This is a genomic window from Pseudoalteromonas sp. P1-9 (assembly GCF_001399975.1).
Lineage (GTDB): Bacteria > Pseudomonadota > Gammaproteobacteria > Enterobacterales > Alteromonadaceae > Pseudoalteromonas.
In genome coordinates this window covers 1-42,631 of record NZ_LKBD01000037.1, presented here as the reverse complement: position 1 = coordinate 42,631, position 42,631 = coordinate 1, and the positions used below count along the sequence as shown (strand labels likewise).

The 42,631-nt window shown below is 40.9% G+C and carries 30 protein-coding genes and 2 tRNA genes; 13 read left to right on the top strand and 19 right to left on the bottom strand.

The features are described 5' to 3' along the window. Nucleotide 1: 1 nt before the first annotated feature. From AN214_RS17895 to AN214_RS17875, 5 genes are all read right to left on the bottom strand, one after another. Nucleotides 2-86: transfer RNA gene (locus AN214_RS17895), tRNA-Leu, on the bottom strand. A gap of 81 nt (nucleotides 87-167) precedes the next feature. Next, nucleotides 168-244: transfer RNA gene (locus AN214_RS17890), tRNA-Met, on the bottom strand. Between the two features lie 727 nt (nucleotides 245-971). Beyond that, entirely contained in the window at nucleotides 972-2,063 is a 1,092-nt protein-coding gene (ychF, locus tag AN214_RS17885) for a redox-regulated ATPase YchF (RefSeq protein ID WP_054980973.1), read from the bottom strand. 32 nt (nucleotides 2,064-2,095) lie between these two features. Next, complete coding sequence (pth, locus tag AN214_RS17880) at nucleotides 2,096-2,686, bottom strand: aminoacyl-tRNA hydrolase (protein ID WP_010560394.1); 591 nt, start codon at nucleotides 2,684-2,686, stop codon at nucleotides 2,096-2,098. Between the two features lie 19 nt (nucleotides 2,687-2,705). Then, nucleotides 2,706-3,320, bottom strand: a complete 615-nt coding sequence (locus tag AN214_RS17875) for a 50S ribosomal protein L25/general stress protein Ctc (RefSeq protein ID WP_010560393.1) — start codon at nucleotides 3,318-3,320, stop codon at nucleotides 2,706-2,708. Nucleotides 3,321-3,525: 205 nt separating this feature from the next. Between AN214_RS17875 and AN214_RS17870 the strand changes: the two genes are divergently transcribed. Together AN214_RS17870 and AN214_RS17865 are read left to right on the top strand one after the other, a co-directional pair. Beyond that, nucleotides 3,526-5,259 (top strand): DEAD/DEAH box helicase, encoded by a 1,734-nt coding sequence (locus AN214_RS17870; protein ID WP_054980972.1) that lies wholly within the window; start codon nucleotides 3,526-3,528, stop codon nucleotides 5,257-5,259. An 84-nt stretch (nucleotides 5,260-5,343) separates the two neighbouring features. Then, on the top strand, nucleotides 5,344-8,490 hold the full coding sequence (locus AN214_RS17865; RefSeq protein WP_054980971.1) for an HD domain-containing phosphohydrolase: 3,147 nt from the start codon (nucleotides 5,344-5,346) through the stop codon (nucleotides 8,488-8,490). Nucleotides 8,491-8,756: 266 nt separating this feature from the next. On the opposite strand, the gene AN214_RS17860 is transcribed toward AN214_RS17865, so the two are convergent. The 4 genes from AN214_RS17860 to AN214_RS17845 all read right to left on the bottom strand — a co-directional run bounded on the left by AN214_RS17860 (nucleotide 8,757) and on the right by AN214_RS17845 (nucleotide 14,328). Next, a complete protein-coding gene (locus AN214_RS17860; RefSeq protein WP_054980970.1) occupies nucleotides 8,757-10,265 on the bottom strand; it encodes a SpoVR family protein in 1,509 nt (502 codons plus the stop codon). A 16-nt stretch (nucleotides 10,266-10,281) separates the two neighbouring features. Continuing rightward, nucleotides 10,282-11,562 (bottom strand): YeaH/YhbH family protein, encoded by a 1,281-nt coding sequence (locus AN214_RS17855; protein ID WP_054980969.1) that lies wholly within the window; start codon nucleotides 11,560-11,562, stop codon nucleotides 10,282-10,284. A 38-nt stretch (nucleotides 11,563-11,600) separates the two neighbouring features. Next, on the bottom strand, nucleotides 11,601-13,523 hold the full coding sequence (locus AN214_RS17850; protein ID WP_054980968.1) for a PrkA family serine protein kinase: 1,923 nt from the start codon (nucleotides 13,521-13,523) through the stop codon (nucleotides 11,601-11,603). A gap of 223 nt (nucleotides 13,524-13,746) precedes the next feature. Next, complete coding sequence (locus AN214_RS17845; RefSeq protein ID WP_010560387.1) at nucleotides 13,747-14,328, bottom strand: Fe-Mn family superoxide dismutase; 582 nt, start codon at nucleotides 14,326-14,328, stop codon at nucleotides 13,747-13,749. Between the two features lie 494 nt (nucleotides 14,329-14,822). Between AN214_RS17845 and AN214_RS17840 the strand changes: the two genes are divergently transcribed. From AN214_RS17840 to AN214_RS17825, 4 genes are all read left to right on the top strand, one after another. Next, complete coding sequence (locus tag AN214_RS17840) at nucleotides 14,823-15,155, top strand: Grx4 family monothiol glutaredoxin (RefSeq protein ID WP_010560386.1); 333 nt, start codon at nucleotides 14,823-14,825, stop codon at nucleotides 15,153-15,155. Nucleotides 15,156-15,231: 76 nt separating this feature from the next. Next, entirely contained in the window at nucleotides 15,232-16,131 is a 900-nt protein-coding gene (locus tag AN214_RS17835; RefSeq protein ID WP_054980967.1) for an ABC transporter substrate-binding protein, read from the top strand. A gap of 479 nt (nucleotides 16,132-16,610) precedes the next feature. Further along, nucleotides 16,611-21,068 (top strand): glutamate synthase large subunit, encoded by a 4,458-nt coding sequence (gene gltB, locus AN214_RS17830; protein WP_054980966.1) that lies wholly within the window; start codon nucleotides 16,611-16,613, stop codon nucleotides 21,066-21,068. Between the two features lie 10 nt (nucleotides 21,069-21,078). Further along, nucleotides 21,079-22,494 carry an FAD-dependent oxidoreductase gene (locus AN214_RS17825; RefSeq protein WP_054980965.1) on the top strand — a complete coding sequence of 472 codons (1,416 nt, stop codon included), beginning with the start codon at nucleotides 21,079-21,081 and terminating at the stop codon, nucleotides 22,492-22,494. Between the two features lie 98 nt (nucleotides 22,495-22,592). On the opposite strand, the gene recN is transcribed toward AN214_RS17825, so the two are convergent. The 3 genes from recN to nadK all read right to left on the bottom strand — a co-directional run bounded on the left by recN (nucleotide 22,593) and on the right by nadK (nucleotide 26,029). Next, the gene (recN, locus tag AN214_RS17820) at nucleotides 22,593-24,257 is read right to left on the bottom strand and encodes a DNA repair protein RecN (RefSeq protein ID WP_054980964.1); all 1,665 of its coding nucleotides are present in this window, start codon (nucleotides 24,255-24,257) and stop codon (nucleotides 22,593-22,595) included. Between the two features lie 164 nt (nucleotides 24,258-24,421). Next, entirely contained in the window at nucleotides 24,422-24,940 is a 519-nt protein-coding gene (locus AN214_RS17815; RefSeq protein WP_054980963.1) for a hypothetical protein, read from the bottom strand. A 210-nt stretch (nucleotides 24,941-25,150) separates the two neighbouring features. Next, nucleotides 25,151-26,029 (bottom strand): NAD(+) kinase, encoded by an 879-nt coding sequence (gene nadK / locus AN214_RS17810; RefSeq protein ID WP_054980962.1) that lies wholly within the window; start codon nucleotides 26,027-26,029, stop codon nucleotides 25,151-25,153. A gap of 71 nt (nucleotides 26,030-26,100) precedes the next feature. Here nadK and AN214_RS17805 point away from each other — a divergent pair, with 71 nt between their 5' ends. Both AN214_RS17805 and grpE read left to right on the top strand, forming a co-directional pair. Beyond that, nucleotides 26,101-27,045, top strand: coding sequence for a hypothetical protein (locus AN214_RS17805; RefSeq protein WP_054980961.1), 945 nt, complete (start codon nucleotides 26,101-26,103; stop codon nucleotides 27,043-27,045). Nucleotides 27,046-27,101: 56 nt separating this feature from the next. Next, entirely contained in the window at nucleotides 27,102-27,686 is a 585-nt protein-coding gene (gene grpE / locus AN214_RS17800) for a nucleotide exchange factor GrpE (protein ID WP_054980960.1), read from the top strand. Nucleotides 27,687-27,761: 75 nt separating this feature from the next. Here the strand turns inward: grpE and AN214_RS17795 are convergent, their stop codons facing one another. Continuing rightward, nucleotides 27,762-28,940: a multidrug effflux MFS transporter gene (locus AN214_RS17795; protein WP_152960802.1), complete on the bottom strand. Its 1,179-nt coding sequence runs from the start codon at nucleotides 28,938-28,940 to the stop codon at nucleotides 27,762-27,764. 203 nt (nucleotides 28,941-29,143) lie between these two features. Here AN214_RS17795 and AN214_RS17790 point away from each other — a divergent pair, with 203 nt between their 5' ends. The 3 genes from AN214_RS17790 (at nucleotide 29,144) to AN214_RS17780 (ending at nucleotide 33,003) form a co-directional block, all read left to right on the top strand. Further along, entirely contained in the window at nucleotides 29,144-29,944 is an 801-nt protein-coding gene (locus AN214_RS17790; RefSeq protein ID WP_010560376.1) for a M48 family metallopeptidase, read from the top strand. A gap of 124 nt (nucleotides 29,945-30,068) precedes the next feature. Beyond that, nucleotides 30,069-32,318, top strand: coding sequence for a response regulator (locus tag AN214_RS17785; protein ID WP_054980958.1), 2,250 nt, complete (start codon nucleotides 30,069-30,071; stop codon nucleotides 32,316-32,318). An 88-nt stretch (nucleotides 32,319-32,406) separates the two neighbouring features. Further along, on the top strand, nucleotides 32,407-33,003 hold the full coding sequence (locus tag AN214_RS17780; protein ID WP_054980957.1) for a CBS domain-containing protein: 597 nt from the start codon (nucleotides 32,407-32,409) through the stop codon (nucleotides 33,001-33,003). 49 nt (nucleotides 33,004-33,052) lie between these two features. Here AN214_RS17780 and AN214_RS17775 read toward each other — a convergent pair whose 3' ends face one another. From AN214_RS17775 to AN214_RS17765, 3 genes are all read right to left on the bottom strand, one after another. Next, a complete protein-coding gene (locus tag AN214_RS17775) occupies nucleotides 33,053-33,814 on the bottom strand; it encodes a hypothetical protein (protein WP_054980956.1) in 762 nt (253 codons plus the stop codon). A 109-nt stretch (nucleotides 33,815-33,923) separates the two neighbouring features. After that, nucleotides 33,924-34,607, bottom strand: coding sequence for a sensor histidine kinase KdpD (locus AN214_RS17770; RefSeq protein WP_054980955.1), 684 nt, complete (start codon nucleotides 34,605-34,607; stop codon nucleotides 33,924-33,926). A 2-nt stretch (nucleotides 34,608-34,609) separates the two neighbouring features. Beyond that, nucleotides 34,610-36,154, bottom strand: a complete 1,545-nt coding sequence (locus tag AN214_RS17765; protein WP_235576775.1) for a response regulator — start codon at nucleotides 36,152-36,154, stop codon at nucleotides 34,610-34,612. Nucleotides 36,155-36,376: 222 nt separating this feature from the next. On the opposite strand from AN214_RS17765, the gene cysB reads away from it, so the two are divergent. Beyond that, nucleotides 36,377-37,354, top strand: coding sequence for an HTH-type transcriptional regulator CysB (gene cysB, locus AN214_RS17760; RefSeq protein WP_054980953.1), 978 nt, complete (start codon nucleotides 36,377-36,379; stop codon nucleotides 37,352-37,354). Nucleotides 37,355-37,417: 63 nt separating this feature from the next. Here cysB and AN214_RS17755 read toward each other — a convergent pair whose 3' ends face one another. The 3 genes from AN214_RS17755 to pabB all read right to left on the bottom strand — a co-directional run bounded on the left by AN214_RS17755 (nucleotide 37,418) and on the right by pabB (nucleotide 40,837). Beyond that, nucleotides 37,418-38,794 (bottom strand): L-serine ammonia-lyase, encoded by a 1,377-nt coding sequence (locus AN214_RS17755; protein ID WP_054980952.1) that lies wholly within the window; start codon nucleotides 38,792-38,794, stop codon nucleotides 37,418-37,420. Between the two features lie 95 nt (nucleotides 38,795-38,889). Further along, nucleotides 38,890-39,462, bottom strand: coding sequence for a CoA pyrophosphatase (locus tag AN214_RS17750; RefSeq protein ID WP_054980951.1), 573 nt, complete (start codon nucleotides 39,460-39,462; stop codon nucleotides 38,890-38,892). Between the two features lie 19 nt (nucleotides 39,463-39,481). Then, nucleotides 39,482-40,837 (bottom strand): aminodeoxychorismate synthase component I, encoded by a 1,356-nt coding sequence (pabB, locus tag AN214_RS17745; RefSeq protein WP_054980950.1) that lies wholly within the window; start codon nucleotides 40,835-40,837, stop codon nucleotides 39,482-39,484. A gap of 156 nt (nucleotides 40,838-40,993) precedes the next feature. Here pabB and AN214_RS17740 point away from each other — a divergent pair, with 156 nt between their 5' ends. Next, a complete protein-coding gene (locus tag AN214_RS17740) occupies nucleotides 40,994-42,520 on the top strand; it encodes a fumarate hydratase (RefSeq protein ID WP_054980949.1) in 1,527 nt (508 codons plus the stop codon). Nucleotides 42,521-42,631 lie beyond the last annotated feature (111 nt).

Genomic DNA, 42,631 nt, shown 5'->3' with positions numbered 1-42,631 from the left:
ATGGTGCGGAAGGAGAGACTTGAACTCTCACATCCGAAGATACTGGAACCTAAATCCAGCGCGTCTACCAATTCCGCCACTCCCGCATACTGCTAAAGTAATATTGAAACCTAGATCTCGCAACTTTCGCATACACAAACAAAACTATGGTAGCATGTTTTAAAACATGGTGGCTACGCCCTGATTTGAACAGGGGACCCCATCATTATGAGTGATGTGCTCTAACCAGCTGAGCTACGTAGCCATGTTTTGTTTGTTGTCATCATCGCTGATGCGGGGCGTATTATGCTGATTACCCCCAAATCCGTCAACACCTTTTTTTCAAAAAAATGAATATTCCGAGTTGTTTGCGTTTTTTTTATTCGAACTGAACAAAAAACCGCAAAACAGAAGGTTGTTTAAGTTAAATATTATACAAAGGGTATTGTAGGAATTTAAATATTTAAAAGCCTTTATTCATTTTTACTTGCGGATGCTGCGTATTTTATTGCGTTAAGAAGTGAAAAAAGTAACGCTAAGAAATATCGCTAGATTAACTTTTGAGCATATTTAAATATCAAAGTGGAATTATCATCAACCGTAAGTTTGTCAGTGATGCAAGTCTGGATAACGAATGTATTTCTAACATTGTTGTCGCACATTTTCGCTTTAGATTTACATGTAATAGACGCGTACTTTTGTTTCACGAAAATGAGCCTTACATTAAACAAAACCTTTGATTGCAGTAAAAACCGGTTTTTAGGTTAAGGTGCTTTACTATTTTGAATATTCACCTGAAGTTGAGTTGAACAAATTAATCTGGGTTTGTGAAATGGATAAATTGGGATTTTTTTCAGATAAGCATGCTTAGTTTACGCTTAGTTGATGAGTGAACATTTGAATTTAGTATTAAAACTGTCTTGCGTGCTCTAGCATGGGTCAGTAGAAAGAAAAAAGGCCCGCAAACGCGAGCCTTTTTAAACACTATTTTCTTATACGTTAAATAAGAAGTTCATTACATCGCCATCTTTAACAATGTAATCTTTACCTTCTTGACGCATTTTACCTGCTTCTTTAGCGCCTGATTCGCCCTTGAACTCAATGTAGTCATCAAAGCCGATGGTTTGAGCACGAATAAAGCCGCGTTCAAAGTCAGTGTGGATTTTACCTGCTGCCTGCGGCGCCGTTGCACCGACAGGAATAGTCCATGCACGTACTTCTTTAACACCGGCAGTGAAGTAGGTTTGTAAGTTAAGCAATTCATAGCCCGCGCGAATTACACGGTTTAAACCTGGCTCTTCTAAGCCTAAGTCATCCATAAACTCTTTTTTGTCTTCGTCGTCTAATTCTGAAAGCTCAGCTTCGATTTCAGCACATACAGGCACAACCACCGCATTTTCTTGTGCTGCAATTTCACGCACTTTATCTAAAAATGGGTTATTTTCGAAACCATCGTCATTTACGTTGGCAATGTACATTGTTGGCTTAATAGTTAAGAAGTTGATGTACTGGATTGCTGCTTTTTCTTCTTTTTCAAGCTCTAATGAACGAAGCGTAAGGCCTTCATCTAAGTGCGCTTTCACTTTTTCAAGCACAATGAGTTCGAATTTCGCGTCTTTGTCGCCGCCTTTTGCTTTTTTAGCGTTACGTTGCACTGCACGATCAGCCGCTTCCATATCAGCAAGTACTAATTCAGTATTGATAACGTCGATATCGTCTGCTGGGTCAATTTGACCTGCAACGTGCACAATGTTTTCATTTTCAAAACAACGTACAACGTGACCAATTGCGTCAGTTTCGCGAATATTTGCAAGGAATTGGTTACCTAAACCTTCACCTTTTGACGCACCTTTTACAAGACCAGCAATATCAACAAATTCCATTGTTGTTGCCAGTACTTTTTGTGGATTTACGATAGCAGCTAGTTGATCTAGGCGTGCATCTGGAACCGCTACCACACCTGTATTTGGTTCGATGGTACAAAATGGAAAGTTTGCAGCTTCGATACCAGCCTGCGTAAGTGCATTAAATAGTGTTGATTTACCTACATTTGGTAGACCAACGATGCCACATTTAAAACCCATAATAATAAACCTTAAACTAAGTTAAACCAGTCTTAAGCGACTGGTTTAAATGTATGTAATCTGTTTTGTGCTTTTAACACACCGTCTTTTGCTAGTATTTCCATGCAGCGAACAGCTTCATCCACCACATCATCAATTAAAGCTTGATCTGCGGCAGGTGCTTTGCCTAGTACCCAGCCAGTGACTTTGTCTTTATGACCAGGATGACCAATACCAATTCGCAAACGCATAAATTCTTTTTGGTTTGCCATTTTACTAATGATGTCTTTTAGTCCGTTATGGCCGCCGTGTCCACCGCCTTTTTTAATTTTGGCAATACCAGGCTCAAGGTCCATTTCATCGTGTGCGACTAAAATATTTTCAACAGGAATTTTGTAAAAATTGGCTAAACTACTGACCGCTTTACCACTTAAGTTCATAAAAGTAGTTGGTATCAATAATTTGAATTCTTGATTTTGGATAATCACTTTGCCAACTAGGCCGTGATGTTTAGAATCGTGTTTGAGAATGCAGTTGTAACGTTTGGCCAGTTCTTCGATGAACCATGCACCAGCATTATGACGGGTTTTTGCGTATTCGGGGCCTGGATTAGCCAGGCCCACAAGCATTTGAATATTATTCAAGGTGCTAACACCTTAATAATTATTCTGCAGCGTCTTCTGAAGCTTCTTCAGAAGCAGCGCCTTTAGGAGCGTTTAAAGTCACAACAGCTTGGTCGTGATCTGCACCTTTAGCAAGCTCAACTGAAACAACGCCAGCTGGAAGAGCGATATCAGAAAGGTGTACAGTTGCACCAACTTCTAACGCAGCAACGTCAACTTCGATGAACTCAGGAAGTTGTGCTGGAAGACATGTGATTTCGATTTCAGTTACAAGGTGAGCAACAGTGTTACCGCCTTTAGTTGCAGCTTCTTCGTTAAGGAAGTGTACAGGAACCTTAGTGTGGATCTTGTGGTTAGCGTCAACGCGTTGGAAATCTAAGTGCATTACTTTAGGCTTGAACGGGTGACGTTGGATATCTTTAAGGATAGCTTCAACTTTTTCACCGCCAATGTTTAAAGTAAGGATGTGGCTGTAGAAACCTTCATCTTCTTGCGCTTTGATCACTTTGTTGTGAGCAAGAGTTAGAGATACAGCTTCTTTTTCTGCACCGTAAAGAACAGCAGGAACTTTGTCAGCACGGCGTAGGCGGCGGCTCGCACCAGTACCTAAGTCAGAACGTACTTCTGCATCTAATGTGTATAATTCGTTAGACATGAATGTCTCCAATATTTTAATTAAAGTATGTTGAAAGCTTCGCGACCAAAGCTCTCACCTAAAAAAGGCGCGCTATAGTAACACTGCAACCTAATAAAAGAAACCATTATTGTACTTTTTAAAAGTGGCGGATGAAATGCCGGTTTTATGATTGCAAAACCTAATGGCATAATTAGATTAACTCGATAATCAAAGCAAGTATCACGTGGCGTATCAACTAAGACCTTATCAGCACGAAGCGGTTGAAAAAACCTTAACTCATTTTCGCAAAAGCAATTGCTCAGCGGTTATTGTATTACCCACAGGGTCTGGGAAAAGTTTAGTAATTGCCGAACTCGCACGTCTTGCACGTAAAAAAATACTGGTGGTGACACATGTTAAAGAGCTTGTGGAGCAAAACCATGAAAAATATGAAAGTTTTGGCTTAAAATCGAGCATTTATTCTGCGGGGCTTAAGCAAAAGTCGCTTGCCCATCAGGTTACCTTTGCTAGCGTTCAGTCACTTGGGCAAAACCTTGATGCACTAAATGACGAGTATTCATTGGTGATTATCGATGAATGTCACCGCGTCTCTGGCGATGATAATTCACAATATCAAAAGTTAATTTCACATATTAAATCGAATAATTCTAATTTAAAGGTATTGGGGCTAACTGCTACACCTTATCGATTAGGCATGGGATTTATTTACCGCTTTCATCACCACGGCTTTGTCAGGGGAGATGAAAATGCCCCGTTTGAACATTGCATTTATGAACTGCCATTAAGGTATATGATTAAGCATCAATACCTTACGCCGCCAAAATTAATCAACGCCGCAATTACGCAGTATGACTTTAATTCTCTCAGTAAAGATGCGTTTGGCCGTTTTAGCGAACGTGACCTCAACCAACTGCTTAAAGAAAATCAGCGCGCAACAAAAGCGATTATTAATCAGGTGCTTGAGCTATCTTATGCATGTCAGGGGGTGATGATCTTTGCTTCAACCATTCAACACGCACAAGAGATCATTGAATATTTACCAAAAGCGCAAAGTGCGCTGGTGATTGGCGATACCCATAACGCTGAACGCGATGCAATTATTCGTCGATTTAAAGCAAAAGACATTAAATATTTGGTGAATGTATCCGTGCTCACTACAGGCTTTGATGCACCGCATGTGGATTTTATCGCTATTTTAAGGCCAACCGAATCGGTTAGTTTGTATCAACAAATTGTGGGGCGGGGTTTACGTCTTGCTGAAGGTAAAACTGAATGTTTGGTCATTGATTATGCAGCTAATGGCTTTGATTTATTTCACCCCGAGGTAGGCAGCGTTAAACCTAATAGCGACAGTGAACCCGTGCAGGTGCTGTGTCCCGGTTGTGGTTTTGCTAACACCTTTTGGGGTAAAACCGATAGTGATGGCAAAGTCATAGAGCATTTTGGTCGTCGTTGTCAGGGGATCTTAGAAGACGAGGGGCATAGTGAGCAGTGTGATTTTCGCTTTCGCTATAAAGAATGTGAGCAGTGTGGCGCACAAAATGATATTGCCGCGAGGCAGTGTCATCAGTGCCATCAACCTATTGTTGATCCTGATGATAAGTTACGCGATGCGCTTAATTTAAAAAATGCGTTGGTATTGCGTGTCAGTGGCATGCAGTTAGAAGCAGATAATCAGCGACTGAAAGTGACTTATCATGATGAAGATGGTGCAGACGTGAGCGAATACTTTAGCTTATCGTCAGACAAAGCGTCATTTTATTTTAGACGGCAGTTTTTGCGTGTGGGTGTTACCAGTAAAATTGATTTTTCTAACCCTAACTCAGTCGTTACGCATCAATCATTACTTAAGGTGCCGGACTTTGTGGTTGCAAAACGAGACAAAGGTAAAAATAAAGTGATAGAGCGAATTTTTGACTACCAAGGACAATTTAGAAAAGCACATGAGTTAAGATAAAAAATTTATATAAAACAAACAATAAGTATTTGGCGCTTGTTCAAAAATAGAACTAAACTCTAAGAAAAAAAACAGGCAGGGACGATGTTTTCAAGTACTAGAATTACTTTTCGCGTAACGCTCGCGTTTATTTGTTTGTTAATCGCTGTAATTACTGCATGCGTTGCTATTGGCTTACAATACTACTTTTCTAAACAAATTACGGTAAGCACCAGTCAGCAGTTTGCTGAACAAGTTGCCAAGCAAGTTGAATTATCTGTATCAAAAATGGATGATACGGCGAAGAACACTACATCATTACTCGCTAAATATTCATCTTTAATTGAAGGTCATACGCTTGTTGGAGAAGCAGACCAGATTCTCACTGAGCTGCTAATTGATCATAATGATTTTTATGCCATTTACTATGGATTTGATAATGGCGATTTTTATGAGTTGATTAATCTTGAGACCAACCAAAAAGTCCGGAAACAGCTTAATGCCGCAATGGAAGACCGTTTTGTTAAAATACATATTTATACCGATGATGAGCAAAGAGTTAGAAAAACTGAGTACCTTAACGATAAATTGCAGGTAAGACACAGTAAAGTTGAAGAGAGTGATTATGATGCAAGTAGCAGGCACTGGTTTATTAACGCCAATACAAAACGTGTTGTAAAATCCCCACCTTATCTATTTAATCATTTACAGGCTTCTGGCCAAACTTATTCGAAGATTGTTCATGGCACCAACCATGTTGTGGCCGTTGACTTAACATTGCAAACAATCGCTAAGCAGCTTAATGGCAGCTTTGAGCATAATCGCAACCCAGACAGTATTGAAGCGTATATTTATGATAGTCAAGGTGAGTTACTACTCAGTAATTTAAATGGCAAAGATAACGCAGTACTTAATGTTGAGCCGTTAACGCTTTCTAGTGAGCAGCAAGCATTAGTAAAGGAAGTTGGCTCTCTTAGTGTAAGTAATGAAATAAATTGGGCGCCGGTCGACTTTTCCATTTCAGGTATGCCTAAAGGGTATACACCAACATTAATCTCCTTACTCGGACAAAAACTTAACCTAGAGATTAATTTTATCAATGGTTACATGTGGTCTGAGTTAGTTTCTTTGTATCAAAATGGCAAAATTGATGTGTTGCAGCCAGTACATCAAACATTGAGCAATAAACAGTGGGGCGTATATTCTAAGCCTTTGCTTAATTTACCACTGACACTCGCAACCTTACCCGAAAATAATACGATTTCATCTCTTTCTGATCTTAATAATAAGCGATTAGCCATTCCTGAAGGCTGGTCACTGGTTGCAGCAATAAAGCACAGTTACCCTGAAATCACCATTGTTGAAGTCGCCGACTTACAAACGGCACTGTTAGCAGTTAAAAATGGCACGGTAGATGCCGCAATTGATAGTCAGTTGATACTAGCCTATACGGCGAAGATGTTTTTTATTGACGGGCTGCAATTTCATACAAATATTGATGCGAGCTTATTAAGTTTTGATACACACCTTCGTATGGTAGCAAAAGACAACAAAATTATTGAACTGTTAAACTTTGCACTTGAAAATGTAACGCAACAGGAACTTGCTTATTTATCTGAGCAGTGGCTAACGTTTGATCGAAGCGCTCAGGCCGTGGATGCCTCAACAGTTGTGCCTTATAAGCAATTAATTACTCTGTCAAAAGACAATGCTAACCACAATCGCTTACAAGTTATCGAAATTGAAAATACCGACTATTTACTTTTTATCGCACCTACAACGCTTGGTACAGAAGAACAAAATTACTTAGCCTTGCTGATCCCCAGTAAGCTCGCGTATTCAGAAGGGCTAAGCTATGTCACTAAATCAATAATTGTGACAACCATTATTTTGTGTTTGTTAATGCCATTAACCTATTTTGTTGCGAGCCCAATTGTTGCTGCAATGCGCCGCTTAAGTGCTGAGAATACAAAAATAAAACAACGGAAATACAACGCAATTGACGTTGAACATAGCTTTATTAAAGAAATTGATGATGTGTTTGATTCACTCAACCAAATGGCCGAGTCAATTCAAGAACACGAGGCAAAACAAGCTGAATTGCTCGATTCCTTTGTAAAATTAATCGCGCAAGCAATCGATGATAAATCACCTTACACCGCCGGTCACTGCAACCGTGTACCAGAACTAGGGCTTATGCTCGTGAGTCACGCGAGTGACTGCGATGAACCTCATTTTAAAGCGTTTAAACTAGATACCGATGATAAAAAACGAGAGTTCAAACTAGCTGCATGGTTACATGATTGCGGCAAAATAATTACGCCAGAGCACATTGTTGATAAAGGTACTAAGTTAGAGTGTATTTATAATCGTATTCATGAGATAAGAATGCGTTTTGAAGTTTTATTACGCGATGCAGAAATTAGTTTTTATAAGCAGTTGCAGCAACAGCCAGAGCGCGAAAGCGAATTACAACTTGAGCTAAATGCTACTCAGCAAGCACTTCACGAAGAATATGAATTTGTTGCCAAAATTAACCAAGGTGGCGAATTTATGGAAGAAGACAAAATAACGCGCTTAGAAGAAATAGCAAAACGTACATGGCTGCGCCATTTCAGTGATAAAAAAGGATTATCACCGCTTGAAGAGTTAAAGAATGAGCAACCTGATGATGTATTGCCGATTACCGAGCAGTTATTAGCTGATAAAGAAGGTCACATCATCAAACGTGAGCAGGCTGTTGAGTATGCGCCTCATTTAGGTATCAATATTGAAGTGCCTGAGTATAAAGCGAATTTAGGCGAGTTGTATAACCTTAAAATTGGCCGTGGCACACTGACCGCGGAAGATCGTTTTATTATTAACGAGCATATTATCGGCACAATTAAAATGCTTGATTCGTTGCCATTCCCATGTGAATTATCGAATGTGCCACGTTATGCCTCAACTCACCATGAAACACTCAAAGGAACGGGGTATCCAAGAAAATTGAAAGGGGATGATTTATCAGTTCCGGAGCGTATTTTGGTACTTGCCGATATATTTGAAGCACTTACCGCATCCGATAGACCGTATAAAAAGGCGAAATCCCTTAGTGTGGCGATTGATATTTTACATAAAATGTCACTCGATCAGCATGTTGATATTGAAGTGTTTAAGCTATTTTTACGCTCTGGCGTGTATAAACAATATGCACAAAAGTACATGCCAAAAGAACAAATTGATGAGATTGATTTAACTAAGTACTTATAGCGTATGATATAAATTTTATAACTGCGTGAGTATGTAAACGCAGAAAATGCATTATTAAGAGTGTTGAAAATTAGATAGCTCAGGGTCGAATTTTTCGCTTTGCTTTTTGGTGTGTTTATCTATATCGATTACGGAAATGGAATCATTATAAGCAAATAAAAAGGCTTGTTAAAAGCCTATTTTAATTTATTGAGATGTAACCTAACTTGGTTTGATTTTGACTAATGTAGGTCGCGCCGATGGGTTACTTGTTTACATAGTCGCTTTTACATACTATCCGCAGTCGAGAGCGGACAACGGGCTATTTCTGTTATTTCACCGTTTGCATCTTCTTGCTCTAAAATCACGTCAAACCCCCATAAACGATATAAATGTTTAATCACTTGGTCTTTTGTGTTCGCAAGCGGTATATCGTTATGTGGCGTATAACGCAGTGTAAGCGCACGGTCGCCTCTTACATTAACATTGAACACCTGAATGTTGGGTTCTAAATTACTTAGGTTATATTGTTCAGATAGTGCCTGCCGAATGGCGTGGTAGCCGGATTCATTGTGAATTGCACTGACTTCTAAGTGGCTTTCTTTCTCGTTATCTAAGATAGAGAAAAACTTAAAATCGCGCATTAACTTAGGTGATAAAAACTGACTGATAAAGCTTTCATCTTTGAAGTTTTCCATCGCAAAATGCAGAGTATCGAGCCAGTTACTGCCAGCGATTTCAGGAAACCACCGTTTGTCTTCATCTGTTGGGTTTTCACATATACGACGAATATCCACCATCATATTAAAACCGAGCGCATAGGGGTTAATGCCTGAATAGTAGGGCGAGTTATAAGGCGGCTGATACACAACATTGGTATGGGATTGCAGCACTTCTAACATAAAGGCATCACTTAACTTACCTTCATCGTACAAGTGATTCAGCAAGGTATAGTGCCAAAATGTTGCCCAGCCTTCATTCATTACTTGAGTTTGCTTTTGTGGGTAAAAATATTGCGAGATTTTGCGCACAATACGGATTATTTCACGTTGCCAAATTTCGAGTAATGGTGCTCGTTTTTCAATAAAATAAAGAATGTTCTCTTGTGGTTCACTCGGAAAGCGTGCAGCTTGTGTTTCAGCTTCGCTTTGTTGTGAGGGAATAGTTTTCCACAATTCATTAACTTGAGATTGTAAGTAATCCTCGCGTTCTTTCTGCCTTTTTTGTTCTTCAAAAAGGGATATTTGTTGAGGTCGTTTGTAGCGGTCTACACCATAATTCATTAATGCATGGCACGAGTCGAGTAGTTTTTCGACTTCTTCTACGCCGTACTTTTGTTCACATTCGGCGATGTAATTTTTAGCAAACAGTAAATAATCAATTATAGAGCTTGCATCGGTCCAAGTTTTAAATAGGTAATTACCTTTAAAAAATGAATTGTGCCCATAGCAGGCATGTGCCATAACAAGCGCTTGCATTGGCATGGTGTTTTCTTCCATCAGGTATGCAATGCACGGATCTGAATTGATTACAATTTCGTAGGCAAGCCCCATTGCACCACGTTTATAATTTTGCTCTGTTTGAATGAATTTTTTACCAAAAGACCAGTGGCTGTAGCCAATTGGCATGCCAACACTAGAGTAGGCATCCATCATTTGTTCTGCAGTTATTACTTCAATCTGATTAGGGTAAGTATCGAGGCGATAAAACTCAGCAACCCTAGCAATCTCGGTTTGGTATTCTCCGAGTAAATCGAATGTCCAATCAGGACCATCGCTTAGTACTTTTTTACTCATAACTAGTCCTTGAAAATTAAACTACATCTGCGGTGGTATCTTTTTTAAATAGCTCCCTGAAAATAGGGTAAATGTCTTCCACCGATTTAATGTGTTGAATGGCGAAGTTTTCATGGGTATCGGCGAGCACTTGATATTCACGCCATAGGCTTTGATGTGCTCGTGTGGTGATTTCGATATAAGCGTAATATCGCGTAACAGGCAGAATTTTATTTGTAAGCCAATCACTACATTGTGGCGAATCATCAGCCCAGTTATCACCATCAGATGCTTGCGCAGCATAAATATTCCACTGTTCAGAGTCATAACGCTCTTTGATTATTTCGTCCATCAGCTTTAATGCGCTTGATACAATTGTGCCACCCGTTTCTTGCGAATAGAAAAACTCGTGTTCATCGACTTCTTTGGCTTGGGTATGGTGACGAATGTAAACAACTTCGATGTCTTTGTAGGTACGCGTTAAAAATAAATAAAGCAAAATATAAAACCGTTTTGCGGTTTCTTTGGTTGCTTGGTCCATCGAACCTGACACATCCATTAAGCAAAACATTACAGCTTTAGAACTTGGCTCAGGGCGCTTCTCATAGTTTCTAAACCGTAAATCAAAGGTATCAATAAACGGTACTGTGGCTATTTTATTTTTAAGTTGCTCTATTTCCTTTGCAAGCAGGGCTATTTCGCTTTGGTTTTCCTTTTTGTTTTTTGTAAGTTCAGCAAGTTTTTGCTCAAGTTCAGCTAATTGACGTTTTTTGCCTGCGGTCATGGCAATGCGCCTTGCGACTGAACCTTGTAATGAACGAACAATATCAATATTTGAAGGAACTCCATCGTTACTGTAACCAGCACGATGGGTTTTCATTTGAACTAACTTATTGAGTTGGTTCTGTTTCAAGTTTGGTAGTGCAAGATCTTCAAACAGCAAGTCTAAGTATTCATCTTTTGAAATGGAAAAAACAAAATCATCTTGGCCTTCTCCAGAGTCACTGGCATCACCTTCGCCCGCACCTTGACCTTGTCCACCAAGGGGACGTTTTATTCTGTCCCCTTGACTAAATTGGTCATTGCCTGGATGCACCATATCGCGTTTGCCACCTTTACCCTGATGGAAAATAGGCTCTTGCATATCACGACTTGGAATCGAAATGCTTTCGCCTGTTTCCACGTCAGTTACGCTGCGTTTGGCAATCGCATCGGAAACCGCCTCTTTAATTTGGCGTTTGTAACGCTTAATAAAGCGTTGACGGTTAACCGTATTTTTATTTTTCCCGTTTAAGCGTCGGTCAATAAAATGTGCCATATACGCCTCCGTAGGTCTTCTTTACAATTACTACTAACTTACTGTGACTTACGAACTCGTAAATACCATTCACTGAGCAAACGAACTTGTTTCGCTGTATAGCCTTTTTCAACCATGCGGTTAACAAAGTCCTCGTGCTTTTGTTGATCTTCGGCACTGGTTTTTGCATTGAATGAAATAACAGGCAGTAGATCTTCGGTATTTGAGAACATTTTCTTTTCGATGACCGTTCTTAATTTTTCATAGCTCGTCCAAACAGGGTTTTTACCGTTGTTGTTAGCACGTGCTCTTAAAACAAAGTTTACGATCTCGTTACGGAAATCTTTTGGATTAGAAATTCCCGCTGGCTTTTCAATTTTCTCTAGTTCTGCATTGAGTGCAGCTCTATCAAATAATTGGCCTGTATCTGGGTCGCGGAACTCCTGATCTTGGATCCAGAAATCGGCATAGGTGACATAACGGTCGAAAATGTTTTGGCCATATTCAGAATAGGATTCTAAATAAGCGGTTTGAATTTCCTTACCGATAAACTCTACATACTTCGGAATTAAGAAACCTTTTAAGAACTCAAGGTAGCGCTCTTGGGTTTCTTGTTGGAATTGCTCGCGCTCAATTTGTTGCTCTAGCACATAGAATAAATGAACTGGGTTAGCTGCCACCTCAGTGTGATCAAAGTTGAAAACACGCGATAAAATCTTAAAGGCAAAGCGCGTTGATAGGCCGTTCATGCCTTCGTCAACACCAGCGTAATCTTTGTATTCTTGGAACGATTTAGCCTTCGGATCGGTGTCTTTTAAACTCTCGCCATCGTAAACCCGCATTTTTGAATAAAGACTTGAATTTTCGGGCTCTTTAATTCGTGATAACACTGAAAACTGCGCTAGCGTCTCTAGAGTACCTGGGGCACATGGCGCTTCGTTTAGTTCTGAGTGTTGTAGTAGTTTTTCGTAAATTTTAATTTCTTCAGAAACACGCAGGCAATAAGGCACTTTCACAATGTAAACACGGTCTAAAAACGCTTCGTTGTTTTTATTGCCTTTAAACGTTTGCCATTCTGATTCATTAGAGTGAGCCAAAATCATACCATTGAAGGGGAGAGCAGAGAGACCTTCGGTACCGTTGTAGTTACCCTCTTGTGTAGCGGTTAATAATGGGTGAAGCACTTTAATCGGTGCTTTAAACATTTCGACAAATTCCATTAAACCTTGGTTAGCATGACAAAGTGCACCGGAATAGGCGTATGCATCGGCATCGCTTTGCGCAAAGTGTTCAAGCTTACGAATGTCCACTTTACCTACAAGTGCGCTGATGTCTTGGTTATTCTCATCACCAGGCTCAGTTTTCGCTATAGCGATTTGGTCTAAAATAGATGGGTAACGCTTTACTACTTTAAATTTCGTAATATCACCGTTAAATTCGTGCAGGCGCTTAGTGGCCCACGGTGACATAATTGTTTTTATGTATCGATTGCTAATACCATATTCTTTTTCGAGGATATCGCCGTCTTCTACGGGGTCGAATAAGCAAAGGGGGTGATCATTTACAGGGGAATCTTTAAGGCAATAAATAGGTACTTTTTGCATTAGGTATTTAAGCTTTTCAGCAAGCGATGACTTACCGCCACCCACAGGACCAAGTAAATAAAGTACCTGTTTGCACTCTTCAAGCCCTTGAGCTGCATGCTTTAAATAGGCAACAATTTGTTCAATGCTATCTTCCATGCCATAAAATTCTTTAAAGGCAGGGTAGCGCGGAATAACACGGTTAGAAAAAATACGACTGAGTGTTGGATCTTGTGATGTATCCACCATTTCAGGCTGACCAATCGCCATTAATAACCGCTCTGCTGAGCTGGCATAGGCGGATTTATCTTCTTTACAGATCTCGAGAAACTCAGCAATAGTAAATTCTTCTTCTTTTGCGGCTTCGTAACGAGATTGGAAATGATCAAAAATTGTCATATAGACCTCCTAAATACCGGAAATTTTGCAACAGCAATAAAACTAGCCACTATTTATAAGGTTAGACGGGATTTTTGATTGTGCGAGATAAATAAAAGATATTTAAAGAAAAAACTTTACTATATTTCAGAGTGTTGAATATTATGCAATAGTTGCTGAGGGATTATGAAAAGTGCTGGGAAATGTCAGTAAAACGCATACGTTTTACTGACAAAAACAGGTATTAAGCTAGGTTTGCGTTTGCAAATTCCCAGTTAACTAGTGCCCAAAAACCGTTTAGGTATTCAGGACGCACGTTACGGTAATCGATGTAGTAAGCGTGTTCCCAAAGGTCAACAGTGATGATTGGTGTAACACCCGCTTCAGTTAGTGGTGTAGCTGCATTTGAGGTGTTAACGATGTCTAGGCTGCCGTCAGCTAGTTGTACTAACCATGTCCAGCTTGAACCAAAGTTGTTAACAGCTTTGTCGTTGAAAGCAGCTTGGAATTCAGCGAAAGAACCCCATTTAGCGTTAATTAGTTCAGCAACTTTACCTGTTGGCTCGCCACCACCGTTTGGTGAAAGGCTGTTCCAGTAGAATGTGTGGTTCCAGATCTGTGCTGCGTTGTTGAATACACCACCTTCAGAGCTACATACTACTTCTTCAAGAGTTTTGCCTTCGAAGTCAGTGCCTTCTACTAGACCATTTAGTTTTACAACGTATGTGTTGTGGTGCTTACCGTGGTGGAACTCTAGTGTTTCTTTTGAGATATGCGGCTCAAGCGCATCGATTGCATATGGTAGTGACGGTAGTTCAAAAGCCATTTTATTTCTCCGTTGGCGTTAAAAAAGCGGACAACATTTTACATGAAGATGTCCGATATAAGTGTTAAACTATATCCGAGTATTTTACTCAAGTTTTTATAAACAGCAATGCTAGAAATAATTTGCGGTTATATTATAAACAGTTAGTTACATTTTAACTGTTATTCAACGCGTCTAGCATAGTATTAACTTAAAGAAAATTCACCTATTGTGATAGGGTGCATTTAACTTTGTTGATATTTTTTCAGCTAGGTATTTGAGCTAAGGCCAAACGCGCGATTATCGTCTCGTTTTAAACGATGTCATTGATAATTTAGTGTGTGAGATGTGCATGGTCAAATGCCTGCCAAACGATGCGAATAGGCCTATTGGCATGTTGAAAAAGAGTAATAATCAACAATGAAACTGCGCTAGTGTGCCAAATAAGGCGAGTAAATCACTCGGTTGAATTGCTAAACAAAGATAAATTACGCCAAAAGGTGTCGAGGTAGTAAATGGAAACGTTAGACAAGATTAAGCAACAGATCGCAGAAAATTCAATTCTACTTTATATGAAAGGCTCTCCAAAATTACCAAGTTGTGGTTTTTCATCTCAAGCGTCACAAGCTTTAATGGCATGTGGTGAGCAATTTGCGTACGTTGATATTCTTCAAAACCCTGATATCCGTGCAGAGTTACCAGCTTATGCAAACTGGCCTACGTTCCCACAGTTATGGGTTGAAGGTGAGCTAATTGGTGGTTGTGACATTATTGTAGAAATGTTCCAACGCGGTGAACTACAACCTTTAATCACCGAAGTTGCCGCTAAAAATAAAGAAGCAGAATAATATTACGTTAAGTAGTAATTGATTTTGTGGTATTTTTGCTAAGCTTAATTCATTAGTATGATGTTTTAAGCTTAGTATGACTTTTCAATCTTATTTTATTCCTCTCGTTGTTGCGCTGTTTTTATTGAGTTTAGAGAGCGTTGCAAAATCATTTGAACTTTCATATCAACATCAGCAACAAACTAAAACGATCAGCGTTAATCAGCCCTCTGCAAACCGTTTTGAAATAGCCCATGAATTACCACAGCAATTAAGCCTAGTAACGCTTGATTGGCCACCATACATTGACCGTAATTTATGTGACAACGGTTGGGTATTCACACTTACAGCAGCGTTATTTAATGAACTTGGGTTTGGTATTAGTGTCGAGTTTTTTCCTTGGGCTCGCTCGGTACGCATGGCTGAATTAGGGCAGGCTGATATTTTGTTCCCAGAATATTTTATAGAAGTGACCGCCCCCAGTGATGTAATAGCCAATAGCTTTAGACGCAACAACTTAGCATTATCGACTCCTTATGCAGGCGGCTTAATTGGACTAATGATTCGTGAAAATTACAAAGCCCCGTACGATGGCACTTTTCAGTCAATTCAAGGGGCGCGAATTGGCGTTGTTAGAGGGTATCAAAATACCCCTGAGTTTGATAAGCACCTTGATCTTGGCTTTTTTAATGCAATTCAAGCGCGCGATGATCGACAAAACCTAAAACTTTTATTGGCGAGTCGGGTAGATTACATTGTTGCTGATCCCAATGTAGTCGATTACCTATTAAGTCACGACGAGCGAAGTGACAAAAATCAAATTAAATTCATTGAACCGGCCTTTCAATATAATGATTTTTACTATGCTATAAGTAAACGCAACGCAATGTGGCAATCGCTGCAAGTTAAAATTAATGCCAAGCTATCAGAGTTTGAGCAAGCCGGAACAATTAAAACCATTCAACAAAACGCTGGAAAGTGTGCGCCCGCAAACTAGCGTCCTGCCTGATGTACAAGATAATTCAAGTTTAAAAAGAGGGTTTTCGGTTAATTGGTATTACCATGAATAAATATTCAAAATAATGAATGGCTTACGTTTACGTAAACTACAGTTGAGAGTTGTTTTTATTTACATTGTGTTAATATGATACCGGTGTCAATAAGATCCTATAACCAAGATAACCCCAATTTAGAGGCTTTTTCCGGTAAAGTTGTTGAATTTATGTATAAGTGAAAAATATTCAATAACCTGAATATGTATTCATAATTTGGTTGACTCTAAGCAATATCTTGGTTAATTTTGAGAATCGCGCAAGTGAACACACGGCACGTACCAACATTAGCAACCTTTGTTTCGCGTTAACAAAATCGCTATTACTTATCGAACTGTCATAAAACTTCGATACGGTCACGCCAATACTTCCGTCAATCACAACTGTTTTGTTCACTTGAGCTGTAGCAAGGGAGGAGTCCAACATGTTATATGACTCGAGATTAGAAAAAGATAATTGCGGTTTTGGCCTTATCGCGCACATTGAAGGTCAGCCGAGTCACAAATTAGTTCGCACAGCGATCACCGGGTTAGATCGAATGCAACACCGTGGTGGTATTGCAGCAGATGGTAAAACCGGCGATGGCTGTGGGTTGTTATTGCAAAAACCAGACGGTTTCTTCCGTGCTGTTGCTGCAGAAAATGATTGGCACTTAGGTAAAAACTACGCTGTTGGTATGTTATTCCTAAGTCCTGATCCGGTCATCGCAGAGCACAACAAACAGGTAATTAGTGAAGAACTAGAAAAAGAAACGCTAAAACTGGTTGGTTGGCGCGATGTGCCCGTTAATCCAGCAAGTCTAGGACCGATTGCGCTGGAACAATTACCTAATTTTCAACAGGTCTTTATTTCAGCGCCAGAAGGCTGGCGTCCAAAAGATTTAGAGCGCCGTTTGTACATCGCACGACGTCGCATAGAAAAACAAATTAATGATGAACATTTTTATATTGCGAGCCTGTCGGGCTTAGTATCGGTATATAAAGGCTTAATGATGCCGGCAGATTTGCCGAATTTCTACCTTGATCTAGCCGATATGCGTATGGAATCTGCTATCTGCGTTTTCCACCAACGTTTTTCTACTAATACGCAACCGCGCTGGCCGTTGGCACAACCATTTAGATACCTTGCACACAATGGTGAAATTAACACTATTGAAGGTAACCGCCAGTGGGCGAGAGCGCGTGCGTATAAGTTTTCATCACCATTACTACCTGACTTACAAAGTGCGGCACCATTTGTAAATGAATCCGGTTCAGACAGCTCAAGCTTAGATAATATGCTAGAGCTATTCTTAGCGGGTGGCATGGATATTTTCCGTGCTATGCGCATGCTAGTGCCACCTGCATGGCAGAAAAATCGTGCGATGGATGAAGACTTACGTGCCTTTTATGATTTTAACTCAATGCACATGGAGCCTTGGGATGGTCCTGCAGGGTTAGTAATGTCGGATGGCCGATTTGCTGCGTGTAACTTAGACCGAAACGGGTTACGTCCTGCTCGTTATGTAATTACTAAAGATAATCATATTACTTTAGCGTCAGAAGTGGGTATTTGGGATTACTCTGCTGACGAGGTTAAAGAAAAAGGCCGTGTTGGGCCGGGTGAATTACTGGTTATTGATACATTGCATGGCAAAGTATGGCAATCGTGCGAAATCGACGAAGATTTGAAAAAGCGCCATACCTACAAGCAGTGGTTAACTGACAACGTGAAACGTTTAGTGCCATTGGAGGAAATTGACGAGCAAGACCTTATCGGTCAACGTGAATACGACGATGATATGCTGGCGATTTACCATAAGCAATTTGCTTACAGTAACGAAGAACTTGACCAAGTTATTCGCCCAATGGGCAACTCAGGCCAAGAAGCAACGGGGTCAATGGGCGATGACACGCCATTTGCGGTGCTGTCGTCACAATCACGTTTAGTCTATGACTATTTCCGTCAAAAATTTGCGCAGGTGACTAACCCGCCAATAGATCCATTACGTGAAAACCATGTTATGTCACTGGCTACCTGTATTGGTCGTGAACAAAACGTATTTAACGAGACAACAGGGCACGCAAAACGCTTACAGTTTTCATCGCCAGTGTTGACTTACTCTGATATGAGTCAGTTGTTGTCTGCAGATCAGGCGCATTATTCATTTGCCTCATTGTCGATTAATTATGATAAAGATGACTCATTGTTATCGGCAATTGAAAACGTATGTGACCAAGCGGAAGATTTAGCGCGTCAAGGTACGGTATTGATTGTATTAAGTGATAAAGGTTTAACACCTGACACTTTGCCGATTCCTGCTGCGATGGCAGTGGGTGCGGTGCAGCGTCGCTTAGTGAGTAAGAACTTACGCTGTGATACTAACATTATTATTGAAACAGCGAGCTGTCGTGACCCACATCAATTTGCCGTATTACTCGGCTTTGGTACTACCGCTATCTACCCATATTTAGCATATGAAACGCTAACACAAATGGTAGATACCGGCATTATAGAAAAATCGTATCGCGATGTGACCTTGGCGTATCGTAATGCAATTAACAAAGGTCTCTACAAAATAATGTCTAAAATGGGCATTAGTACCGTTGCTAGCTACCGTTGTTCGATGCTGTTCGAAGCAGTAGGGTTAAGCGATGAAGTTGTAGACTTGTGTTTCTCAGGCGTTGTTTCGCGCATTCAAGGTGCAGACTTTAACGATTTCCACCAAGATCTTATTAATTTATCGCGTAAAGCGTGGATCAAGCGCAAGCCGCTCGACCACGGTGGCTTGTTAAAATACGTGCATAACGGAGAGTATCACGCGTACAACCCGGATGTGATCCAAACATTACAAGTAGCTGTGCGCTCAGGTAATTATCAGGATTACCAAAAATATGCAGATTTAGTAAACACCCGTCCAGTCACTAATATTCGTGACTTGTTAAAACTGAAAACAGGGCAAACGGCTATTGATGTGAGTGAAGTGGAAGATGCAACTGAACTTTATAAGCGATTTGACTCAGCGGCAATGAGTATCGGTGCGTTATCGCCTGAAGCACATGAAGCGCTAGCGATTGCAATGAACCGCTTAGGTGGTTGTTCAAATTCAGGTGAAGGCGGGGAAGATGTCGCTCGCTACGGCACAGAAAAGAACTCGCGTATTAAGCAAGTTGCATCGGGTCGATTTGGCGTAACGCCGCACTATCTCAAAAATGCTGATGTCATTCAGATTAAAGTGGCTCAGGGTGCAAAACCAGGTGAAGGCGGTCAATTGCCGGGTGAAAAAGTGACTCCGTACATTGCTAAGCTACGTTATTCAGTACCTGGTGTAACATTAATTTCGCCACCACCGCATCACGATATTTATTCAATCGAAGATTTAGCTCAGCTTATTTTTGACTTAAAGCAAGTAAACCCAGATGCCATGATTTCAGTGAAGTTGGTATCCGAACCGGGCGTAGGCACAATTGCTACTGGTGTTGCTAAAGCTTATGCCGACCTTATTACCATTGCGGGTTATGATGGTGGTACGGGTGCTTCACCATTAACCTCTGTTAAATATGCGGGTTGTCCTTGGGAATTAGGCCTTGCAGAAACGCAACAGGCACTGGTTGAAAATGGTTTACGTCATCGAATTCGCTTGCAAACCGATGGTGGTTTAAAAACGGGTTTAGATATTATTAAAGCGGCTATTTTAGGTGCAGAAAGCTTTGGTTTTGGCACTGGTCCTATGGTTGCTCTTGGTTGTAAATACCTGCGAATTTGTCATTTAAATAACTGTGCAACAGGTGTTGCAACGCAAGACGAAACACTGCGTGCGAAGCACTATCACGGTTTACCGGAAATGGCGATGAACTACTTTAAGTTTATTGCAGAAGAAGCACGCGAAATTATGGCGAGCTTAGGGGTAACTAAATTAGTTGATTTAATTGGCCGAACCGACCTGCTTGAAGTGTTAGAAGGCACAACTTCAAAACAAAGCAAGCTTGATTTATCTCCGGTTATTGCTAAGCCAAACAACAAGAGCGGTGAAACCTTATATTGCAGTGCGCCAAATACGTCGCATTACGAAGGTAAACTCAATGAAAGTTTGTTGGCTCAAGCAAAAGAGGCAATTGAGAACAAAACGTCGATTAAATTGCGCGCGCCTATTCGAAACACTGACCGTTCAGTTGGTGCGTTGCTATCCGGCTATATTGCGAATCTTCACGGAAATCAGGGATTAGCGGCCGATCCGATTATTATCGAACTACAAGGTACGGCAGGCCAATCACTGGGTGTTTGGAATGCGGGCGGTCTTGAACTACATGTAACTGGTGATGCTAACGATTATGTCGGTAAAGGCATGGCTGGCGGTAAAATTACCGTACGTCCGCCGCTTGGTTCATCGTTTAAATCACATCATGCAACGATTGCAGGTAACACCTGTTTGTATGGTGCAACTGGCGGTAAATTATTTGCTGCAGGCAGAGCGGGTGAGCGCTTTGCGGTACGTAACTCGGGTGCAATTGCGGTAGTAGAGGGACTCGGTGACAACGGCTGTGAATATATGACTGGTGGTATTGTGTGTGTGCTTGGCGACACCGGTATCAACTTTGGCGCAGGTATGACAGGTGGTTTTGCTTACATACTTGATGAAAAAGGCGACTTTGATAAACGCATCAACACAGAGCTGGTCGAATTAGTAGAGCTTGCAGATTTGAATATTCATCATGAGCATTTACGCGGCTTAATTGGCGAGCATTTAGAAGCAACACAATCAAATCGCGCAGAGCAAATTTTAGCTGATTTTGAGTCATACATTGCGCAATTTAGATTGGTTAAACCTAAATCGAGTGATGTGAAAGGTTTGCTTGGTCATAGAGCACGTTCAAGTGCTGAATTAAGAATACAGGCGCAATAGGAGGAGTATAATGTCACAAAACGTATATCAATTTATCGATGTGCAGCGTGTCGACCCGCGCAAAAAGCCTATTTCGTCACGTAAAAAACAGTTTGTTGAAATCTACGAACCGTTTTCAGCGAAACAAGTTGACTCGCAAGCCGATCGTTGCCTTGACTGTGGTAATCCATATTGTGAATGGAAGTGTCCTGTGCACAACTATATTCCACAATGGTTAAAACTGATCAAAGCCGGCAAAGTGATCGAAGCGGCTGAATTGTCGCATCGCACCAATAGCCTGCCTGAAGTGTGTGGACGCGTATGTCCGCAAGACCGTTTATGTGAAGGTGCGTGTACACTCAACGAAGAATTCGGCGCGGTAACCATAGGTAATATCGAAAAGTATATTTCTGATACAGCCTTTGCGATGGGGTGGAAGCCAGATATGTCGCACGTGGTTTGGAGCGATAAGAAAGTTGCTATTATCGGAGCGGGGCCTGCAGGGTTAGGTTGTGCTGATATTCTTGCGCGTAATGGTGTTAAACCTGTGGTGTTTGACCGCCATCCTGAAATTGGCGGTTTACTGACGTTTGGTATCCCATCGTTTAAATTAGAAAAATCGGTAATGGAAAACCGCCGTGAAATTTTCACGGGGATGGGCGTTGAATTTGTGTTAAATACCGAGGTCGGTAAAGACATTGCACTACAAACCATTATTGATGAATACGACGCGGTATTTTTAGCGGTGGGCACTTATCAAAATATGCGTGCAGGCCTTGAAAACGAAGATGCTGATGGTGTGTTTGATGCATTGCCATTTTTAATTGCCAATACCAATTTTCAAATGGGTTACGACGAAACACCAGAATCTTACATCAATATGCAAGGCAAACGCGTCGTTGTGTTAGGTGGTGGTGATACGGCAATGGACTGTGTGCGTACCTCAATTCGTCAAAATGCCAGTAGCGTTGTGTGTGCTTATCGTCGTGATGAAGCCAATATGCCAGGCTCAGTACGTGAAGTAAAAAATGCCAAAGAAGAGGGCGTTGAGTTTATGTTTAATGTACAACCAAAAGGGGTTGTACTTAATGACAGTGGCAAAGTAACTGGCGTAAAAATGGTTAAAACGCAGCTTGGCGAGGCCGATGAAAATGGCCGACGTCGTGCAGAGGAAGTAGCCGGTTCTGAGCATGTTGTGCCAGCCGATGCGGTGATCATGGCATTTGGTTTCCAGCCTCATGCAATGCCGTGGTTAAGTGAGTTTGATGTAGAACTTGATAAATGGGGCCGTATTGTTGCACCTGAGCAAGGCGCATATACACACCAAACATCTAATCCTAAAATTTTTGCTGGTGGCGATGCCGTAAGGGGTTCTGATTTAGTGGTTACCGCTATTTATGAGGGCCGCAACGCAGCAGAAGGCATTATGGACTATCTCGAAGTTTAGTACTGTATAGCCCTAAATGTGGTTAAACATTTAGGGTAGCTTATAACATTAAAAAGGTGGGTAAATGCCCACCTTTTTAATGTTTATGTTTTTTGTGCTTAATGGTATTGCGACAGTAATTCTGAGGCATTAGTGCGGGTAATTTCACTAATATTCGTGCCGCCTAATAAGCGTGCAATTTCATCAATTCGCCCCGAGTTATCCAGTACCGACATATGCGTATGCGTGTGTGTGCCATCATCGCTTTTACTGACAAAAAACTGATTATGACCACTTGATGCAACTTGCGGTAAGTGGGTTACACAAATAACCTGTGTACTATTGCCTAACTGGCGCAATAACTTACCAACGGCTGATGCAGTTGGGCCAGAAATGCCCACATCAACTTCATCGAAAATTAAGGTTGGCGTAGTCATCTTATCTGCAATAATCACTTCAATGGCAAGACTAATACGTGATAGCTCACCACCCGAGGCTACTTTCACAAGCGGTTGTAAACGTTGGCCTGTGTTAGCAGCAACTTGAAAATCTATACTGTCTAGGCCTTTGCTGCTGGTTATCTCTTGTTGCTCAACCACAATGGCAAACTTGGCGTTTTCCATTGATAACATCACTAGTGACTCAGTAACTTGCTTTGATAGTTCATCTGCTGCGATTTTTCGGCTTTGCGAAAGGCGCGTGGCGACAGTCACATAATGTGCTTTAGCCTCGGCAATTTCGCTTTCTAGTGCGGCGAGACGTTCGTCACTTTGCTCAATGTTGGCAAGACTTTGCTTTAGCTCAGCGTGTAAATCTGGGATCGCTTCAGGTGAAATATCGTGCTTTCTTGCCAAATCAAGTGCGCGCGCGATTCGATCATCAAGTTCTGATAACTGCGCAGGGTCCATCTCAACGCTTTCTTGATAATGGCTAAGTTCGCGCGCAGCTTCTTCTAAACTGATGCCCGCTTCAAATAACAAGTCGGCGATTGGTGCCAACTTTTTATCTAAACTTGCTAACTCAGCAATTTGGTTTGCACTCGATTGCACCATAGAGTACGCATTATAATTATCTTGTTGATAAATAATTTGCAGCTCTTTTTGTGTACCTTCAAGCAACGAATTTGCGTTACTTAGCAGCTTATGTTGTTGTTCAATTTCTTCAAACTCACCGCTATCAAGAGAAAAGTCATCTAATTCAGCCACTTGATACTCGAGCAATTGCTTTTCAGCGGCTGCTTGCTGTAGTGACTGACTTAGCGTCGCCTTTTCTTTTTCAAGTGATTGCAGCGCGTTGTATGCCGTTTTAACGTCGCTCACAAGCTCAATGTGTCCAGCAAAGCTATCAACTACCGACAACTGATAACCGGCTTTATTGAGCTGTTGGTGCGCGTGTTGGCCGTGAATTGAAATAAGCAAGCTGCCGAGCGATTTTAACTGCCCTGCTGGTACCATTACGCCGTTTATATAGGCTTTACTGCGGCCGTTTGCCGAAACGACGCGGCGGATAATGCATTCGTTACTATCACCTAATTCATGCTCACTAATAAAGTGTTGTGCAGCAGGTAAGTTTTGAATATCAAACACCGCCGAAACTTGGGCTTTATCGGCGCCTTCACGCACCATACTGGCTTCGGCACGTTCGCCTAAACATAGCGATAGGGCATCAATAGCGATTGATTTACCCGCGCCAGTTTCACCTGTGATAGTTGTCATACCTTGATGCCATTCAATATCAAGGTGTTCAACAATTGCAAAATTTGTTACTTGTAATGATGTTAACATAACTGATTATCCATACAGTATATTAACTGGTAATTTATACAGTAAATAAAAAATAGGCAAGTTAAAAATGAAGATATTTTGTTGCGGAAGAAAAAAAGAGTAAGCAGAAGTATTGAAACGGGTTTGCGCTAATAGCCTATATTTAGGCTTTAGCGCAGATTAAATTATACGTTTTCTTCGTGAAGTTCCGGCTCAACGTTTTCATCAGTTGATGCAAGTGTTGGCGTTATCACTTGTTGGCTTAATGAAGGCAATTGATGCAAATAAAAATCACTGTTGAATTGGTGCCCGGATGTAGGTAATTGTTCAACAAATGCATAAATTTGTTTACTTAACGTCAATTTATCTTCTGCCGATTCAAACTTTAGCAACTCATTTTCGAGTACGTCAGTTAGGTTACCGATTACTTGTTCATAATGGGTAATGGTTTCATCATTTTTACGTTGCATTACAAAGTAATTGTTGTTGATTTGCGATAACCCACTAATGTCTTTTGGTTTTACAATGCGTGATTTACCATAGCTTTGCACTATTTTGCTGTAACGTGAACTGACAACTTCGATACGTTCGCTTTGTTGTTGCTTTTCAAGTGCTAATGCTTTTTTTCGATTGTTATCGATGACTAAAAATGTCGTTAACAGTACAATTAATAAAACGGTGGTTAAAAATACTACAAACCCCACTTTTTCTTTCCTTTCAAATGATTACTCTGAATCTGACTAAGTAAATTGCGTAACACACTTAGCAATAATGTTCTTGTGCGTTCTAGTTTTATAGTTTTTCCAAGTACAAGACAAATTTGTGCGATAAAATAAGGCGAGTGTACGCACATTTAACGATGCAATGCCTTGGTACCCACTAGAACTTAATTTGTTATTTTGATTTCAGGTTGATTAATATAAACGACTGCCCCAGTTTAACTTTTGGCGCAGTACATTGTAATACGAATATTTGCTTGGATGTACCATGCGCAACTGTTGCTCACTTCGTTTGATCACAATTTCATCACCTGGCAATACCGCTAACACAACATGACTATCACAACTCACTTGTAAGTCCACATCATTAGCTGGGCTCAATGCCAGTTTTACTTCACTGTTTGCATCCACCACAAGTGGACGGCTGGTTAGTGTGTGTGGAAACATAGGCACCAATGAAATGGCGTTGAGCTTCGGGTTTAAAATGGGTCCGCCGCCAGAAAGACTATAGGCAGTCGAGCCTGTTGGCGTTGACACAATAAGGCCGTCAGATTTTTGCGAGAATACAAACTCTCTATCAATAAAGGCTTCAAACTCAATCATGTGCGCAACTTTATTGGCATGCAACACGGCTTCGTTAACCGCTGTGTTTGAGCTTTTTAGCACTTCATGGCGATAGATTTCCACTTCCAGCAAGAAGCGTTTTTCTTCACTAAATTTACCAGCCAGTACTTGCTCAAGCTCACGCTCAAAATTGTCGGGATCAAGGTCGGTAAGAAAACCGAGATTACCTCTATTCACGCCGATAACCGCAATATCAAAGCGGGCCAATACACGAGCTGCGCCTAGCATATTACCGTCACCTCCAACCACAATCGCTAAATCACAGTTGCGGCCAATTTCAACTAACGACGCTGAATGCTCTTCATCAACAATGGGTTCAGCGACACGGCTTTCAACGTAAACTTGATAACCGAGTGCCGTTAAAAAGGTATGCAGTTTGGCAAGTGTTACAGCCGCGCCTTCATGGTTCGGTTTGCCAATCAATCCTATGTTATTAAATACTTGTGCCATAAAATCGTCACTGATAAAGTCTTGCCTACAGTATATCTTGATTTTTAATCATCAGGCCATAAATAATAATCATGAAATTAAGCGCCCGTGATCAACTCATTTTTTCTGCCGTTATGGACTTATATTGCAATGGCGAAGGTACGCCAGTTGCATCAAGCCATGTGGTAAAGCAGAAACAAATTAATATTTGCAGTGCGACAGTACGCAATGCAATGGCGCGTATGGAAAAGTCGGGGCTATTGTATGCGCCTCACACCTCTTCGGGACGTGTACCAACAGAGCTGGGTTTTAGTTATTGGTTTGATGAATTTTTTCAACTTTCGGATATTGCAGACTATTGGGAACCTAGTGCGCAAAACCTTACCGAATTTTCACATCGCTTAAGCCAACAATATAAACTGTGTGTGTTGGTGAGTTTGCCAGAGGCCATGCAGCAACATATTTATCGTGCAGAAGTGCTCGATTTTAGCTTTGAAAACTGGCTTATTTTATTGTTCGATAGAGACGGTAATAGCCAAAACATTCAAATTAACAAGCCTCGCGAAGCAAACGATGCATTACGCAATCAGTTTAATGCGTGGCTAAATACTGTTTTTGCAGGGCATAACTTGGCTGAAGGGTTACGCCGCATGGTGGCGATGCGCCAAAGTGCACCAATGTTTTGTCATGGTTCGCTTGGTATGTGGATTAAGGCGCTCGCTGAAAAACTGCATGTAGATAGTAGCATTGTTATTGGCAGTCACTATTTATTTGGTGCACTGTCTAGCGAGCAGTTAAATCAAATTGGCGCGCCATTTTTAGATTATGTAGAACAAAAGTTAGCGATGAAAATGGGCATGTCGGTTATGTACCACGACAACTTGCCGTTTGGTGCGTTGGAAGATTACTTATTACTGAGCGTGCCGTACTTTTCACAAGAGATATACCAAGGCCGTTTATGTGTGCTCTGTCCAAAGTCGGCGAAAATTGAAGCAATTATCAATGAAATATCGATTAATTGCGCTATTAGCTCTTGAAAGGCGTTTATCAATCCCCATAATTAGCATCAGTTGTAAGATTTCGGAGAGTATCAATGTCTGAGCAAAATAATCAGCCAGAGCAAGAAGCAGAAGTACAGGAAACCCTTGACCAAGTAGCAGAAGAGCTACAACAAGGCGGTGAAGAGCTAAGCGCAGAAGCGGAAATTGCAGTATTAAATGCAGAGCTCGAAGCAGCGAAGCAAACAATTGAAGAGCAAAAAGACAGTGTAGTACGTGCTGCCGCAGAAGTTGAAAACATGCGTCGTCGTACAGCGCAAGATGTTGAAAAAGCACACAAGTTTGCCCTTGAAAAATTCGCCAATGAACTACTACCTGTGCTTGATAACTTAGAGCGCGCGATTGAGTTTGCTGACAAAGAAAACGAACACATTAAGCCGGTAATCGAAGGTGTTGAGATGACGGCAAAAAGCTTTGTTGATGCCGTAGCAAAGTTTGGTGTTGAAGTGGTTGCGCCACAAGGCGAAACGTTTAACCCTGAATTCCACCAAGCGATGTCAATTCAGCCATCTGCTGATGTTGCACCAAACACTGTTATTGCAGTAATGCAAAAAGGTTACCTACTAAATGGTCGTTTACTTCGTCCAGCAATGGTAATGGTGTCTAAAACTGCTGAATAATAGTGCTTAAGAATGCAAAAAAGCTGTAACCTTGGTTACAGCTTTTTTTGTGCCTGTTGTGGCAAATAAAATGTACTAATGGCCGAACTTTAACTGCTTTAATTGGCAGATTAAAATACCGCTTACTGCCATTGCCATAGCAACCGCAAATCCGATGCTTGGCGGTAATGGGATAAACGCTAAAATTGGGCCTGCAAAGGCACCACTGCCAAAGCGTAAAGTACCTATCACAGCGGTAGCTGTTCCAGATTTCTTCTTGAAATTTATTAAAATCAGCGCATCGGCGTTGGTTGCCATAATGCCTAAACTCATCATCAGTGGCGCAATAAACGCTGCAACCAAATACACATTGTGCGTAAATACACTGACTAAAATAAGGCAAGTTACCGCAATAAAGCTAATGGCTAAGCCAATATTGAGCATTTTACGCGAGCCAAATTTAGGCACTAACCGGGTATTAATAAAGTTACCTAACATTAACGCCAATACATTAAATGCAAATAACACCCCAAATAGGGTTTCACTCACCTTAAAGTGTGCCATATAAATTGCTGATACTTTGGTTAAAAAGCAAAAGAACGCGAACGAGGCGAGCATGGAAATAACAATATCAAAACGTGCTTTTTTGTTTGTGAGCACAATGCGATAGTTTGAAAAAAACAGCGCCAAACCTTTAATTTTGCTGGGATGAATAGGTACTTCTTTTAAATAAAAATAGGCTAATACAAACAGCACACCAGCATAAATCGTCAGTGCATAAAAAATAGCATGCCAATGCCAGGTGATCATTAACATACTGCCGATACTTGGTGCGAGCAGTGGTGCTAACATCATAATCATCGACACGTAAGACATGCCTTTAGCAGTGTTTTCTTGATACATATAGCGAATAATACCAGGTACGACGACGGTGACAGCAGAGCCAAAAAATGCTTGTGCAAAGCGTAAAACAATAAAGGCATCAATAGACTGTGTAGCGGTAAGTAAAAAAGAACATAAGCCAAAGCCTAGCAAGCCAAAGAGTGCGAACAAACGCCTGCCTTTTTGGTCAATTAGCGGCCCAAATAACATCATGCCTAACGCATAGCCAGCTAGATAGCTACTTAAAGAAAGTTGGACTTGCGCCATATCGGTGTTGAAGTAGCTTGATATTGCAACAAAAGCAGGTAAGTACAGGTCAATTGCTAATGGCGTTGTTGCGACGAGCGCCGATAGTAGGGGTAAGATGAATTTAGATAACGTTTTTTCAGTCACAGAAATACTTATTCAGGGTATCGGGGAACCCTATTTTACGTGTAAAATATGTGATTTGATACAACAGATCCGATTAAGCGCTTTGCTAAATTGTAGGTTTATTGTTAAAAATAAATTACCGTACCAATTCAGGGCTTTGTGATGGTAAATATTGCAAAATCAATATTTGTTAAACAGCGCTAAACGACATTAGGGAAAACGTAATGAAATTATCTCATGTATTGCTCTCACTCTCAGTGGCTGCCACGCTGGTTGGGTGTAAATCGAGTCCAACAGGGCGCACACAGATTGCCATGTATTCTGAAGCGGAAATGAATCAGCTTGGTAAACAAAGCTTTGTTCAAATGAAAAAGCAGCAACCAATTAACACCGATGCCAAAATCAATCGCTATGTGCAATGTGTTGCTGATAATGTTATTTCAGTGCTTCCTGCAAAATACGCGAATCAACAATGGGAAGTGGTGGTATTTGAAGAACCATCTGCAAATGCATTTGCGCTTCCAGGTGGTAAAATAGGCGTACATACGGGGCTATTAAAAGTAGCACAAGGGCAAGACCAATTAGCAACAGTACTTGGCCACGAAGTAGGGCACGTAATTGCCGAGCATTCAAATGAACGTATGACTGCAGCCGGTATTAAACAGGCCACTCTGCAAGTTGCAGACGCGTATAGTCGTTCGCAAGGAAACCGTTTACACAATGAAACTATGATGGCGTTAGGTGTAGGTGCTGAATATTTAGGTATGATGCCGTTTAGTCGTATGCATGAAAGCGAAGCCGATAAAATAGGCTTAGATCTGATGGCAAAAGCTGGGTTTAATCCAAAGCAGTCAGTTGAATTATGGCGTAATATGGCAGCAAATAATAACGGTGCACCACCGGAATTTTTATCAACGCACCCATCATCAGATACCCGTATTAGTGATTTGCGTAGCTGGATGCCAGATGCGATGGCATTACACAATCAAGCTAAAGCACAAAATAAGCGCCCTCACTGCGAATAACGCAGCTTTTTTCTAATTGAGTAAATTGATTTTTACTCAATTAGAAATTCAAATTAAAAGTTTAAAAAAACGTCAGTTTGGTCTACATTTAAAAATAAGAATAATTATAATTTAATGTAGTCCGTTGAAACTGAAAAACCCCTTAGCAAAACAGCTGCTTGTTGGTATTTTACTGACTAGCTCCATTCTTACACTGATGATAACTAGTACCATTATTTGGATGGATTATAAGCGCGATCTCAGCGTGATCGATCAAGGGTTTCAGCAAATTGAAAAAAGTCATTTACCTTCGGTTACCAATGCACTTTGGGCGGAAGATGAAAAGCAACTCGAATTGTTACTACAGGGTATTAGCGAACTTCCTAACGTATCGTCAGTAACGATTTGGCAAGATAATGCCAATCGTCTTACCGTAAATAAAACGCAAACCAAATACGCTAAAAGTAAATCTTGGGCCATTGATTACCGATTTAATCGTACTAAATACCATTTGGGCGAACTGATTGTAGTAATGGATATGTCGGGTGTGTATGGTTACCTAGCAGACAAAGTCGTGGTAACTTTGCTTACTCAAGGTGCAAAGACCTTTATTGTATCAATGATCATTTTCACCTTAGTGCACTTACTAGTAACCCGTCATTTAAATCATTTGGCTTATTCAATGAGCCACGTGAATATGTCGGCACCGGAAGAATTCAAACTCGATCGAAAACAAGCGCGCGATGATGAAATCAATCGCCTTGTTGTAGAATTTAACGCCATGATGGGGGCGTTGTCTAAATCATTTGGCGATCTTAAAAAGCAAAAGCAAGCAGAGCAGAATGCCAATAAACTAAAAGGTGAATATCTCGCTAATATCAGTATGGAAGTAAAAACGCCAATGAATGGGCTTTTGGGTATGGCGCATTTGTTATCAGAAACCAAGCTTGATCACCGCCAACACAGCTACGTTAGTGTTATTCAAAAAAGCGCGTTTAATATGCTTGAGCTGCTAAATGGTATTTTAGATTACTCCAAAATTGAGCATAGCCAACTCGCACTCGACCAGCATATTTTCGATATTCATGCATTAATTCGTGAGATTTTCCAAGAATCTGAGTTGCGAGCGAAAGAGAAAAATCTGCGCTTAGTCACTTATGTTGACCCGGCTATAAAGAGCTATTTAGTCGGTGACTCGGTGCGTTTAAAGCAGGTTATTTGTAACCTTGTAAACAAAGCAATTAAATATTCTGATCGTGGCGATATTTCGATTAATGTAGACGCCGAAGTAACGACGGGCTTGTCAGAGCTTACAATTAGCGTACGTGATAACGGTCAAGGCATTGATGAAACTGTACTCGCGCAGTTAAATAATCCGAAATCAAAAGCCAAAAAAGGCAACTCATCTAATGCGCTTGGCTTAACAATCGCCCAAAACCTAGTGACCTTAATGGGCGGCACATTTACGGTTAACTCAAAAGCAGGGCTTGGCACCGATGTTAGATTTACCTTAGCGCTGCCAACCAGTACATTAATTGAAAATCACCTTGATGATGAGGGGTTACTTGCCAATAAACGTGTCTTAATTTTAGATAGTAAGTTGTTTTTAGCGCGTTATTTAAGTGAGCTGTTTGCACAGTGGCAAATGCAAGTCACCCATGTACAAGATGCAGAGGCTGCGCTTAATTATATGCTGGGGGACGACTTACAGTTTGCTGGATTCGACTTTGTATTGTTGTCACACAGTGAACTTGATAATCAATTAGTTAGTTTTTATGAAAAAATTAACCGTCACAGATTCAATCGACCAGCAAATTTAATTGTATTTGGTGACGAAATTGCGGATGCAGATGTCAGCAGAGTCACGAATATTGGCTATAACCAAGTATGGCAACTACCAAAGCACCCAAGTGATATTAAATCAGCCTTGGTTAATAACATTAAGCAGAGTAACGATGTGGTTATGCCACAAGAAACCGTGCCGTTAACCGTATTAATAGCTGATGACGCACCGATTAGCCAACGCGTTCTTAGCGCGATTTTAATGAACCGTGGTGATAATGTGATTGTCGCAGCTGATGGTAAAGAGGCGGTGGCACTGTGGCAGCAGCATCAGCATGAAATAGATATTATTTTAATGGACTGTGCTATGCCGAAAATGAGTGGCTATGAAGCTGCTCAAACAATACGTATGCAAGAGTCTAGCGATAAAATTGGTGTACCGATAATTGCGGTTACGTCGAGCGACAGTGAAGATGAGTACATCTATTGTAAGTCTTTCGGTATCGATGAGGTATTATTTAAACCGTTTCTACCGGTTGAGCTGTTGGATGTATTGTCGCAATTTAAACTGCATATAGAAGAACATAAAATGTTCAATAGTTTGAAAAATTAGCCACTGTTCACCATAGTTAAAAGTAACTGCTTCAATTGACGTGTCGCGCGACACTTCGCATTCTTTTTCTCATTTATGAGGAGGATTTATGGCAAACTTTAGGGTGATTGAAACAATCTCTTTAAATAATGTGCAGTCGATTTCGAATCTATGTGGTAATCAAGCCTTCGATATTTCAAGTAACGCCTCTCATATTGTCACTGACTTCAGTCAAAAACGGCCACAGCTAATCGAAAAAGACGTTTTAGTTGACCAAGCGCTGTATATGATGAAAATGGGCCATGTGCGCTCAAAAATCGTAATTGATCACGACGAGAATTTTATGGGGGTGATCAGTTCAAGTGATTTATCATCGTACAAAGTACTGCATATAGCGCAGCTTAGAAATGTCTCTCGAGGTGATTTGTCGGTTGAGAACTTGATGCTAAAGAAAGATGAAATGCGCGCTATTGATTTTGCAAAAATTAACAATTACACCATTGGTGATGTATTGGCAACGCTAAAAAATCTCGGTCAGCAGCATGTATTATTGATCGATAAAGAGCATACTTTACGAGGGCTTATTTCAGCGAGCGATATCGCAAGAGCATTACATATCCCAATCAATATTAATGAGAAGGCACACACCTTTAAAGAAATTTTCGATGTGGTGTTTGCGCAACTAGAAAAAAACAAAACCACATAATATGAAAAAGGGCGTAATGTACGCCCTTTTTTAAATGAAATGAATTAACTTACCACTTTTTCTTCGGTGCAAAGAGTTCATCTAAGTCATCTTTTTCGTTATCAAGCTTTTTCTTTGCATCACTCGCGTTGGTTGCTTTTAGCTCTGTCATTATTTCGTCAAGCATATCTTCTATTTCTTGTTTGCGTGACGCGACATACTCGTCTGTAAAGTTGAGCGAATTAATTACCACAAGCGCTTTTTCAAAATACTGGCGTGCAGAACCGAGCATATTAGCACTGCGCGCTGCTTTGCCGCGTTTTAATTGGCTGTCGATATTTACTTGTAATTGCATTTTTTCTAAACGTTTATCTTCGTTTAAGAACACTTGTGTATCAATCTTGCCTTTTGAATGCTCAGAACGAACGATGCTACGTAGTTTTTTAACACCTTGTAATAATGCAATGACTTGCTTTTCATTATCAGGTAGCGCAATGCGTTCAGCAGATGAGTCTTGGCTTGAAGAATTTTCGATACGTTCTTTAGCTTCCGTTAATCGGTTTCTGATTTCTTTAGAATTGGGAGAAAGTTCAGCCATTACCGCTAATGCACTGTAAATGCGTCGATATAATACGGAAAAGAGGGCTTTTGACATTGGAATATTAGCAGAATTCATTAGCACTTCTTCAGTTTCTTCAATGATCTTTTTCTGCTTTGTAAGCTCCTGACGTCGCTCAACATTTTGTTTTTCTTTATGCTGCTGCACCGCGTTGACCCAAACGCCAATAACAATTAGTGCCACTATTAGCGTGATGATAATATAAACTACCATGGAGTTTTTCTCATTCTTATAATTGCCCTAATCTTAACTAATTCTAATTACTTAGTGTAGTGTTGTTAAAAGGAAAGTTCTAATAATAGCACTTTATTACCAGCTTTTTTTACGGCAAAACAAGGGTAAATTTGCTGCCACCTAATCGCCCATCATTGGCAAGCGCGATATGTCCTTTGGTTTCTTTATTTACATGTGCAGATGCAATTAAATTGGCGAAATAGATGCCCAGCCCAGTGCGCCCTTGGCTGATAAGGGCTGAGGACATTTCATTATTGGCTTTCTCTAGCATGCTTTCGGGGTAGCCTTCGCCATTATCGTGAATTTCAATAACAAGCTTATCATTTTGTTGATGTACGCTAATGAGAATTTTCGATGCTGTGTATTTTAGTGCGTTAATAAGAATGTCATTAAGTAAGTTGGCAATTAGGTCAGCGTCAAAAAACCACGCCAGATCTTGTTCAATATCACAACTGACATCAATATTTTTGTTGGTGATATAAAGCTCATTTTTAGCAAGCAGTTCGTCGACTAAGTCATCTAAAAAATGCTCTTCAATATTGAGCGGCAGTTGTGCGTTGTGTTCGCGATAAAGGGCTAGTACTTGTAATAAGTTGGAATTAACGCGGGCAACTTCGTAATGAATCTTAGCGAATTCAGATTGTGCTTGTGGCGTTTGCTCAATACTTTGACTAATTGTTTCCATCGATTGAAGCAGCATACACAGTGAGTTTTTCATATCGTGCATACTTGCGCCAAGGACTACGGAAAAGTCGAGCTTATTATGGTCCATAATTATCCCGTTAATTTAGCTTTAGCAAAGTTTAACAGACTTTGACTTTGCTTGTGACGATGGTCGTGAGGCGCTAACGTTTTTAACGCATTAAATGACAAAGCAAACTGACGCTTTGTTAATGTGAACTTTTGATTTTGTTTATGCAGTTGATACGCCGCTTGTAACAGGTTTAATGCAATATTTGGGTTGTTAGGGGCATTGGCTAGGGCAGTTGCAAATGCCCCTTGAGCGCTTTCAAATGCTTTCTCTTTGTATTTCACCATGCCTTGTTGATTGAAGTTCTCTGATTTTTCGTGGTCTTCGTGTGAAATAATCTTCGCTTTACCGCGCGTAATAATTGGGTCGAGCTTGGCGGTAACCACTTCAATATCGGCGTGTTTCATAATGATTTCGAGCAGATTAATAAATGCTGAATTGAGCGCGTCTGGGTAATCAACAATTTTATCTACCACTAAAATGAGTTTTTCACCTTTTGCGCCGTCTTTATTAACTAAGTACTCAACAAATATCTGATGCACTTCAATTGCTAATTGACTTTGCACACCGGAGTAGAGCTTTGTAATTGTACGATAAATTGCGGGATACTCTTTTTTTGCGCGTCGTACAAAGTTTGCTTGATCCGTTAATTGTATTTGTGTGCAAACACATAACTGATTTATATAGTCATCGAGCTGTGCTAAACATGAATACCTGGCTAATTGCATAACGCGTTTGTAAGCATTAAAGGCAATTTCCAGCTCATTGTAGCGGGTTGCTAATAAGGCTAACTGGCGCTGCCTAACAATTGAGTTGGGCGATGCGGCAATGGCTTTTTGTGTAATTGCGTATGCCGCTTCGAAGTCGTGTTGTTGAATAAAGCACTCACAAGCAAGGTCGTATGCTTCAACGGCTTGTGGATTTTTGGTGGTAATCAGTTTACAAAGGCTTAATGCCTGATCGCTTTGTGATAGCGCCAAATGACAAATCGCTGCGCCCATTTGTGCCCAACTAAGTTCTCGCTTATGCAAAATTGAATTATAAATGCTGAGTGCTTGCGCATATTTAAGTTGTTTTAAATAAATTTCAGCCTTAAGGCGCAAACATTCAATACCAACGCGTTTGTTTTTTGCCATTAGCTGGTCGCAAAGCTCAAGGGCCGTTTTTGGCTTATCTTGATTTAACGCGGTATAAATAGGCTTAAACGCGAGGCTTTTTTCAACAAGCTTATCTAAGCGAGATTTCAGGGTTGTTTTGGTAAATGGTTTTGCAAGGTAATCGTCGGGGCGGTATTCAAGTGCGCCCATCACTAAATCTGAGGCAGTTTCACCGGTGATCAGTACATAGTTAGTGCCGTATTTTAATAAGTTACGATGATTAAGCTCAGCAAGCAGCTGTAGCCCATTTAAACCATCACCTAAGTTGTAATCGACTAACAAGATATCATGTTGATGTTCGCTGTAGCAGGAAAGGGCATCTTCGGCATTGGTACACACGTCCACATGGTGAACACCAAAACTTTCTACCATTTGTTTTAGTGATAGGCGGAATTCGGAAAAATCATCCAAAATAAGCACCGAGATAGATTTGTATCGTTGAAGAGGATTAACCATAAAAACCGAAAATTATTTTTGATACTAATAATTTAGACGCTTTTTTCTGACTTTTACAAAATACTAAGGTAGTTTGTAGTTAAAAATGGAATAAATACGTAAGTTTTGAATTTATGCTTGGCATAAAAGAGACAAAAGTATATAAATAAAGGTAATAATAAATACAAAATACTCGCTATGAAATTACAGCAGCTAAAGTACATTGTTGAAGTACTCAATCACAATCTTAATGTTTCAGCCACCGCTGAAAACTTATATACCTCGCAACCTGGTATTTCTAAACAAGTGCGTATGCTCGAAGATGAGCTAGGTGTGCAAATCTTCGGTCGTAGCGGTAAACATTTAACGCATGTTACGCCGGCGGGCAAAGACATTATCAATATCTCTCGTGAGATTTTGGCGAAAGTTGAAAGCATTAAAGCGGTTGCCAACGAGCATACCTTACCAGATCAAGGTAAGTTGAATATCGCAACTACGCATACTCAAGCGCGTTACGCTTTGCCAAATGTGATCCAAGGGTTTATGAACAAATACCCGAAAGTATCCCTGCATATGCATCAAGGTACACCGCAGCAAATCTCTGATGCTGCCGCGCGCGGTGATGCAGATTTTGCCATTGCAACAGAAGCGCTGCATCTGTATACCGATTTAATTATGCTGCCGTGTTATCACTGGAATCGCAGCATTGTGGTGGCAAAAAATCACCCACTTGCTGCTAAAGCAAATAATCTCACGATACAAGATGTTGCTGCGTTCCCATTAATCACCTATGTATTTGGTTTTACCGGGCGTTCAGAGCTAGATAAAGCCTTTACTAAGCATGGTTTAGAGCCGCAAATCGTGTTTACGGCAACCGACGCTGACGTAATTAAAACTTATGTGCGCTTAGGCTTAGGTGTAGGTGTTGTGGCATCAATGGCCATTGATGAAATGAACGATAAAGATCTCGTGGTAATTGATGCAAGTCACTTGTTTGAAGCAAGTACCACCAAAATTGGTTTCAGAAAAGGTACTTTCCTACGCAGTTACATGTACGATTTCATTGAGCGTTTTGCGCCACATCTGGATAAAACCATTGTTGAGCGTGCATGCATGTTACGCAATCAAGATGATGTCGACCATCTATTTAGGGATATTGAGTTACCGGTTCGTTAAGACCAATTTTGACTCAAAAAAAACGCCACATTACGTGGCGTTTTTTGTATCTGTTAGCTGTGATTAACACTCAATGATATTTACAGCGAGTCCGCCTCGAGCTGTCTCTTTGTATTTGGTTTTCATATCATTACCTGTGTCCCACATGGTTTTGATTACTTTATCAAGCGATACTTTTTGCTCACCTGAGCCGCGCATTGCAAGGCGTGATGCGTTAATTGCTTTTACCGCACCCATTGCATTTCGTTCAATACACGGTACTTGTACAAGGCCACCAACAGGGTCGCAAGTTAAACCTAAGTTATGTTCCATACCAATTTCAGCGGCATTTTCAACTTTCTCAACATTGCCACCTAAAATTTCAGTGAGTGCGCCCGCAGCCATTGAGCAAGCAACGCCCACTTCACCTTGGCAGCCCACTTCTGCACCTGAAATTGACGCGTTCTTTTTGTAAAGAATACCAATCGCCGCAGCAGTCAGCAGGTAACGTGTTGCGATATCTTTATCTACTTCTTTAATAAACGTGTGGTAGTACATCAGTACTGCCGGAAGAATACCCGCAGCACCGTTTGTCGGCGCCGTTACAACACGACCGCCAGCAGCATTTTCTTCATTTACTGCTAGGGCAAATAAATCAACCCATTCCATTGCACGTAGCGGATCGTTATGTGTTTCAATATTGAGTTGACGGTGTAAGCTAGGCGCACGACGTTTTACTTTTAAACCGCCCGGTAAAATCCCTTCAGTGCGCATACCGCGCTCAACACAGGCTTTCATCACAAGCCAAATATTGTATAGCTCGTCAGTGATTTCGCTTTCTGTTTTAAGGGTTTTTTCGTTTGCCATCATCAGGGCTGGTACACTTAAACCATGCTCTTTACACTGCGCCATTAACTCTGCGCCCGTATCAAATGGGTATGGTGCAGGATTTTCTTCGCGTATCGTTAGTGCCGCTTCTTTTTCTTTTTCAAAATCTTCATCGCGAACAATAAAGCCGCCACCGATAGAATAAAAAATCTCACGGAAGACACATTGTTCTCCATTAAATGCTTGTAATTCCATTGCATTTGAATGCTTTGGCAAGGTTTTACGACGGTGAAATACAATGGCGTCTTTTTTTGGAAATGCCGCAGCATGGCTTTGATCAAGATAGATAGTTTCTTCTTTTTCGATTTTATCTAGAATGCTTGGCACCAGATCGGCATCAATAGTTTCTGGATCGTGACCTGCAAGGCCTAAAATAACCGCTTTACCCGAACCATGACCAATACCCGTTTGTCCGAGTGAGCCAAACAATTCACAGCGAACACTGGTTACTTGCTCTAATAGCGCTTGCTCTTGTAATGACTTTACAAACAGTCTTGAAGCGCGCATCGGGCCCACAGTATGTGATGAGGAAGGACCAATGCCGATACTAAACATATCGAATGCACTTATCATACGAATATCTCTTACTTAATCTTTGAACGGCCGGATATCATAACTCTAATTTATAATCATGTTAACTTTAATTAGTATGATTAATGCTTATGTGCTTAATTTAAATGTTTAATCAAATTGCGAATGATTTGCGCGGTGGCACCCCAAAGCAAGCCGTATTCAGTTTGAAACCCAGTTAGAGTATAGGCAGAAAACTGACGTGTGAATTGAATATCTTGCCAATTTTCTTGATCTATAAGCTGTGATAGCGGTAAATAAAATGCACTGGCGACTTCATTGGTTGCTAGTACCAAATTGGGTTTTTCGGGAAGTAGGGCAATATAAGGTTTTATTTCAAATCCGGTGAGCGTCCAATAACTGTCCATATCACCGATAACATGTTGGTTATTAATCTCAACACCGATTTCCTCACAGGTTTCACGCAGCGCTGTAGCAAGTAAATTGGCGTCAGTATCTTCAAGTTTACCGCCGGGAAAGCAAATTTGCCCGGGGTGATGTTTTAAATAGTTTGGGCGTTTACACAGCAACAGGTGAATTTCACCGCTTACATTAACCAGCGGCACCAATACGGCGCTTTGCTTAGCAATATTACGCATTTGTATTGGAAAGCCAACGTCATTGCTTGGTTGTTGAATATGAAAACGGGCGAGAAATTCACTTAACTGCATAAATGTCCAAAGCAAGTACTTATTCGAGTACAGGTAAAATACGATTTACCTTATCGTATGTTTCTTGCAGCTCAGACTCAAGAGTTGAGTCGGCAACTACGCCACCGCCAGCCCAGCAATAAATTTTACCTTTTTCACAGACTAGGGTGCGAATGGTTATACTGGTATCCATGGTGCCACAGGCCGAAATATAGCCAATTGAGCCACAATAGATGGAGCGGCGATGAGGTTCTAACTCTTCAATAATTTCCATTGCACGGATTTTTGGCGCACCAGTAATCGACCCGCCGGGAAATGCCGCTTTTAATTGATCAATTGCGTTGTAACCGTCGGCAAGGGTAGATGTAACCGTTGATACCAAATGATGCACTGCGTTAAAGCTTTCAATATCAAAGAGCTTAGGTACTTCAACGGTACCCGGTTTAGCAACCTTGCCTAAATCGTTTCTAAGTAAATCAACAATCATCACGTTTTCAGCGCGATCTTTGGTTGAATTTGCAAGGCGTGTTTTATTGGTTTCATCAATCTTTTCATCTGTGCTGCGCGGCACTGTGCCTTTAATAGGCTTGGTTTCAACCTCACAGTCTTTTACCTGAATAAAGCGCTCAGGTGAAAGTGAGAGTATTTGTTGCTCACCAGTATTAATAAACGCTGAAAATGGTGCTTGGTTGGCACTTCGCAATTTACAATAAGCCAGCCAAGGGTTGCCAGCAAAACTTGCATCAAAGCGCTGTGCCAAATTGATTTGGTAGCAATCGCCGCTTTTTAAGTATTCTTGTACTTTATTAAAACGCTCACCATAACCGTCTTTTGTGAGGTTTGATTGCCACTTAGTTGTTAAGGCAAACGGTTTACGCTCGACTTCAGAGCCTGTAAGCGGTGCAAGGTACTTATTTAAGCGTGTTTCGCTATCACAACATGGCTGTGCGATATAAAACCACTGGTTTTCGTGATGATCAAATATTAGGGCATCGGGGTAAATACCCACGAGCATTTGGCCTAAATCGATATCATTTTTAGCGATTTCGGGCATTACCTCGATTGAGCGGCCTAAATCGTAACTAAATAAACCTAAAGCGCCGCCTGAAAACGGTAAATCAAATGGGGCTTTGTCTTTTACGAATGAGCTTATTGCGTGGTGTATTGCACTAAACCCATCACACACGGTTTGGTTATTATCGACATAGGTCACATTGTTTTTCACTTCAATCAGTAAAATTGGCTCAATCACAATAATGTCGAAACGGTTATTAGGGTGTGCTTGGTTTGCCGAATCTAAGAAAATGGCATACTGCAAATCTGCAAAAAAACTAAAAACCTGTTCGCTAGTTAGCGCTAAGTCTAATTTTTTGCATATTAATTGTTCATTTATCATTAACTTTAACTACCAGACTGGTCGCAAACGAGTTGGGAGGTTATTATACATGCATAGTTTAACGAATTACTGCACAGATTGCATGAGTAAGCTGTGTTTGACACTATTCACACTGTAAACATTTGCCACCGTCACGGCATATAATAAGGATACATAATGAGCACTATCCGTCAGCAAGACTTTATTGATAGCATCGAAGATGCATTGCAATACATTTCGTTTTATCACCCATTAGATTTCGTACAAGCGCTTGATAAGGCGTACCAAAAAGAAGAAAGCAAAGCGGCTAAAGATGCGATTGCACAAATCTTAATTAATTCACGTATGTCGGCAGAAGGTAAGCGCCCACTGTGTCAAGATACGGGTATTGTGACGTGTTTCGTTAAAATTGGTATGGACGTTAAATGGGATAAAACCGACTTGACGGTTCAGCAAATGGTTGATGAAGGCACACGCCGCGCATACCTTAACCCAGATAACCCACTGCGTGCTTCAATTGTTGCAGACCCAGCAGGCAGCCGTAAAAATACTAAAGATAACACACCTTCAGTTGTGCATATCGACATGGTGCCAGGCGCTGAAGTGGAAGTAATGATTGCAGCCAAGGGCGGCGGCTCTGAAAACAAAACTAAAATGGTTATGCTTAACCCATCAGACGATGTAGCAGCTTGGGTTGAAAAAACGTTACCAACCATGGGTGCGGGCTGGTGTCCACCGGGCATGTTAGGTATAGGCATTGGTGGTACAGCTGAAAAAGCAGCGGTACTTGCAAAAGAATCACTGATGGACCCGGTAGATATTCATGAGTTAATGGAACGCGGCGCAGAAACAGCGGAAGAAAAGCTTCGTTTAGAGATTTTTGAGCGCGCAAACAAAACCGGTATTGGCGCACAAGGCCTTGGCGGTTTAACTACCGTTGTTGATATTAAAATCAAAACAGCACCAACACACGCGGCATCTAAGCCAGTAGTGATGATCCCTAACTGTGCAGCGACGCGTCACGTTCACTTCACATTAAACGGTTCAGGCCCGGCAGATCTTAAAGCGCCTAAGCTAGAAGATTGGCCAGAAGTAACATTTGAAGTAGGTGAAGACACACGCCGTGTTAACCTTGATACCTTAACAAAAGAAGACACCGCTGATTGGAAAATGGGCGAAACTGTACTTCTAAGCGGTAAAATCTTAACGGGTCGTGATGCTGCGCATAAGCGCTTACAAGACATGATTAATTCAGGTGAAGGCTTACCTGAAGGTGTTGATTTCACCAATAAATTTATCTACTACGTAGGCCCTGTAGATGCAGTAGGCGATGAAGCAGTAGGCCCTGCGGGCCCAACGACGGCAACACGTATGGATAAATTTACTGACTTAATGCTAGAGAACACTGGCATTGTAGGCATGATTGGTAAAGCAGAACGCGGCCCTGCTACAGTTGAATCAATCAAAAACAATAAGTCAATTTACCTAATGGCAGTGGGCGGTGCAGCGTACTTAGTATCAAAAGCAATTAAGAAAGCAAAAGTGGTTGCGTTTGAAGACTTAGGTATGGAAGCAATCTACGAGTTTGAAGTAGAAGATATGCCAGTAACGGTAGCAGTAGACAGCGAAGGTAACAACGCACACAGCGCAGGCCCTGCAATCTGGAAAGCAAAAATTGAAGAGCTAGATGCAAAACTAAAATAATTTTTGGTTGAGCAAATAGTTGAATGACCCATCCTAGCATGGGTTGACACTTTTAATATTAAAACGCTCGATGCACTTCATCGGGCGTTTTGTATTTTAAAGCCGTGTGTG

What these genes read in the sequence shown, in the direction of transcription:
- ychF (WP_054980973.1), bottom strand. Translation starts at nt 2,063, where the DNA reads ATGGGTTTTAAATGTGGCATCGTTGGTCTACCAAATGTAGGTAAATCA.
- AN214_RS17875 (WP_010560393.1), bottom strand. Translation starts at nt 3,320, where the DNA reads ATGTCTAACGAATTATACACATTAGATGCAGAAGTACGTTCTGACTTA.
- AN214_RS17865 (WP_054980971.1), top strand. Translation starts at nt 5,344, where the DNA reads ATGTTTTCAAGTACTAGAATTACTTTTCGCGTAACGCTCGCGTTTATT.
- AN214_RS17860 (WP_054980970.1), bottom strand. Translation starts at nt 10,265, where the DNA reads ATGAGTAAAAAAGTACTAAGCGATGGTCCTGATTGGACATTCGATTTA.
- AN214_RS17855 (WP_054980969.1), bottom strand. Translation starts at nt 11,562, where the DNA reads ATGGCACATTTTATTGACCGACGCTTAAACGGGAAAAATAAAAATACG.
- AN214_RS17850 (WP_054980968.1), bottom strand. Translation starts at nt 13,523, where the DNA reads ATGACAATTTTTGATCATTTCCAATCTCGTTACGAAGCCGCAAAAGAA.
- AN214_RS17845 (WP_010560387.1), bottom strand. Translation starts at nt 14,328, where the DNA reads ATGGCTTTTGAACTACCGTCACTACCATATGCAATCGATGCGCTTGAG.
- AN214_RS17840 (WP_010560386.1), top strand. Translation starts at nt 14,823, where the DNA reads ATGGAAACGTTAGACAAGATTAAGCAACAGATCGCAGAAAATTCAATT.
- AN214_RS17835 (WP_054980967.1), top strand. Translation starts at nt 15,232, where the DNA reads ATGACTTTTCAATCTTATTTTATTCCTCTCGTTGTTGCGCTGTTTTTA.
- gltB (WP_054980966.1), top strand. Translation starts at nt 16,611, where the DNA reads ATGTTATATGACTCGAGATTAGAAAAAGATAATTGCGGTTTTGGCCTT.
- AN214_RS17825 (WP_054980965.1), top strand. Translation starts at nt 21,079, where the DNA reads ATGTCACAAAACGTATATCAATTTATCGATGTGCAGCGTGTCGACCCG.
- recN (WP_054980964.1), bottom strand. Translation starts at nt 24,257, where the DNA reads ATGTTAACATCATTACAAGTAACAAATTTTGCAATTGTTGAACACCTT.
- nadK (WP_054980962.1), bottom strand. Translation starts at nt 26,029, where the DNA reads ATGGCACAAGTATTTAATAACATAGGATTGATTGGCAAACCGAACCAT.
- AN214_RS17805 (WP_054980961.1), top strand. Translation starts at nt 26,101, where the DNA reads ATGAAATTAAGCGCCCGTGATCAACTCATTTTTTCTGCCGTTATGGAC.
- grpE (WP_054980960.1), top strand. Translation starts at nt 27,102, where the DNA reads ATGTCTGAGCAAAATAATCAGCCAGAGCAAGAAGCAGAAGTACAGGAA.
- AN214_RS17790 (WP_010560376.1), top strand. Translation starts at nt 29,144, where the DNA reads ATGAAATTATCTCATGTATTGCTCTCACTCTCAGTGGCTGCCACGCTG.
- AN214_RS17780 (WP_054980957.1), top strand. Translation starts at nt 32,407, where the DNA reads ATGGCAAACTTTAGGGTGATTGAAACAATCTCTTTAAATAATGTGCAG.
- AN214_RS17775 (WP_054980956.1), bottom strand. Translation starts at nt 33,814, where the DNA reads ATGGTAGTTTATATTATCATCACGCTAATAGTGGCACTAATTGTTATT.
- AN214_RS17770 (WP_054980955.1), bottom strand. Translation starts at nt 34,607, where the DNA reads ATGGACCATAATAAGCTCGACTTTTCCGTAGTCCTTGGCGCAAGTATG.
- cysB (WP_054980953.1), top strand. Translation starts at nt 36,377, where the DNA reads ATGAAATTACAGCAGCTAAAGTACATTGTTGAAGTACTCAATCACAAT.
- AN214_RS17755 (WP_054980952.1), bottom strand. Translation starts at nt 38,794, where the DNA reads ATGATAAGTGCATTCGATATGTTTAGTATCGGCATTGGTCCTTCCTCA.
- AN214_RS17750 (WP_054980951.1), bottom strand. Translation starts at nt 39,462, where the DNA reads ATGCAGTTAAGTGAATTTCTCGCCCGTTTTCATATTCAACAACCAAGC.
- pabB (WP_054980950.1), bottom strand. Translation starts at nt 40,837, where the DNA reads ATGATAAATGAACAATTAATATGCAAAAAATTAGACTTAGCGCTAACT.
- AN214_RS17740 (WP_054980949.1), top strand. Translation starts at nt 40,994, where the DNA reads ATGAGCACTATCCGTCAGCAAGACTTTATTGATAGCATCGAAGATGCA.